Origin of the sequence: Vibrio sp. HS-50-1, assembly GCF_024747315.1 — a bacterium.
Taxonomy (GTDB): domain Bacteria; phylum Pseudomonadota; class Gammaproteobacteria; order Enterobacterales; family Vibrionaceae; genus Vibrio; species Vibrio diabolicus.
Window position 1 is genome coordinate 113,305 of the sequence record NZ_JAMPZF010000019.1, and the last position, 57,671, is coordinate 170,975.

A 57,671-nucleotide genomic window follows, 5' to 3' on the forward strand; every position below is an offset into this window, starting at 1 on the left:
ACCTAACTCAATCGCCATATTACATACGGTCATGCGACCTTCCATTGAAAGGTCAGTGATCGCTTCACCACAGAATTCAACTACGTAGCCTGTTCCGCCAGCAGCTGTGGTTTCACCGATGATCGCTAGCACAATGTCTTTCGCCGTGATGCCCGGAGCCACTTTGCCTTTCACTTCGATCTTCATCGTTTTAGCACGCGCTTGTTTTAGCGTTTGAGTTGCTAATACGTGCTCAACTTCAGAGGTACCAATACCAAATGCTAGCGAGCCAAATGCACCGTGTGTAGCAGTGTGCGAGTCACCACAAACAATCGTCATGCCCGGTAGGGTAATACCAAGCTCTGGGCCCATGACGTGCACAATACCTTGGTATTTGTGGTTAATGTCATAAAGCGTAACGCCAAACTCTTCACAGTTTTTCGATAGCGTTTCCATCTGGATACGAGCCATCTCACCGGATGCGTTGATGTCTTTGGTGGTGGTCGAAACGTTGTGGTCCATAGTGGCAAAAGTTTTGCTGACCTGACGCACTTTACGACCTTTTTCACGCAAGCCGTCAAATGCTTGTGGAGACGTCACTTCATGTACCAAGTGACGGTCGATGTACAAGATAGGGTTTTCCCCTTCTGCTGCGACGGCAACGTGTGCGTCGTAGACTTTTTCGTATAGTGTTTTGCCCATTGTTTGCTTCCTTTCCTCGTCATCCTTGTTGCTTTATTTTAGCACCAATGACTTAGAGGTAAGTCATTGGTGGATAGAGGATTTAGTATTTATTATGAATCTGTTCTGTATTACGAGTTTAAGATGTACTCAGCGATCTTATCGCCCATCTCTGATGTTGTAAGTGCCGGGTTGTTGCCTGCAAGGTCGCCTGTTAGCTCGCCAGCTGAAAGTGCTTTCGACACCGCTGCTTCGATGTCTTGTGCTGCGGCTTCTTCGCCAAGGCTATAACGTAACATCAGTGCCGCAGATAGGATTTGCGCCACTGGGTTAGCGATGTTCTTACCTGCGATATCTGGTGCACTGCCGCCTGCTGGCTCGTACAGACCGAACTTACTTTCGTTAAGGCTTGCTGAAGGCAGCATACCCATAGAGCCAGTGATCATCGCGCACTCATCAGAAATGATGTCGCCGAAGATGTTTGAACATAGCATTACGTCGAACTGTGCTGGGTCTTTGATAAGCTGCATGGTTGCGTTATCAATGTACATGTGTGACAGCTCGACATCTGGGTAATCTTTCGCGATTTCTTCGACCACTTCACGCCATAGGATTGAACTTTGTAGAACGTTCGCTTTGTCGATTGAGCAAACTTTCTTGCGACGTAGACGAGCAGACTCAAAGGCGATTTTTGCAATACGTTCGATCTCAAAGCGGTGGTACACCTCAGTATCAAACGCTTTTTCTGTCGCGCCTTCGCCTTCACGGCCTTTTGGTTGACCGAAATAGATCCCGCCTGTCAGTTCACGGACCACGACGATATCAAAGCCACGGCCTGAAATGTCTGCACGTAGTGGTGAGAAGGCTTCCAGACCTGCGTGGATTTGCGCTGGGCGTAGGTTACAAAACAGTTGGAAGTGTTTACGTAGTGGTAGTAGGGCGCCACGTTCTGGTTGGTCGTTGGGTGGCAAGTGCTCCCACTTCGGGCCGCCAACCGAGCCAAATAGTACTGCATCAGACTCTTCACACGCTTTTACGGTGCTTTCTGGAAGTGGGCTGCCATGATTGTCGATCGCGATGCCGCCTACATCATGCTCGTCACGCTCAAACGCAATACCATGCTTCTTTTCGATAGCATCCAATACTTTGTGTGCTTGCGCCATTACTTCCGGGCCGATGCCGTCACCGGGTAGGACGGCAATTTTGTATGATTTGTCTGTCATGTTAATCCTTTAAGTTTTCTAATTTTGAGCTTAATTATTTCAACGAGCGTGTTCTTTCCTGAGCCATGCAGCCCAGTTGTTATTACACAGTCGCAATCTTTTTCTGCTTCATTTCTTCGATTTTGTCTGCACGGTGGATGCTATTAATAACGTGCAATAGTGCTTGACCGGAAGCTTCAACGATATCGGTAGAAACGCCCGTGCCGTGGTATTTACGACCTTTGTAGTTGGCAATGATGTCAGCTTGACCCAAACCATCTTCACCTTCGCCTTTCGCGGTTAGGTCGAATTTATCCAGTACGATGTCGTAGCCTGTCACGCGGTAGATACATTGGTATAGCGCATCAACTGGGCCATTACCGACTGCCGCTTCACACATTTCTTCATCGCCACATTGCATTTTGATGCTGGTGGTGGCCATTACGCTGCCCGATTGCACGCTTAGGTAGTTCAGCTTGTAGAAGTCATCTTCTTCACGCAGGTTCGAGAAGTGCATTAGGGCTTCTAGATCGTAATCGAACACTTGGCCTTTGCGGTCGGCAAGTTTCAAGAAGTCCGCGTATAGAGCGTCTAGGTTGTACTCGTCCTCGTTGTATCCCATGGTGTCCATGTGGCTCTTCACGGCTGCGCGACCACTACGGCTGGTTAAGTTTAGTGCTTGGTTTTTAAGGCCAATCGACTCAGGGGTCATGATTTCGTAGGTATTCTTATTCTTTAACATGCCATCCTGGTGGATACCTGAAGAGTGGCTAAAGGCATTCGCGCCCACAATCGCTTTGTTGCTCTGAATTGGCATGTTGCATAACTGGCTCACCAATTTACTGGTGCGGTGAATTTCATCATGTTTAATGCCAGTGTGGACGCCCAAGAACTCTTGACGCGTCTTGATGATCATTGCGATCTCTTCAAGTGAACAGTTTCCCGCTCGCTCACCAATGCCATTGATGGTGCCTTCTATCTGACGCGCGCCGGCTTGAACGGCGGCAATAGAGTTGGCAACTGACATCCCCAAGTCGTCGTGACAGTGAACGGAGATGATCGCTTTATCAATGTTTGGAACGCGGTTGAAAAGGGTTTGAATAATGCCACCAAACTCGCTTGGTACTGTGTAGCCAACGGTATCTGGAATGTTGATTGTGCTCGCACCTGCATTGATGGCAGCTTCTACCATGCGACATAGGTTGTCGATAGGAGTACGACCTGCATCTTCACAAGAAAACTCGACATCATCGGTGTAGTTACGCGCATGTTTAACGGCGTTGACTGCCATTTCTAGTACATCGTCGTAGCTGCGGCGTAGTTTGTCTTCTACGTGAATGGTGGAAGTGGCTAAAAACGTGTGAATACGGAATTGGTCGGCCACTTTTAATGCTTCAGCTGCGGCATCAATATCTTTCGCAACGGCACGCGAAAGGGCACAAACTCGACTGTTTTTGATGTTTTTTGCAATGGTTTGTACCGACTCGAAATCACCAGGTGAAGAGATTGGGAAGCCAGCTTCGATAACATCAACGCCGAGTCTTTCCAGCGCATAGGCAATTTGCAGTTTTTCTTTAACCGTCAAGCTTGCTGACAACGCTTGCTCGCCATCACGCAATGTGGTGTCGAATATAATGACCTGATTGTTCATGTTTGCTTCCTTCCTGATTTCTGCACTTTACGTGCAAGTTAATCGTTTACTTCCAGTATTTAGATATAAAAAAACCCGCATTCTCATGCGGGTTCTTAGAAATTGGTGTGGTTATTTTTCTTCCACAGCCTACCCGCGCGAACTGGTCACGATCAGGAGGAGGCTAAGCAGAATAGAAAAATGAGCTGACATAGTTGTTAAACTTTCCACATAATTAAGTTAACAAATTAGTACCGCACTCCATGAAGCGCGTCAACCCTAAAGTCGATTTTTTATTCATATCGGATGAGTCTTTTCGTTTGCTTGAGAAAAATGATGCACTAAGTGAAACGGCATGATGCGATAGAAACGTGCTAGAAGAGGCAAGTTCTCATCAAGTTTGCAACGTTTCATTACCAAAACAAACATTGGGATTGCGACTTGTCACACAAAGGCCCGAATTGTTTGGTAAAAGTTTTGAATGACCATTTATAGTAGTGCAGTTGCACTAGGTAAAAAGAAGGGTTAAGGAATAATGAGGTTAGCAAAACAATTTGGACGTTCAGCCGCAGTATTTACTCTGGTCAGCTTATCGGGTTGTCAGCTGTTTCAATCTCAAACCTATATGGCAGAGATTTCCCCTGTTGTTATTAATGATCACTCTCAGAGTGTCATGGTGATTAATGATCAAATGGATCGATTCTTGAGCTACGAGGGACGTGAATCGTTTTTGAATCAAATGCTCGTTGCTCTTGAGTCGGACAGTCGAGATAAATTTAAAGGCAAAGATCCGGAAACTTATTCGTGGTGGAAGATCCGAGTGCAACCTAGTGAGAAACAACAAGCGGAAGTCTTCCGACCAACAGCTGACGGTGTGGATACCTCAAACCCAGTTGAGTTTATGGATGTCTCATATCGCTCTAAGACCACATTAAACCTGCGATCCAAGCCGAGCCTAGAAGGAGAAAAGCTTGGCGTGTTATCGAAAGGGGAAGTTTTTAATGTGTTGGCAAAAGTGGTGGACCAACCTTGGTTTCTCGTTGAACAGAAAGGCGTGATAAAAGGTTACGTCCATAAGGATTATGCGCGCAGCAATGTGGTAAATCGTGACATTCTTTCTACACAGCCTAATCCTCTTTTAGAGTCTGCTTCGAGCACAACTGAGCAAACGGGCATCGAGCATGAACTGTCAGGAAATTACACTTGCCGCTTCCTTAGCTACGAGCTGACAAAAGATGGCGACATGACGATGGGCTCTTTGCGCGCCTGTCGTAAGAAGAGAAAGGTCTGGTACATCGATACGCCTCAACCGCAGCAAGCAAACCCTTCTTAAGCGTTCTCTCCTATGATTGTGCTCAATAGATAGATCATTGGGCACTCCCTAATTTGGCATTTGTCATTAATTGTCCAAACTCCCGTCATGCAGTTGTCACCTAAACCTCCTACTTTTCACACAACGGCGTTGTCAAAGTAAGGAAAGGCCACATGCGAACCATAGAGACAATTACACAGCCAATTGCAACCATTGCTAAGTTTGATTTAGCGCTCTCTAGTGTTTGTCTTAAGCACCGTTTTAATCAGCAAGTTGCCAACATCAGTAAAGGAGTCTCCCACAGTGGTGACGGACATCTGTACTTGGTGTTAGGTTTATTAGCTTGGTATTTAGATAAAGAGCAGGGAGTCTGGTTTTTACTGGCGGGTTTACTTGCTTTTGCAATCGAGTTGCCAATTTATTGGACGCTGAAAAACAGTTTTAAGCGTCGTCGCCCTGAAGAACTCAGTGCACTCCTTCCTGCTTTTATTACCCCATCAGATCGCTATAGCCTTCCTTCAGGGCATACCGCCGCAGCGTTCGTGATGGCGACGTTGATTGAGCACTTTTATCCGAGTTTAGGTATTGCTGCATTCTTTTGGGCAAGTTTAATCGGAACTGCGCGAATCTTATTGGGGGTGCACTTTTTTACCGATGTCATCATTGGTGCACTGCTAGGTAGCCTTTGTGGTGGGTTAGCGATTGCGATGCTGGGAGGCTAATTGATGAAAATCTTATACGGTGTTCAAGGGACAGGAAACGGACATATTGCGCGTGCGAGGGCGATGAGTCATGCGTTTAAAGAGCACGATATTGAGGTCGATTTTTTGTTTTCTGGACGAGCGCCTGAAAAGTACTTTTCAATGGAAGCGTTTGGCGATTATCAGACTCGCCGAGGCTTCACCTTTATCACTGAAAAAGGTTCAGTGAACTATGCGAAAACAGCATTGAGTAACAATTTAGTGCAATTTTGCAAAGAAGTTAAACAGCTTGATTTGTCGTCCTATGATCTCGTGCTCAATGATTTCGAGCCTGTTACGGCATGGGCGGCAAAACAACAAAATAAGCCGTCGATTGGTATCAGTCATCAAAATGCTTTCCGTTATCCAGTGCCGTTAAAGGGAGCGAGTTGGTTAGACAAATCCGTCATTGAATACTTTGCGCCTTCTCAACACCACCTTGGTTTGCATTGGCATCATTTTGATCAACCTTTGTTGCCGCCAATTGTACATACCGTCGATAGCCAAGCAGAAAATGATGATTTTGTTTTGGTGTATCTACCGTTCGAATCCATTGAAGACATCTCGGATTTACTGTTCCATTTTAACCAGCAAGCGTTCATCTGTTATCACCCCGATGTGATCGAATGTGAGCAAGTGGAAAACATAGAATTACGCCCTTTATGCCACAGCAACTTTCAGCATCATTTGCATCGGTGTAGTGGTGTCATTGCCAATGGTGGATTCGAGCTCCCTTCGGAAGCTCTGTCTTTAGGGAAAAAATTATTGCTTAAGCCACTCGCAGGTCAGTTTGAGCAACAAAGCAATGTCGCGACCTTAGAAGACTTAGGACTTGCGATGTCGATGGAGAGCTTAGACATTTCCGCAGTACGCCAGTGGCTAAAGGAGCAGCAAGCCGAAAGTGTGAAATATCCAGACGTTGCTCAGGCCATTGTTCATTGGGTATTACAAGGCGCGTGGGATTCACAAGCGGAGTTATCCAAACAGTTGTGGGAGCAAGTTGATTTCCCAAGTTACGTGTCGAACATTTAAGTACGTTGTTCTAAGTACATTGTTCCTTCCTATTTTTGACACGATTTTGTTGCAGCCTTTCAATCTAGAAGGCTGCATTTTTATTCTTTCTCTTTCATTTCTATTCAATGTGTATTTGCTGATAATTTGACTGATAAGTGCAAATTTTACTCAGAGATATAGTCGTCATCTGTTGGTTTGTTCTCGACTAATAACTAGGATAAATGCATTCGTGTGGTGACCATCCGTCTCATCAATTTGCTAAATACTTCCTCAAAGAATGCGCTTTTACGTGTTTTATAGTTTTTTATGTTTTTATCAAGCTGTTGTTATTTAAGGGTTAAATACCTAATCGGCTAAAATTTACTGATTAAATATCAATCTAGTTGCGAAACCGCAATCGATTAGTTGATAGTACAGTTCGAGCCGGAAGTATCCGGACGGCAAATATAATAAAAAGTTAGGTTATCTATTCGTAAAATGATTCGAATCCAGCCGCCGTCTTTTGTGCGAGATGGGATTCTATTCGTTATGAATTTAATGAACAAAGTTGACGATTACAAAAGAGGCGCACTCAATGTTAGAGAAGAAAGATGCGATGAGCGCAATTGCTAGCTACCGTATGGAAAGCACTTTGCGTGGTGTAGATTTAAACCTACTGACTGTATTTGATGCTGTGATGCAAGAGCAAAATATTACTCGTGCAGCACATAACTTAGGCATGTCTCAGCCGGCAGTAAGTAATGCCGTGGCACGCCTAAAAGTGATGTTTAACGACGAGCTGTTTATGCGTCAGGGCCGTGGTATTCAGCCAACGCAACGCGCTCGTCAGTTGTTTGGCCCAATTCGCCAAGCATTACAGCTGATTCGTAATGAACTTCCTAGCTCCGTATTTCAACCAGAATCTTCGACTCGCTTATTTAAGTTGGCGATTTGCAGCCCTTGCGACATGCGTTTTGCTCCGAAGATAATGGCAAAAGTGAATCAACAAGCACCAAACGTTCAGCTTCACCTAGATGCAGAATTTGACCGTCTGTTGTCTGAGCGTATGCGCTATCAAGAAATTGATTTCGTGATCGATTATGCTCGCTTTGATGAGCAAGGTTTCTCAAGTACTGAAATCTTCAAAGATGAATTAGTGGTTATCGCGTCAAAAACACACCCACGCATTCAAGGTGGTGTAACGGCCGAGCAACTGCTTAACGAAAAACATGCGAAGTTATCGAAAGTGCACGGTCAACGCAGCTTCTCAGAACAAGCATATCGTGAACTGGATTGCCAAGCCGCGTACGAAGGCTCTAGTCTAAGCAACCTACTATATGTGGTGGGTCAATCTGAACTTGTGACTATCGCGCCACGTTGGATGGCAGAAAATGCGGTAAACAGCGATCAGCTGCAAATTCTAGACTTCCCATTTGCAAACAAGGAAATCAGCGGCTTCTTAAGCTGGCATGAATCAAGTGAAAAAGATAAAGGCCACATTTGGCTGCGCGATCAACTGATGATCACTTGTGGTGAAGTGGTTGCCGCAAAATAAGATGACGTTTGGTCTTATAGGTTAAGACCATATTGGTAATCATCAATTTTTACAATTCATTGGTCCCCGAGAGATTTTTGTCTCTCGGGGCTTTTTGTTTTAGCAATCAACAATCGAAACAGTAAGTTAAATAGAGTAATCATTCAGCAGTTTTGGGTATGTTCGCGACGTATAAGTGATAGTTGTCTCTTATTAGTGATAAGTTTGATACTGGTCAGTTGCGTTTTAGCAAGCCGTGAGTACACTTGTTCGCTCAATTAGCTTACGCCTGTAAGCCAAAAGGTAAGTAAAAGAATGGCCAAGTTAGATTTTCATATCGTTAAACGTATTCGTGAACAAATTGCGAACGGTGGTACACGCGTTGCACTCAAGCATAAAGTGGGTGAGGAATGGCAAGGTATTACGTGGACGCAATTTGGTCAGCAAGTTGATGCTTTATCACTTGCACTTTTGGCTCAGGGATTAGGAGTCCAAGATAAAATCGGCATTTTCTCGAACAACATGCCGCAATGGACGATTGCTGATATTGCAGCGCTACAACTACGCGGCGTAACAGTACCTATTTACCCAACCAATACCGCCGCTCAGTCGGCGTACATCATTGACAACGCAGACGTCAAAGTGCTGTTTGTTGGTGAGCAGCCACAATTTGACGCAGCAGTGAGCATTTTCGACCAGTGCGAGCAGTTAGAGCTCATTGTTGCCATGTCTGATGATATCGAACTTGGCGAGCATGATTTCGTTATCTCTTGGCAAGCATTTGTCGCCAAAGGCGATACCACATACCAAGTTGAATTGGACGCACGTTTAGAGCAAGCAAAGGAAGATGATCTACTAACGCTGATTTACACCTCTGGTACCACAGGTCAACCGAAAGGTGTAATGCTAGATTACGCAAACATTGCGTCGCAATTGGAAGGGCACGATCAACGCTTGAGCCTTTCTCAAAGTGATGTGTCACTGTGTTTCCTTCCGCTGTCACACGTATTTGAACGCGCTTGGACCTTTTATGTGTTGTACAAAGGGGCGACCAACTGCTATTTGCAAGACACCATGCAGGTACGTGATGCACTGAGCCAAGTGCAACCTACCGTGATGTGTGCCGTGCCGCGTTTCTATGAGAAGATCTTCTCTGCGATTCACGAGAAAGTTTCTCGCGCGCCAATTCATCGCAAGATAATGTTTACTTGGGCTGTGAATATGGGCGCAAAAATGGCCGCTTGTCATCAAGAAAAACGTCAGCCATCGCTCATGCTGCGCAAGTCATATGCCTTGGCGGATAAATTGGTTCTGAGCAAGCTGCGTGCGTTACTTGGCGGACAAATCAACTTTATGCCGTGTGGCGGTGCAAAGTTAGATGAAACCATAGGTCGATTCTTCCACGCGATTGGTATCAATGTGAAGTTAGGTTACGGCATGACTGAAACCACGGCGACAGTATCGTGTTGGGATGATAAGTGCTTTAACCCAGACTCTATTGGTATGTCTATGCCTGGCGCGCAAGTGAAGATCGGTGAGAACAACGAGATTCTGGTGCGTGGTCCAATGGTGATGCGTGGCTATTACAAAATGCCAGAAGAGACCGAAAAGACCTTTGATGAGCACGGTTTCCTAAAAACTGGCGATGCGGGTTACATTGATGAAAATGGCAACCTGTTCATCACTGATCGTATCAAAGAACTGATGAAAACCTCTGGCGGTAAATACATCGCTCCGCAAATGATTGAAGGTGCGATTGGTAAAGACCACTTCATCGAGCAAATCGCGGTTATCGCGGATACGCGTAAGTTTGTCTCGGCGCTGATTGTGCCGTGTTTTGATTCTCTTGAAGAGTATGCGAAAGAGCTGAATATCAAGTATCACGATCGCGTTGAATTGATTAAGCATCACCAAGTGGTCGAAATGCTTGAGAAGCGTGTTAACGATCTCCAAAAAGAGTTGGCAAAGTTTGAACAGGTGAAGAAGTTTAAACTGTTACCAAGAGCTTTCTCTATGGATGATGGTGAGTTAACGCCAACTCAAAAACTGCGTCGTAAAGTCATCAATGACAAATACCAAGATGAAATTGAAGAAATGTATAAGGAAAAGTCAGAGAAAAAGTAACTTAAGCTGACTTAGATTTTATATTGATGAAAAAATCCCCAGTGATGATATTGCGCATTACTGGGGATTTTTGTTTGTGTTGATTCTTTCTATTTTGCTCACCAAATACAGCTATTTAGCACCCTATACTTAAAAGGTTCTGAAATAATGTTCTTTTTTTAAACGTTAAGTTTTTAGGTTGTACTGTGAAATAAGGTATGTGTGGCTGCTATTCCTACTAACATTCTAATTACTAGCATCTTGTTTAAAAAGTAGACCAACCTCTCATTAGACCCGTTGATAATAAAACGTTACATTTGTTGGGTAACCTTGCGGGATGTTATGACGAACGCAAGACATAGCCGAAAACGTGGAAGTATTTCGATTAGGCTACGAATAAGACCTAGACTATGTAAAACCAGACCAATCCGTTGACCTTACGGTGAGGAAACTGGCTAAGGAGAGCAATTATGACAGCAATGTTGTCAGGCGCAGAGATGGTGGTTCAATCTCTGATAGAAGAGCACGTAGAGCAGATCTTTGGCTACCCAGGTGGCTCTGTTTTGGATATCTACGATGCTCTGCATGCCAAAACCGATCAAATCAAACACGTACTTGTAAGGCATGAGCAAGCCGCCACTCATATGGCAGATGGTTACGCTCGCGCTACCGGTAAACCGGGTGTCGTACTGGTATGTTCAGGTCCGGGCGCGACCAATACCATTACTGGTATTGCCACGGCTTATATGGACTCCATCCCAATGATCGTTATCTCGGGTAACGTACCTAATAGCCTAATTGGTAATGATGCTTTCCAAGAATGTGACATCGTTGGTGTCTCTCGCCCAGTGGTCAAACACAGCTTTTTAGTGAAAAAAGCGGAAGATATTCCTGAAACGATCAAGAAAGCGTTTTATATCGCGACCACAGGTCGACCTGGTCCAGTAGTGATTGACTTGCCGAAAGATGTAATGAATCCGCAAATCAAACTGCCTTACCAATACCCAGAAACGCTTTCAATGCGTTCTTACAAGCCGACGACGTCGGGTCATAAAGGCCAGATTAAAAAAGCGCTTAAATCGCTATTAGAAGCGAAAAAACCAGTGCTTTATATCGGTGGTGGTGCTGTGATTTCTGGCGCTCATGAACATATTTTAGAGCTCTCCGACAAGCTGAACCTTCCAGTAGTCAGTACGTTGATGGGACTAGGCGCATTCCCTGGAACACATAAAAACTCACTGGGCATGCTGGGTATGCACGGTACTTACGAAGCCAATATGGCGATGCATGAAGCGGATCTCATTTTTGGTATCGGTGTGCGTTTTGATGATCGCACGACGAACAACCTTGAAAAATACTGCCCAAACGCAAAAGTCATGCATATTGATATCGATCCATCATCGATCTCGAAAAACGTGAAGGTGGATTTACCTATCGTAGGCTCTGCGGAAAAAGTGCTTACAACCATGCTTGGCCTGCTGGCAGAGCAAGAAGGTGGGAACGATGAAGATGCCATCACCGCATGGTGGGATGACATTCAGGTGTGGCGTGACCGCAACTGTTTGGCTTATGAGAAGTCACCAGAGCGAATTAAGCCACAGCAAGTGATTGAAACCTTGCACAAGCTGACCAATGGTGATGCGTATGTTGCTTCTGATGTGGGTCAGCACCAGATGTTTGCAGCACTTTACTACCCATTTAACAAACCACGCCGTTGGATCAACTCGGGTGGATTGGGCACTATGGGATTTGGCCTTCCGGCTGGTATGGGTGTTAAGTTTGCCATGCCACAAGAAGAAGTCGTGGTTGTTACGGGCGATGGCAGTATTCAAATGAATATCCAAGAGCTTTCGACAGCCATGCAATACGATATTCCAGTGAAGATCATCAACCTGAACAACCGATTCCTAGGCATGGTAAAACAATGGCAAGACATTATTTATCAAGGTCGTCACTCTAATTCTTACATGAGTTCTGTTCCTGATTTTGCAGCGATTGCAGAAGCTTATGGTCACGTCGGTATTCGTATCGAAACGCCTGATCAGCTCGAAGAAGGGCTACAAAAAGCGTTGGATATGAAAGATCGTCTGGTGTTTTTGGACATCAACGTAGACGAAACCGAACACGTATACCCGATGCAAATTAAAGGTGAGGGTATGGATAAAATGTGGCTAAGCAAAACGGAGAGAACTTAATATGAGACACATTATTTCATTGCTATTGGAAAACCAACCGGGTGCGTTGTCTCGTGTTGTTGGCTTGTTCTCTCAACGTGGTTACAACATTGAATCTTTGACGGTATCACCGACAGATGATGAAACGCTGTCGCGAATGAACATTACCACGACGTCTGATGAGATGCAGTTGGAGCAAATTCAGAAGCAGCTACACAAATTGATCGATGTGCTGAAAGTACAAGAAGTCACCGAGTATGAGCACATCGAACGTGAACTGATGATGGTGAAAGTGAAAGCCAGCGGTTTTGCGCGAGCAGAAGTGAAACGGACGGCAGACATCTTCCGTGGCCAGATCGTGGATGTCACTGCTGCTCAATACACGGTACAACTTGCGGGCACGAGTGAAAAGTTGGATGCCTTCATTCAAGCGATATCTGAAGTAACTGAAGTCGTCGAAGTTGCTCGTAGTGGGGTAGTGGGCATTGCCCGAGGTGAGCGCGCACTCAAACCTTAGCCATCTAACTGCATATAGAAAAGCCACTTAATCTAAGTGGCTTTTTGTTTAGAAAATAACAATTAATGATATAATTGTCGTTTTAGTAAGCATTATAGGCAGTAGACGCGTGAAAATACCTAAGCGAGTCGGCACATTGTTGGCGACAGCACTATTTTTTAGTGCGCTCACTGCAGTTTACTATTATCAGAAATATCTGACGTTATTAGAGAGTAACGTTGAGAATACCGCTCAAGAAGCATTACACCAACTGGCTTATACTGGTCGCGAATACAACAATATTCAGGATCAAATTGAGACGATCAGCGATCTTCTCGGTCACAGCCAAAGTCTTTACGACTATCTACGTCAGCCGAACCGAGTCAACCTTTCTATCTTAGAAGATATGTGGATCTCGGTTGCGATCAACCAAAAGCTATATAAACAAATTCGTTTTCTTGATGTTACCGGTCAGGAAAAAGCACGGATTAATTACGATTTCAAAACGGGTATCGCTGCACCTGCCCTCAAATTACATGACAAGTCAGAGCGGGATTATTTTCATTACGCGCAAGGTTTAGGTAATGATGAAATTGCGTCGTGGGGGATTGAACTGGAGCGGGAAAATGGTGAGCTTGTTTACCCTTATAGCCCTTCATTGCGTATTCTGATGCCGATTTCCCTCAATGGGAAACGCGAAGGGTATCTTGTTCTTAATGTTGATATTGAGTATTTATCTTCTCGACTCAACTACTCACCGGTGCGGGATTTTCATATTGAGTTAATTAAAAGTGATGGCTTTTATATCGCGAGTCCTAAGTCATCACGCTTGTACGGCAACATTATTCCAGCTCGTTCTCAATTTAATTTTGGCCGGATGTACCCCAACATTTGGCGCACGATGATCTCAGAAGTTTCGGGCTATGAGTACAACGGCTCGAATTTGATAGCGTATAGCACGATCCAATTTGTTTCTAGTGAACCACTTCATCTAGTGATTGATCTCACGAATGAGCAATTACTATCTCGATCTCAGCGAGATATTGATGACTTAATCCAAGAAGCGTTTTTTGTATTAAGTTTGGTGTTTGGTTTTACTTTACCAACGACCGCGTTGGCCCTGCACTATCGACGTCATAGTATGGAATCGAAGTTAGCTCGGGCTGCACTTGATGGCATGACTGCGGTGATGATCTCAGATGCGTCGCATCGAATCATTATGGTGAACCAAGAGTTTGAAAACATGATGGGCTATTCAACCAAGCATACTCAAGGCTGGAATGCGCATAATCTAATTTTCTTACCGGAAGATCTCGAGTCGACCCTCAATATTTGGAATAAGCTTGCGAACGAGCACGTTTGGGAAGGTGAGGTTCGTTGTCGAACCAAGTTTAATCACGTATTTACCGCCATTATGCGCATTCAGGCAAACTTAACCAAGTCAGGTAAAGTAAGCTATTACATCACGTCGCTGGTGGATATTTCCGAGCAAAAAGAGCTGGAAGAAAAGCTACGCAACCTCAGTGAAAAAGACGGTTTGACGGGCTTGTGGAACCGTCGAAAATTTGAAGAGCAATTAGCGCAATATGCCGGGATTATTGAGCGTTATCCTGACAGTCCCCCTGCATGTTTGGCGTTGTTTGATATTGACCACTTTAAGCGCATTAACGATGAACTTGGGCACGATGAAGGGGATAAAGTGATTTGCAGTGTCGCTGAGACTCTTCTTAAAGAGGTGCGCAGTACTGACTTTGTGTCTCGCGTCGGTGGTGAGGAGTTTGCGGTGATCATGCCGCATACCACACTCGAAGAAGCAGAAGTTGTATTGAACCGGTTACGTGTGGCGGTTCAACTGCGCAGTGATAGAGCGATTACCGTTAGCGCCGGGTATAGTGATTTAACTTCTGATCGCACGCGCACTTATAAATGTGCTGATATTGCCTTGTATGAATCCAAAAGTGCAGGGCGTAACTGCGTATCGCTATGCCATAGTTTCGATGATATTGCTTAGCTCTTTTTCAAAAACAAAAAATCGGGGATAGACCCCGATTTTTATGCTTATTTTAGCCTCAGCGTTATTCGCTAGCCAGTATGCGATATTGGTTGTCGATGGCCGCTTCGATACACTGCATTGACTGTCTCAAATAACGCTCTAGATAACCTAAAGCATCCTGGCTCTTTTTATCTAACGACGTCTTCATCAGCATTTCTTGTTCATCGATATTACAGTGCCCTGGGTTTCCAGTACCTAACATTTGCATAGCAAAATATTGGTAACGCTTAATTTGCGTGAGTAGATCGCGGAAAAAACCAAACATATTGGCAGAGCCAGCGCCTTCAAACAGCGCAGTAAGAAACTGATTATGGCGTTCTTCCCATTCCTTCCAGCAAAAGCTTTCGCCAGATTTAGAGCGGGATAACTTGTGATAAGCGGTTAGGACGTCCAGTTCCCAATTTTCATCGCCACTCACAATTGCTTTATTTAGTAGGCATGCAGAGACCATTTGTAGGCTCTCGTACAAGTCATTCAACTCATCTTTACATACAGGTGCAACCCAGCAGCCTTTTTGCGGCTCGAGTTTGACGTATTTGCTCCACGATAACTGCACCAAAGCTTCGCGAATGGGTGACGCTCCTACGTTGTACTTCTCTTTGAGTTCCGCAACCACGAGTTTTTGACCCGGTTTAAGCACGCCATCGAGAATATCCTGACGGATCATTTTTGATACTTTGTCGGTAAGAGTGGGACTGGACACATACACCTCATAGAAATTTTAATCGTGACGACAAAATTAAACAGTACGCAATTCTGCGCATGGTGAATGATACAGTTAGGCTATTATTAGAGCAAGAAAGCCATATAAAAAAAGAGGGCATAAGCCCTCTTTATCAATCAACTGAAGTATGAAAAGTTCAGTCTTATAGTACGTGTACAGAAGCTGTGTTCGTAGTACCTGAAGCGACTAGAGCACCAGAAACCATCACTACGATGTCGCCTTTGTTACCTAGACCAGATTCTAGAGCAAGCTCTTTACCTGCTACGTAGAATGCGTCAGTGCTTTCGATAGAATCAACAACAACTGGCGTCACACCTTTAGTTAGAACAAGTTGTGCTGCTGTTTTCTTGTTTGTTGTTAGTGCTAGGATGTTTGCAGTTGGGAAGTATTTACGTACTGAACGTGCAGATTTACCACCTTCAGTTGCAACAACGATAAGTGGAGCAGCCAGTTTCTCAGCTGTGTCTACTGCGCCTTTACATACTGCTTCAGTGATACGTAGACGTGGGCTGTCTAGACGAGAACCTAGCTCAGCTTTTAGCGCTGAATCAGTACGGTTCGCGATTTGAGCCATGATAGTTACCGCTTCAACTGGGTACTTACCTTTCGCTGTTTCACCAGAAAGCATTACTGCGTCAGTACCGTCCATTACTGCGTTAGCAACGTCGCCTGCTTCCGCACGAGTAGGACGTGGGTTGTTGATCATAGAATCAAGCATTTGAGTTGCAGTGATAACCATCTTACGTGCACGGTTACACTTCTCGATCATCATTTTCTGAGCGAAGATTACTTCTTCAGCTGGGATTTCAACACCTAGGTCACCACGAGCAACCATGATGCCGTCAGAAAGCTCTAGGATCTCGTCGAAGTTATCAACACCTTCTTGGTTTTCGATCTTAGAGATGATGTGGATGTTCTCGCCGCCGTTTGCCGCTAGAACTTCACGGATTTCTTGAACGTCAGAAGCTTTACGGATGAAAGAAGCTGCTACGAAGTCAACGCCTTGCTCACAACCGAACTTAAGGTCGTTCTTATCTTTTTCAGATAGAGCAGGTAGGTTTACAGAAACGCCAGGAAGGTTCACACCTTTGTTCTCGCCTAGTGCACCGTTGTTAAGTACTTTACATTTAACTTCTGTTTCAGTCTTAGAGATAACTTCCATCTCGATTAGACCGTCGTCGACTAGGATAGTGTTACCTACGTTTAGGTCTGCTGCGAAACCTGCGTAAGTTACTGCAACTTTATCTTTGTTACCTACAACTGAAGTGTCAGTTGTGAAAGTGAATTCTTGACCAGCTACTAGATCAACGTCGTTACCGCCTTCTAGCTTAATAGTGCGGATTTCTGGACCTTTAGTATCTAGAAGAATTGCTAGTGGTTTGCCAGTAGCTTCCATTACTTTACGGAAGTTCGCGATACGAGTGCCGTGTTCTTCGTAGTCACCGTGAGAGAAGTTAAGACGCATTACGTTCATGCCTGCGTTCACTAGCTCAGTTAGCTTCTCTACAGATTCAGTTTTAGGGCCAATCGTACATACGATTTTGGTCTTTTTCATGGAAGATACTCTCCGGTAAGTATAGTTACAATTTGAAAGTCGGTTGTTTACTCTGAAGTTAGGGCGTTATTGATGACATTTAGTGCCTGTCACCCACCGATTTTTCGCCTCATTATCAGTACTTCAGATTCTGAAAGTCTTTCACCAAGTTTAGTCATTTTATGACTAAAAGATCGGCGATTTTGGTTACCTTTTTGTGACTAATCCCACTTTATATGCAGAAAGTTGCAAAAAAATAGCCTTCAATTCTGTAATTTTTTTTCTTTTCGGTGGCGAATTCTACCACTGAATGAATCCAATATCACTGTTTAAGAATTGTCTTAGGACAAGGTTTTATCGAGAAATATTAATTTTTTGGATCGAAATAAATGGACTTAAAAGTTTCGGTTTGACTATAATAAGTTTCACATCGAAACTTAAATTCAAAACTTAAATGTCGAAACGAAACACTCAACTAAGAAGACACGCCATTTCTAACTTGGTTTCTGAGCTAGGAGAAGTCAGCGTTGACGAACTCGCTCAGAAATTCGAAACCTCAGAGGTCACGATTAGAAAGGATTTAGCTTCTTTAGAGAAAAATGGCCAACTTCTACGCCGCTACGGCGGTGCGATTGCTATCCCAACAGAAGTCATTCACGAAGAATTGAGCGCTAATGTTTCGACTCGAAAGCTAAACTTGGCAAAAGCAGCGGCATCACTGATTCGAGACCATAATCGCATCGTGATCGACAGTGGCAGTACGACGGCTGCGTTGATTCAACAGTTGAATGACAAACGTGGCTTAGTTGTCATGACCAACTCGTTGCATGTTGCTAACGCCCTTAATGAATTAGAGAGCGAACCAACACTGCTGATGACTGGCGGGACTTGGGATACTCACTCAGAATCTTTTCAAGGCAAAGTAGCCGAATCTGTGTTACGAGCTTACGACTTTGACCAGCTATTTATCGGTGCGGATGGCATCGACCTCGAACGCGGCACCACAACATTTAATGAATTGGTTGGTTTGAGTAAGGTAATGGCGGAAGTGTCGCGCGAAGTGATCGTCATGATCGAATCGGAAAAAATCGGTCGTAAGATCCCGAATTTAGAGCTCGCTTGGCATCAAATTGATGTGCTAGTGACGGATGCTGATATTCAGCAAGAACACAAAATACAGATTGAACAACATGGCGTGAAAGTTATTTGCGCCTAATCTAATAATGTAATCAGTTTCATATTTCACTTCCCTCTGAATACAGGCCTTTGCTTGCTGCCTCTATCTGAAACATGGCTAGGGAAGAACAAAACTACAAACGGAGATAAACACATGTGTGGAATCGTAGGTGCAGTAGCACAACGAGATGTTGCAGAAATTTTGGTTGAAGGTCTACGCCGCTTAGAGTACCGCGGTTACGACTCTGCTGGCGTTGCTGTTGTTGATGGCGAGTCAAACCTAACGCGCGTTCGTCGCTTGGGTAAAGTGCAAGAACTGGCTGATGCAGTAGAAGAAGCAAAAGTGATCGGCGGAACGGGTATTGCACACACTCGCTGGGCGACGCACGGTGAACCATCTGAAGTTAATGCACACCCACATATGTCTGGCGATATTGCTGTTGTACATAACGGTATTATCGAAAACCACGAAGAGCTTCGTGAATTGCTTCAATCTCGTGGTTACGTGTTTGAATCTCAAACGGATACAGAAGTTATCGCACACATGGTTGAGTGGGAACTTCGCACTTCAGAAACGCTACTAGAAGCAGTACAAAAAACAGCAAAACAACTTGAAGGCGCATACGGCACGGTAGCGTTGGATCGCAAAGATCCTTCACGCATCGTAGTTGCACGTTCAGGCAGCCCGATCGTAATTGGTTTTGGTGTGGGTGAGAACTTCCTGGCTTCTGACCAACTTGCGCTACTGAATGTAACGCGCCGTTTCATGTACCTAGAAGAAGGTGATGTGGCAGAAATCACTCGCCGTGAAGTTACTGTCTTTGACGCAACGGGCGAGCTGGTTGAGCGTGAAATCGTAGAATCTAACGCAGAACATGATGCTGGCGATAAAGGCCAATACCGCCACTTCATGCAAAAAGAAATCTATGAGCAACCTAAAGCGTTGATCAATACAATGGAAGGCCGTATCACGGCAGACTCCGTTGTAACTGATGCGATCGGTGTGCATGCGGCAGACATTCTAAGTAAAGTAGAGCACGTACAAATCGTTGCGTGTGGTACGTCTTACAACGCGGGCATGACAGCGCGTTACTGGTTTGAAGATATTGCTGGCGTGAGCTGTGACGTAGAAATCGCCTCTGAATTCCGTTACCGCAAGTTTGTGACTCGCCCAAACAGCCTATTGATCACGTTGTCTCAGTCTGGTGAAACCGCCGATACGCTAGCAGCACTTCGTCTTGCGAAAGAAAAAGGTTACATGGCGGCTATGACCATTTGTAACGTAGCAGGTTCTTCTTTGGTTCGTGAATCAGATTTTGCTTTCATGACTCGCGCTGGTGTAGAAATCGGTGTCGCTTCAACCAAAGCGTTCACGACTCAGCTTTCTGCACTATTGATGCTGGTAACGGCACTAGGTAAAGAGCAAGGTCGCGTCAGCAAAGAGAAAGAAAAAGAGATTGTTGAAGCGCTGCACGCACTTCCTAAGCAAATCAACGCGGCACTTTCTTTCGAGAAAGACATTGAAGCACTAGCGACGGATTTCGCAGACAAGCACCACACATTGTTCCTAGGCCGTGGTGAGTTCTACCCAATCGCGATGGAAGCGTCTCTAAAATTGAAAGAGATCTCTTACATTCACGCAGAAGCGTACGCGGCGGGTGAACTGAAACATGGTCCTCTAGCGCTGATTGATGCTGACATGCCTGTTGTTGTGGTTGCACCAAGTAACGACCTACTTGAAAAGCTAAAATCAAATGTTGAAGAAGTACGTGCACGTGGAGGCCTTCTATACGTATTCGCAGATGCAGACGCAGGCTTCGAAGGCGATGAAACAATGAAGATCATCACGATGCCTCACGTTAGTGAAATCACGGCGGCGATCTACTACACCATTCCAATGCAGTTGCTGTCATACTACGTAGCGCTGATCAAAGGTACGGACGTAGACCAACCACGTAACCTAGCGAAAGCGGTAACGGTTGAGTAATTACGCTTAACAGCAAAAATCCCAAGCGGCACATGCGAGAGTATGTGCCGCTTTTTATTTAAACCCATTTTAAGGTTTGTGAGTTATTGACCCAACTGGTGAGCGGTTAGAATTGCAGAGTAGACATTTTCTGCCGTCACTGGGAATGGCATATTGTGGATTGTTTCTCCCTCGGCCGTTGAAGCTTCGGCGACCTCGCGCAACTTATCGTGATTAAGCTCTTTAACGCCCATATCAAATAAGTTGGTTGGTAGACCTACAGATCGGCAGAAGGCGAGAACCGTATTAATCTCTTCCATCGCTGCGTTTTCTAACACCAATTGAACAAGCGTGCCGAACGCGACTTTCTCACCATGATAGAGATGATGACACTCTTCAAGCTTAGTTAGGCCGTTATGAATAGCGTGAGCACCCGCTAGACCACTGCTTTCAAAACCGATACCGCTTAGGTATGTATTGGCTTCAATAATATTTTCTACCGCTTTGGTGCTCACACCATTTTCTACCGCAGCTTTTGCTTTTACACCATCTTCAAGCAAGGTTTCATAACAGAGCTTCGCAAGAGCTTGCGCTGAACGTGTCGCTAAACCACCAGCCATTGTTGCCTTACCAGAGGTCATGTTGGCTCTGGCTTCAAAGTAGGTGGAAAGCGCATCACCCATCCCCGATACCAGTAGGCGAACTGGGGCTTTTGCGATGACTGATGTATCCATGATGACCATGTCTGGGTTTTTAGGGATCATCAAGTATTCCGCAAACTCACCTTCAGGTGTGTATATCACCGCAAGAGCAGAGGTTGGCGCATCAGTCGAGGCAATCGTAGGAACCACCACGACAGGAATTTTGGTGTAAAACGCAACGGCCTTTGCTGTATCTAACGTTTTACCGCCGCCAATACCGACAATTACATCGTGTTTTTGAGTCGCACAAATGTCCGTGATGCGTTCAATCTCAACGCGCGAACATTCGCCACCAAAAATGTTCATAGTGAGTGGAAGCTTTTCGTCAGCAAAACTTTGTTTGACGTCATCACCAACCAGGTTAGTCACGAACTCATCGGCAATTACTAACGGACGTTCACCCAATGTTTTCACATAGTGAGCGATAGATGTAAGTACTTGTTCACCTTGGACGTATTTGCTTGGGCTGATAATAATTTTGTCCATAATTCAAACCTTTAACCTTTTTTATGTGTGTTTTGGACTGCAATGAATATCCATTGTAGGGATAAGGTTTATATTAGGTTTGGTGTGGTAGGTGGTGAAGGATATCTCTGGTTTTGTTCCATGCTTTTATGACCTCTGTGTCAAACCGACTGTCAGAAGTAATAAGCATCAGCATGCTTTATGGCGCCGATCACTATTCAAGCGAATCTGTCGTTTTTCGTTTCATATTGAAACGAAAATTCCGAAGTCGTTGTTTCAATATGAAACGGATTGATTTTTGTTGAGCACGTTTTTTCTCTGTTTAAGATGAATTCATACCCTACATAAAAATATAAATGGAATGAGATAGAACGATGAAAAAGTTAATTAACCAAGTCGATGATGTTGTATTGCAGCAAATGGAGGGCCTGGCATTGTCCCGCCCTGAGTTAAAAGCTAACTACGAACCTCGTTACATGTGGCATGAGGAAACGCCGGGGCAAGTGGCATTGGTTTCTGGTGGTGGCTGTGGTCATGAACCTTTGCACGCAGGTTTTATTGGTAAAGGTATGCTGACAGGCGCCTGCCCAGGAGAGGTATTTACTTCACCTACGCCAGATCAAATGTACGAATGTGGTAACCAAGTGAATACTGGTGAAGGCGTGTTGTTTATCATTAAAAACTACACCGGCGACGTGTTGAACTTTGAAACGGCCGTGGAGCTCCTTCATACCGATGGCATTAAAGTTGGGTCGGTGTTGGTGGATGACGATGTTGCAGTCAAAGACAGCCTGTATACCGCTGGTCGCCGTGGCGTCGCTGGAACGGTATTGGTTGAGAAGTTAGTTGGTGCTGCCGCGAACAAAGGTTATTCGCTGGAGCAATGTGAAGCACTGGCTCGTCGCGTTAATAATCACTGTCGCTCATTTGGCGTGGCGCTTAATGCTTGTGTTGTGCCAGCGGCGGGTAAACCATCTTTTGTTCTGGAAGATGATGAAGTGGAGTTTGGTGTTGGTATCCATGGTGAACCAGGTATCAAGCGAGTGAAGTACACCGACGTCGATACGTTAGTGGATGAAATGTTTGCTGAAGTTGCTGAAAACACACCTTATCAGCGCACTTTGCGTATTTGGAATCGTGACGAAGGTGAATGGGATGAAGTGGAATCCAGCATTGAGCCTTTCGCCTCTGAACACGACTATATTGTGATGGTGAATGGTATGGGTGGTACGCCAACTTCAGAGCTTTACGGAGTATACCGCCGTCTTGCCCATAACTGCGAGCAAGCGGGGTTCCGTATCGTGCGTAATATGGTTGGTAACTTCTGTACGTCACTCGATATGGAAGGCGTTTCAATTACGTTGCTGAAAGCAGATAAAGAGATGTTGGAGCTGTTTGATGCTCCTGTCGATACGGCTGCGATCAAGTGGTAACAGGGGGGAGCAAACATGCAAATTGAAAAACAACATATCGTTCACTGGTTAGAGTTATGTGCAAAAACGTATCAAGAGAATCAAGATTTTCTGACCGACCTTGATCGTGATATTGGTGACGCAGACCATGGTCTCAATATGAACCGAGGCTTTAAAAAAGTTGCTGAAAAACTGCCGCAATTTGCGGACCAAAATATCGGCAGCATTCTCAAGAATACGGGCATGACTTTGCTTTCTAGTGTCGGTGGGGCAAGTGGCCCGCTGTATGGCACGCTGTTTATTCGCACGGCTGCCGCTGTCGGAACTCGAGAGCAATTAACGTTTGAAGAGTTAGTGGATGCACTAAAAAGCGGTGTGGATGGCGTAGTGTCTCGTGGTAAAGCGGAGCTGGGTGATAAAACCATGTGTGATGTTTGGTTACCCGTTTTAGTTAGCGTGAAGGCGTCGTTAGAAAATGGCATGAGCGCTGACCATTTATTGAATGAAATGGTTGAGCTAGCAGAAACGAACGCGGTTGCCACGATTGAAATGTTGGCGAAAAAAGGGCGAGCAAGCTATCTGGGGGAACGTAGTATTGGCCACCAAGATCCCGGTGCAACCTCTTCACTGTTAATGATTAAAGCGTTACAGCAGGCAATAGCAGGCAATTAAGATGGTGGGAATTGTAGTTGTATCTCATAGTCGTCGCCTTGCCGAAGGGGTGGCCGAACTTGCCACCCAAATGACGCAAGGCAAAGCCAAGCTTGCGATTGCTGCGGGGATTGATGACCCAGAGAACCCGATCGGAACCGATGCCATTGCTGTGATGGAAGCGATTGAGCAGGCACATGATCAACAAGGGGTTGTTGTGTTGATGGATCTTGGCAGCGCCCTGCTTAGCACGGAAATGGCTCTGGATCTGATTGATGATCATGTGAGGGAAAATGTCACCCTTATCTCGGCCCCCATTGTTGAAGGGACCATGGCGGCGTCGGTGGCTGCTGCCGCCGGACTACCTTTATCGACGGTAGTCGAAGAGGCACAGAGTGCGTTAAGCGTAAAACGAGAGCACCTTGGCGATCAGCCACTAACATCCGCTGAGATAGCGCCAGTATTAGAGAACTTTGAACACGAGCGGACATTTGATTGGGTAGTGCAAAATCCGCATGGATTACATGCTCGTCCCGCAGCGGCCATTGTTGGTGCACTCGCGCCTTTTGACTGCCAATTATGGTTGAAAAAAGGCGAGCGCCGTGTGAACGCGAAAAGCTTAAACAGCATTGCGAAACTTGGCGTTCGTAGTCAAGAGACGATCACCTTATGCGCACACGGACCTCAATCTAGTGAAGCAATTAAGGCATTTGAAGCCTTAGCTCATGAGCACTTCGGAGAAAGAGAGGCGGTTGAGCAAGGCATTGTCGAACCTGAAGAAAGCTCGGATACTTTGCTCGATGACATGGCCCCAAGTCAGATTGAAGGTGCTGTTGTTGGTATTCGAGTCAATGACGGTATCGCTACTGCTCCTGCTGTCCTTTTTACTCATGAAATGCCAGCTGTGCCTGAACGTGATTTCCAAAGTGAACAAGATGAAATTGAACGGGTTAAGCGTGCGATAGGCGTGGTTGTTCAACATTTGCAGGAGCAAGCGAAGCAGCCGAAAGGGGAAATATTTTTCGCTCATAGCATGATGCTCAGTGACCCAGAATTATGGGCATCGGTCGAGTCGCGAATTCAAACGGGCATGATAGCCGAGCAAGCTTGGGTAGAATCACTGCAAACGTTGGCCGACGAGTTTCGCCAGGCAGAAAGTCAGTACATGCGGGAACGCGAAGCAGATGTGCATGATATCGCACGCCAAGTTATGGTCGAAATGACAGGCGTAACGCCTAATGCCATCGACATTCAGGAACCGAGTATTTTGTTGGCCCGCGACCTGATGCCTTCTGATGTGGCCGGGCTTGATAAATCGAAAGTGCTTGGTATCTGTTTGAGTGAAGGAGGGAAAACCTCTCACAGTGCGATTCTTGCTCGTGCGATGGGGATTCCTGCCATCGTTAAAGCTCAGGGCTGCCTTGATGTTGTGCGTTCTGGTCAAGTGGTGACTATTGATGGCTTCCGAGGACATTTATGGTTCTCTCCTTCAGATGCCGTACAGCAGGAATTAGAAGCTCAGCAAATTGAGTGGCAAAGCTCCCGACAAAGTGCACTAGCGAGTGCTCAGCAAGCCGCAGTCACCTGTGATGGTGTCCATATTCCAGTATTCGCCAATATTGGTGGACCGAAAGATATTGATGATGCACTAACATCAGGCGCTGAGGGCGTTGGTCTATTCCGGACTGAGTTTCTATTTCAAAACAGTGATGAGTTGCCGACTGAGGAAGCGCAATATCAAGTGTATCGTGATATTGCTGCCGCACTTGGCGATAAGCCACTTACGATTCGTAGTCTAGATGTTGGCGGTGATAAGCCTTTAGCCGCTTATCCTATGCCAGCGGAAGATAATCCATTTTTAGGTCTGAGAGGGGTGCGGTTGTGCCTTCAACATGAATCATTGTTTACCGCCCAACTTCGAGCCATTCTGAGAGCCTTTCACGAGCAACCGAATATTCAATTGATGATACCGATGGTGGCCCAGGTTGAAGAAGTGAGAAAAGTAAAAGCGCTGTTGGCGCATCAAGCAACCCAACTCGGCTTGGATGCGACTCATTTGCCTGTTGGTATTATGATTGAGGTACCAGCCGCGGTATTAAATGCAGATGCGTTAGCCCAAGAAGTCGACTTTTTCTCTATTGGCACCAATGATTTGACTCAATATGTTATGGCCGCCGATCGAGGCAACGCCGCCGTTGCCGAATTGGTGAACTACTTTGAACCATCGGTACTAAAAGCCATTGAACTCACGTGTGCAGCAGGCGATCGCGCGGGCATACCGGTCAGTATGTGTGGTGAGATGGCAGGCGATCCAAATGCCACAGAAACATTGCTTCGTGTTGGGTTACGAAAATTCAGCGCCAGTGCGAGTTTGTTGCCGGGACTAAAAGCGCAGATTCGTCAGTTGTCTGTCGATGTTTAATCGATACCTTTATCGTTAGTACACGTATACCGGCGTGCTTACGCCGGTTTTACTTTTGTAGGAACGCCACTTCTTGGCTTAATACAGCTTCATTTGCTCCTGCAGCCCAAACTTATTAATTTTTCTCCATAGGGTCGTGCGGCCAATTTGCAATGCTTTCGCCATATCATGCATTTTTCCATCACACTGATTCCAAGCCTGAACAATCGCTCTTCTCTCGGCTTCTTCTAGCGTGATTACCGGCGTATTCTCTGCGGTATGGCGAGAATTCAGTTTAATGTCTTCTGGAATATCGTTCAGCTTGATTAAGTTGGAACTGCGGTTCAGCAAAATTCGCTCAGTTCGGTTTCTTAATTCAGAGTTGTTGCCTGACCAACGAAAATTCATCAACGCTTCCAGTGCGACTGGCTCTATCGAGATAGTCACATTGTGTCGGCGTTCATAATGGCTGATAAGCTGCTGGACGAGAAATTCAATGTCTTCTTTACGCTTTCGTAGTGGTGGAATATGCAGCTCGTTCGAGGAGATTTCATAATAAAGTTGCCGACCAAATGAGCGCTGAGTGACATACTCGCTGATCTCTGAAGCGGTGCTCGTAATAAGTTGAAAGTCTACGGGGATTAATCGCAAACTGTCGCTGCGGCTGACGAGCCCAGTTTTTAACAACTTAAGTAGCACGGCTTGTAAATCGGGCGACAGATATTCCACCTTTTCCAAAAAGAGCGTACCGCCATGGGCGAGTTCAAACTTAGAGGGCATGCCTTGTCCCTCGTCGTATCCCAGGGTTTCTTTGACCAGTTGCTCTGTATTGATGGAGCGGCAGTTGAGCGTAATGAACGGCCCTTCTTTGTAGGTGCTTTCGTTATGAATCGCCATGGCGAGAGTGGCTTTTCCTACACCTTCTTCACCTGTAATTAGAATCGGTGATTTGGACTTTATGGCCCGTTTTGCCACGGTAATGACATGCTTCATTTTTCGTGAAATAACAGGCAAAGTACTGAACGTATAGCGTGCACTGCCACCTATTTGTTGTTGAGCAAGTTCGCGAATTTTATCGATAGGGTGCAAAAACAATAAGTGTGTGCCGTCGTTGAGTGGACGCAAGGTAATGATTGCCTCAACAAACTCTCCACGAACCTCTACCGTTGTGAGTTTTCGGTTGATGCTTGCACCCGACTCAATACTATTGAGGACATTTGGCGGGAAGCGTAAAACAGAAAAGACTTCTTTATCCAAGACCTGACTGGCTTCAATGTTTAACAAGCGCTCTGATTGATGATTTACCATCGTGATACGGCTTTCTTCATCCCAGGCCAGAAGGCCATCATCCATGCATTCTAACGTTGCGTTGTGCGCACAAGTGAGGCGGTTAATGTTTTCTTGTTCCGACTGAATATGGATTTGCAAACTGACTTCTTTCGCGCTCGACGCGATGATGACCAAGTTTTCTTTCTTATAGCTCTCTGCTTTTTTGAGAAGGCATGTTGTGCCGCGTAACTTGCCAAATTGGTCGAAAACAGGTGCTGCTACAGAGGCATAAGAATGTAAGTGGCGATTGAAATGTTCTGCTGCGAATACTTCACACGGGATATGAGTACTAATACAAAGATTGACCGCATTTGTGCCAATTTTTCCTTCAGATAGAAAACAGCCTTGTTTAATGCCGAGTACCTGCATCTCTTGTTGCATTGAGTCATGTCCCACAACGGAAAGAACGCAGCCGTTGCCGTCAGTCACCATCAATAGCAGGTCTTCGTCTCCTAGCATGTCGTAAGTGTCTTCAAGTACGGTCGTGGCGCATTCGATGAGGTGCTCGTTGCGTTTCATCAGAGATGAGAAGGTAAAGCCAGAGGCAATATGTGGCTTTGACCAGGTGTAAGGACTGCATTGCTTTATGCAACGCTCCCACGACTCAAGTACGGGAGTGCGGGAAAATTCTGGAGATACCCAATGGTGTTTCTGGAAAAACTCCCATTTGGTTTTAGTGTCTTCGATTGAAAGCATGCCATACCGTTTCAATACCAGCGATAGATTGGTCTGATATTACAGAGACATACGAATATGGACTGTGATGGCTTTCACGCACGTCATACAGAAAGGACACGTAAAGAAAAGAGGCTAGTTGAGAAGGCATTCCTTGCCGGAGGTTGGGTTAAAAAGGGCTGTCCTTGCCCAGTTCATTGCAAATTTCGACAATGGCGAGCGAGAGACCTGATTTTATTATTTGTTGCTGGCGTTGAAGTTGGAGTTGATAAAACTCAAGGTCGATGTCGTCATCAGGTTCGTTGACTTCTAATTGCACCATGCCCATTTTCTTTACCAGGTGCAGCTTTTTGATTGGCTCTAGAATATTTGGATCAGTGAACTCGTAGTCGGATGCATCGCTATTGAGTCGGTTTTTAAGCTTAATGATGTCTTCAATATCATGATAAATATCGTCTGGGAGGACGCCTAAGCCAAATAGGAGTTTCAAACGAACAGAGAGATCGCCCAGCGGTCCGGAGTCTTGCAGTAGGGGACCAACAACCGATTGCACGGCGAAGTTATCTTTACGAAAGATCCTTTGTATTAGCCCGTCGATGGAATCGTTGAACACATCGACTGCTGCAATAAAAAAGCCTCGTACCGATGGCGCGCTGTTTAATCGTTCAATGATCTCGGTTTCGTTGATGTTATCTGCCATATACTGAGTAACTGTTTAAAATTATATTTATGGGGAGCAGAGCTCCCCTTGATTCGATTAAAGCTGGTGGTAAATCACTTCGATTTGAGCCACTTCAACACTGTCTTCAGCCAGGCCAGTGTACGTTGCTAGCGTTTTCTTCACGCCCACGGCTTTTAATGAGGTCTGTAGCTCAACCGCTTGCGGATCGGTGTCGTTAGTGTACTTCAAGGCAGCGGCAATGCCTTTCAAAAGTTTTTTATTTTCAGTGCCATACTCGATTGTACCGAGTAATGGCTTCACTAATCTATCATTTGCACCCAATTTACGAATTGGTTGTCGTCCAACGCGATCCACTTCATCCACTAAATATGGGTTGGCGAAGCGACCTAGAATCTTTTCGATGTAGGCATTGTGCATATCACGGTCGAAGCCGTAACGACGAATCAACACTTCGCCACTTTCCTGCATTGCTTGTTTTACTTCAGCATGAATGCTTGGGTCTTCAATTGCTTCACGAATGGTACGGTGCCCTTTCAAACAACCTAAATAAGCGGTAATGCAGTGACCTGTGTTTAGGGTGAACAGCTTACGTTCGACAAAGGCCATTAGGTTGTTGGTTCTTTCCATGCCTGCTATGTCAGGGATATCGCCCTTAAACTGTTGCTCATCCACAATCCATTCACTAAAGCTTTCTACCGTGACTTCTAGTGGATCATCGTTGGCGGCTTCTGCTGGTGGCACGATGCGGTCTACCGCTGAATCAACAAAGCCAACCAACTCGTCTGCCTTTGTGTGCAGTGATTCATCCAAGTGTTTGTACACCTCACCTTTTAGGTGTGTGGTACCACGCACCATATTTTCACAGGCGATGATGTTAAGTGGCGCGTCATTGCCAGCTTCAAAACGTTTGGCGATGCCTTTCGCGATGGTTTTCGCGATGATATCTAATACGTTTGGACCCACCGCAGTGGTAACTAAATCGGTTTTGACGATGCGATCAATCACGTCATCACTGGCTGAGTTTACCGCTGTGACGTGGGTAACAGTGTCGATTTTGCACTCAGTACCGACCACTTTCACTTTGTATTCTTGTTTGTGGCTGAGCTGGTCTACCAACGGCGCATCAACGTCAGCGAAAGTGACCTCGACTTCTGCGTCTGCCAAGAGTTTACCGATGAAACCACGACCGATGTTACCTGCACCAAAATGAACTGCGTTTTTCATAATTCTTACCTACCAATATCTGAAAATGTTGACTTACGAAACTAGGGTGAGGCCAACCGCATAGGGGGTGACAGCTGACCTCATTTGCCTCAGGAGCAAATTAAAGGAGTAATTAAGCCGCTTGTTGACCGCCAAGGATGCTCAGAATCTCTTCCACATCGTTGGTGCTGGTTAGCTTCTCAATTGCTTCCGGCTCATCGAGCGCGTTCGTTATGGTGGTGATTACCTGGATGTGCTCATCGTTCTTAGCGGCAATGCCGATAACCAGTTTCGCGACATCGTCGTCATCTTCAGTAAATTGGATACCCGATGGGTATTGGCAGATTACAATTCCAGTTTTCTTCACGCGGTCTTTCGCTTCCACGGTACCGTGAGGTACTGCGATAGATTCGCCTAGGTAAGTTGGAACCAACGCTTCACGTTCAAACATCGCGTCTACGTATTCTGGTTCTGCGTAGCCAAGTTCAACCAATTTGTTGCCTGCAAAGCGAATGGCTTCTTCTTTGTTGGCTGCTTTCAAACCTAGGTGAATGTTCTCACGCTGGATTTGGAAAACCGATGGTTGCTGTGGCTCAAAGCAGTCGTCGTTCGCCGCCATGACTGACACTTTCACCATTTGGTCGTCATTGGCTGCGGATTGGTTTTGTGCTGCCAGTAACTTGGTGACTAGCTGGTTGTACATTTCGCTGTCTAGGAAGTTAGTCAATGAAATGTGGTGTGCGTTTGGAGCATGCTTACGTGCACGACCCGTTAAGTCTTTATGAGTAATCACGATATCTGCACTCTCTGGTAAGCTGTTAATGGCAAGGTTAGTTACGTGGATGTTCAGACCTGCGTCTTGAACCTTTTTGCGTAGCATGCTCGCGCCCATTGCACTCGAGCCCATGCCCGCATCACAAGCGACAATGATGCTTTGTACTGTCGCTAGGTCTACGTCACCTTTGCTTTGGCTGTTTACCACCGCATCGTTTTTAGATGCAGATTTCATGTCTTTCATTTGTGATGTTGCTTTTTCTAGTGCTACTTCATCACCGTCTTCTTCTGTTGACGTTTGTGTCTTCATTAGCAGTGCTGCTACGGCGAATGACACACCTGTTGCGGCTGCGATAGACGCTAGAACACCAACGATTGAACCTTTCTGAGTCATCAACAAGATTGCGAAGATTGAGCCTGGTGATGCTGGAGAAACGATACCTGCGTTAAACATAGTTAGAACGAATACGCCCGTCATACCACCTGCGATAGCCGCAAGGATTAGGCGAGGGTTCATTAGGATGTAAGGGAAGTAAATCTCGTGGATACCGCCGAAGAAGTGGATGATGGATGCACCACCTGCCGTTTGACGAGCCGTACCTTTACCAAACACCATGTAAGCCAGCAGAATACCTAGACCAGGACCTGGGTTCGCTTCGATCAAGAAGAAGATCGATTGACCAGTTTCAGACGCTTGCTGAATACCCAGTGGAGAGAAGATGCCGTGGTTGATCGCGTTGTTTAGGAACAGGATCTTCGCTGGCTCAACAAAAATAGAAGTCAGTGGCAGAAGGTGCGCTGAAACAAGGAAGTTTACGCCTGCTGCCAATGCGCCTGAAAGCACTTTGACAAATGGACCGATAAGGAAGAAAGCCAAAATGGCGCACAGCATACCAATGATGCCCGCAGAGAAGTTGTTCACCAACATCTCGAAGCCGCTTTTTACTTTACCGTCGATGTAGTTATCGAATTTTTTGATTGCCCAGCCGCCCATTGGGCCGACCATCATTGCACCCATAAACATTGGGATGTCGGTACCGACAATCACACCCATGGTAGTGATTGCACCAACGACCGCGCCGCGATCGCCGCCCACTAATTTACCACCGGTGTAACCGATCAGTAGTGGCAGCAAGTAAGTGATCATAGGACCAACCATGGAAGCTAACGTCTCATTTGGTAGCCATCCGGTTGGGATAAATAGAGCAGTGATAAAGCCCCACGCGATAAACGCGCCGATGTTAGGCATTACCATGTTTGACAGAAAACGACCAAAATTTTGTATCTTGATCTTGGCATCTGGTGATATCATAACAATTCCCCGTTCGATGTTCTGATGAATATGTTGTCGTAAACGGTTCGCCAAAACCGCTTGTTTGATTGCTTAGTACCCAATCAATTTACCACACATTTTCCAATTGGAACTGACGACGGGTTTTTCGTGATCAACCCCCGCATTTCTTCGGATGAAAAGCATTTTTTAAGTGATGATGATCAATTAATTGATATGTAACTTAATAACAAAAAATGACTTTCAAATCTGTCAATAAAAATATTAGTGATCAATTCGATCTTCTGACAAATATAAAATCAAAATTCATTGTGATTAAGATCACCTTTAATTTCTTTTTCAATTCAAATTAAATACTCGAAATGATCAATATCACATTTTGTTTGACGTCAGGTTTGATTAAAAATGTGATATATGACCATTTTGAAGTTTTGTGAAAGTTTATAACGTGAACGTTTGTGCGATGTTGGCGTTTTGTGGATTAAAGCTTGAGATGACTGGCCTTTTTGCGATGAGTTTAACTAAACACTTTGTTTTTAATGTCTTATGGGTAAATAACGCATCACGCTGCTCGCGTTGTGTTGTTTAGAGCGATTTTGAGCAGCGCGATACCTCCGACGACGGTTAATGGTTCAGAGCTAAATACTCGCGCGCGTTTCCACTGCCCATGTAACGTGCAAGCGTTTTCTCAGGCACATCGCGTAAATCCACCATAATCAATCCATCCAGTGCGTTGTTAAACGCCGGATCGACGTTAAAACACACCAACTTACCATTCAAACTCAAATATTGGCGCAGTAATACCGGAACGCCTTTGCCTTCGTCAATTCGAGCGATCACGCGAGATAGCAACTGTACATCTCCCAATGCGGTTAGCATGCTGGTATTCCAGTTTAAGTTGGTTTCTGGCAGTGGGTTTGACGGAGTGACGTATTCGGCGCAGTCGTTGTCGTAGTGGTGTAGGGTCATCGATTGTGCCAGCAACTGACGCGCGGTATGGCTGTATTCGTTGCTGATGCTCACTGGGCCAAACAAGTGCGTGTATTCGGGATGTTGATGGACAAAAGTCGCTATGCCTTTCCAGAGTAAGAGTAGGGCACTCATGCTTTTTTGATATTGCTCGGCAATCACAGAACGACCCATTTCAATCGACTTGCCCATTTGATCGAGAAAGCCTTGGTCATAGTTGAACAAGGTGCGCGAATACAATCCTTCTACGCCATATTTCGCCAATAATTGATCAACTAATCCAAGACGGTAAGCTCCTACCATGCATTGGTTCTCACGATCCCACACAAACAGGTGCAGGTAATCATGATCAAAATGATCGATGTCTATCGCTTGTCCGGTCCCTTCGCCAACTTGACGGAAATTATGTTCTCGCAAGCGGCCAATTTCATGCAGGAGAGATGGGATCTGCTGCGCACTGGCGCAATATACGTCGAACTCGCCATTTTGAAGCAATTGAGTTTCTGCCGGTAAGCTGTGCAGCTCTTCAAGCAATTGGCCTATGGGTAACCCTGCCGCAATAGGTAAGAGATCATTGTCTGAGACCGTTTGTTGAGTGGCACTTACATCGCGGTTAAGCAGGTAGGTGTTAAGCCTCAGATAATTGACAATCTGATCATCGTTGAGGTTATTGAGTTCTTTAAACTTGATTGCTTGCCCAAAGGACAACTCAATGGTTTTTGCGCTCTTGTTGAGCAGCTCTCTTCCCAACATAAAGGTGCGTAAAAGAGGGTGGATTTTACCTGCCATGTAAAAGCGTTTTGAGTTCTGCCCACGAATGAAGACGGGAACAGTGGCGGCTTTGTTCTTACGAATTAACGCACTGACACTGCGGCTCCATTCTTTGTCTTCTAAACGCTGTTGTTTGGCATCCACTAACTGCGACACTTCACCCGCAGGGAAAACCAATAACAAGCCGCCATTCGCAAGGTGTTTGTTGGCTGCTCTGAGGGCCTTCATATTCGATTTGACGGCGTCTTTGCCTTCGAATACGTCGACACCAATAAAAAGTTGGTCGAGCTCTGGTACGGTTTTTAGGTACTGATTCGCTAAAATTTGGATATCGTCTCGTATCATCAATAGTAGCTCGGCGAGAATCACGCCTTCAACACAACCGAGAGGGTGATTCGCCACAATGACGGTTGCGCCTTGCTTTGGCACTGCGTCGAGCGAACCATGGGTAATGCGATAGTCGATCCCCAAAATATCCAGCGTAAATCGCAAGAAAGTTTTGGTATCCGCATTCACGGGGCGTTGGGCGTAGAATTTATCGAGCTGACTTAAACCCGTAGCCCATTCTGCAACGTTTTCACCAATGCCAAACGGCGTTTTACGAGGGAGACGAAAAGGAGTCGAACTATCCATATTTACCTCAGCGTACAAGTGGCTGATCGGATAGTAGAAATTACAGATGACAGTTCAGAGGCAAATCCATGAGCCTTTGGTGACAAACTGGTGAAGCTTTGTTGACCAAAGGCGAAGAGGATAGGACAGCTTTAGCGTTATGTTTTGTCGCCAGCAAACATCAGGATACTCAGAGAGTTGAGCGTTTCACTGAGACTTTCTAGTGAGCTCAAGACCTGTTTGGTCGGCTCATTATCTAGCAGAATTCGACCATCAAAGCGTTTCCCTTCGCATTGATCTTCATCGCATATACCCGCTTGGGGGGCTTGTGTTGAGTTGTCATCCATTACTAAGTCGTCAGTACTCAAACAAGCCGTTGAGACAAATAATCCGCTCAGAACTACCAGCCATTTTATTTTCAACATAATCTTAAAAACCACAATAAAACACTGTTCAATTGTAATTTATTCTATTCACCATTTCGAACGACATGACAAAAACTTGGCTTTAGGTCGCCATTTTCTGGCCATAGTTGAGCTATGTTATCGATACGACGAATTGTTACTTTTGGCGAAATTAGGAGGATGAATGGAGAAGATTTCCAATAAAGCGTCAATATGGCTCGGGCTGTGTCTGATAATTGGTTTAGGAGTATTGGGCTTTTTTATTCAGCAAACGGCAGTCAAATACAAAGCCTATGAACGAGTGGTAACGGTGAAGGGATTGTCTGAACGAGAGTACTCTGCCGATACAGTGATCTGGCCAATTCAGTTCACCTTAGCGAGTAATGATATGGGGGCTATGTTTGATGACATCGATCAGCAAACGCGTTTGATTCTGGATTTCTTAAGTGCCAAAGGGCTCCCTGAAACGAGCGTTTCCCTTTCTTCTCCTGCTGTCATTGACCGAAAAGCACAGCAATACGGGAGTGAGCAAGATATCGAGTTTCGTTATTTAGCCTCGCGGACCGTTACGGTTTATAGTCAAAGTGTCGATGTGGTTCGAGCGGCAATTAATGAGATTGGTGAGCTAGGAAAACAAGGCGTACTGCTGAATCAGGACCCGTACGCGAACCGCATTGAGTACAGCTTTACTAAGCTGAATGATGTAAAGCCAGACATGATTGAAGAGGCGACCAAAAACGCCCGAGAAGTGGCGCAAAAGTTTGCCAAAGACTCACAGAGTTCACTGGGTAAGATCAAACGTGCCACGCAAGGGCAGTTCTCGATTTATGACCGAGATAGCAACACGCCTTACATTAAGAAAGTACGAGTGGTCTCAACCGTTCAGTATTACTTATCGGATTAAAATAATAGTCAAAAAGCCGCTCATCGTGTGAGCGGCTTTCGATAAGATGAGAGCTATAGGATAGGATTAATATCTTGCTCTGTATGCTCACCTTCGACCACATCAACAGGTGTGTAATGTTGATAAATCAGGAAGCCATCTTCTGATGTTTCATGATTATCTGGTGTATCAACATACGCGGTACAGGTGTACCCAATACTGTAGGTGCCTGGGCCAATGTAACCAAACTCGTAGCTGTAGGTTGTATTACCTTCTTCGTCTTGCGACTCATTCACGTTAGCTACTGCAACTGGCGCTTGGAGTGGTTCCATCGTGCCCATATCGCCCATGGTTGAGCGATCCATCGAACCTGCGTAAAGATAGACTGAGTGAACGGCAGGAACGTCATTTATTGCATTTGATGCTGCACTGTCTGCTTCACACGCTTGATACTGAATTTCGCTGACTTCACCACCGATATGACCTGATTCTGATGCGTTTACTAAGCTTATCGCATTAGAGTTCATGTTCATGTAATCTTTGCCCGTTGGATCTGCCAGACCTTTGCGTAAGTCAAACTCGACAACATAGCTATTATGACCAGTATGAACTTTTACATATTGACCTTTTTGCGAAAACTTCAAGCGACCTTGCTCGCTCGTATCTGGTTTAAAACCAAAACAACTGCCTCGGCTAGGCACAACTAAGCCTTTGATGTTGCCGTCTGTCTTCTCTACGTATGACAGCGTTGTATCGTTTAATTGTTTGCCGTCTTTAGCGTACACACACATAGCATAATCACCAGGAGCGATGTCCTGTTCGTGAATGATCGTTTTAGCGTTACTTCCCTGATATTCCATTAGATCAACTTGGTGTAGTGCTCCATTGTCACTAGCATCTAACAGAATGTGTTCTCCAGTTTGCTCGCCAGTTTCAGGGTCAAATGGTACAAGGACAACATCTTGAAACGCTAAGACGACTTTGTTGGCATCGTCGACAGGAGCATCGGAAACGCTGAGAGAAAAAGTGGCTGCTTCTGTATCGGATGAAGAGTCGTCGCTACCACAGCCCGTCAATAAAAGACCGCCTGAGATGGCCAGTAAAGGGTAGGTATATTTTTTCATTATGACCTCTTGTTTACACTGCTGATAAATGTAAAAGGCTAGTCTCAAAGTCGAGAAATGGTGTCATTGTATTGTGATAGAGAGGTCAATCTTCAATGGCGCTATATACAAGTCCTTTTTTATAAAACTAAGTTCTTAACTGTGATGAGGGGAGTTTGATGATAGTCAAGCTGGCTTCGTTCTTATGAGCGTAAGTTAGTATGACTTACTGCTAGAAGGAATTAGTATCATGGCATACAAGCACTTTATTAGAGAACTACTGGGTTTAGCGATTGTTGTCTCTGTCGTCTTTGGCGTTTTAGGTGTGATGTTAGAGCTCTTTGCACTGACGGCACTCTGGGAGCATCAGCAAGCGATAGCCGATGTATTCTTCCATGAATCTCTCTACTTTGTCGTATTTTTAATCCCACCATACTTCCTTTGGAAGTTGATTAACCGTCCTGAATTGGTTTCTGCGGACCAAGCTTATTTAGCAATGAGATTAGAGGCTGAAAGTCGACAATAAGCCGATTGAGTGAGGAGTGAAAAGAAGAGGCTATGAGAAACATCAGCCTCTTTTCTATCTGATTAGTGAGCAAAGTATTCGTTGCTTTATTGATTAAAAAGCCGCTTCTATTGTGCCTTTGAACGTACGATCGAGATAATCACGAATTGCTTGAGATTGGTAAATAGAAACGAATTTTTTATACGCTTCATTATTTTTGTCTGCGTCACGAGTAGCGATGACCATGACGGCCAGTGGTGCGTCTTTTGCTTCAAGATAGATACTTTGTTTCTTCGGGTCTAAACCAGAAGACATTACGTAGTTCATTGTGATCGCAGCCGCGTCTACATCATCCAATGTTCGTGGTAACTGTGCGGCATCTACCTCGACAAATTCAAACGACTTTGCATTTTTTGTAATATCAGTTAGGGCGGCTTTGTGGCCAACACCTTGTTTAAGCTCAATTAAACCTGCATTGGCGAGTAGCAATAGACCGCGACCACCATTAGTTGGATCGTTTGGAATTGCTATGCGTGCATTGTTTGGAAGCTCTTGCAATGAGCGATACTTGTTAGAATAAAGTCCCATGCGCATCAGAATGGATTGACCAATCGACACTAATTGGGCGTCATGACTATTGTTGAAGTTGTCTAAAAATGGTTGGTGCTGATAGCTGTTAATGTCGATGCTACCATCGCTAAGCGCGGCATTGGGTGTCACGTAATCAGAAAACTCGATGACTTCTACATTCAAGCCTTGCTTCGCTGCTTCCTTCGCTACTGCTTCAACTACTTGAGCATGAGGCCCTACGGTTGATCCCACTTTAATGACAGAGTCATCTTTTTCTCCACAAGCACTTAAGCCAACTACTGCCGTGAGGACCAAAGCTAGTTTCTTTAGGTGACGAATACTTTTCATTGTAACTCCATTTTTATTTTAGACGTCCATACGTTTACATGTCCATCCTATCAGAAGTCGAAAAAGGGTCAATGGTTTAAATAGCGAGCAGACATTTTGTTTCCACGACTATATAGAAAGCTTGGTAATTAAGCGAAAAGAAAGAGAGGGTAGAATCGAGGAAGATGATAAGTTTGAAGTTGTTGACGATATGAGCAACGAATTACTACACCCACAACTGTACCCAAAGTCAGCAGACACAAAAAAGGCGTAGTAGGTACTAACCTGCTACGCCTTTCGAAATTTGGTGGCCCCTCGCAGACTTGAACTGCGGACCAATCGATTATGAGTCGACTGCTCTAACCACTGAGCTAAGGGGCCTTAATAGGACAACGATTATAGGGGAAGCGTTGCAAGGTGTCTAGATACCAACTAGGGCAATTGCGCTTAGTTTTTATCCACTTAGCACAGTCGATAATAAAAAAGGTGACCTAAAGTCACCTTTTTTTGATTTCTAAAGCTTATATGCGCTGCGTTTATTCGTCTAGGAAGCTGCGCAGAGTCTCTGAGCGGCTTGGGTGACGAAGTTTACGTAGTGCTTTTGCTTCGATCTGACGGATACGTTCACGAGTAACGTCGAACTGCTTACCAACTTCTTCTAGAGTATGGTCAGTGTTCATGTCGATACCAAAGCGCATACGAAGTACTTTCGCTTCACGTGGTGTTAGACCTGCAAGCACGTCTTTTGTTGCCACTTTAAGGCTAGTTGCAGTTGCAGAATCTAGCGGAAGTTCTAGCGTTGTATCTTCGATAAAATCACCTAGATGCGAATCTTCGTCGTCACCGATTGGTGTCTCCATTGAGATAGGCTCTTTAGCGATTTTCAGAACTTTGCGAATCTTGTCTTCTGGCATCTGCATGCGCTCAGCTAACTCTTCCGGTAGTGGCTCACGACCCATCTCTTGCAGCATTTGACGAGAGATACGGTTTAGCTTGTTGATCGTTTCGATCATGTGTACCGGAATACGAATCGTACGAGCTTGGTCTGCGATTGAACGAGTGATTGCCTGACGGATCCACCACGTTGCGTAAGTCGAGAACTTGTAACCACGGCGGTATTCGAACTTATCTACCGCTTTCATCAGACCGATGTTACCTTCTTGGATGAGATCCAAGAACTGTAGGCCACGGTTGGTGTATTTCTTCGCGATAGAAATTACAAGACGCAAGTTCGCTTCAACCATCTCTTTCTTCGCACGGCGAGCTTTTGCTTCACCGATAGACATACGACGGCTGATGTCTTTAATGTTCTGTACGTTTAGAGAAGTCTCTTCTTCAATCATTTTTAGCTTAGCGATTGAACGACGGATTTCTTCTTCGTTACGTTTGATCTTTTCAGCGTATGGCTTGTCTGAAGCAAGAACTTCATCCAACCAAGCTTCACTTGATTCATTACCAGTGAACAGTGCGATGAATGATTTCTTCGGCATTTTGCCGTATTCAACCACAGACTTCATGATCAGGCGTTCTTGAGTACGAACGCGATCCATAGCAGTACGCAGTTCATTCACTAGGTGATCAAACTGTTTAGGCGTTAGACGAAACTCGCGGAATACGTCTAGCATCATTTCATTAGCAACGGTTGCTTTCGGGCTGTTATAGCCGTACTCGTTGATTGCTAATTGAAGATTTTGATAGGTGCTGCGTAGTTGGTTGAATTTCTCTAGCGCTAACTCTGGATCGATACCTACATCTTCTTCAGAATCATCTGAATCGTCATCGCTATCTTCGTCGTCATCAACGTCTTCATCGTCTTCTTCTTCTAACTGAGATTCAGTCAGTTCAGAACCGATGTGTGTTGCCGTTGGTGCAGCGGTGTCGTCAGCATCTGGGTCTACAAAACCTGAAATAAGGTCAGTAAGACGCAGTTCTTCAGCTTGAACTTTGTCAAATTGCTCAAGAATGTACGGAATCGTACCTGGGTATTCAGCAACAGACGATTGAACTTGGTTAATACCTTCTTCAATACGTTTTGCGATGTCGATTTCGCCTTCGCGAGTTAGAAGTTCGACAGTACCCATTTCACGCATGTACATACGTACAGGGTCTGTGGTACGACCAATCTCACTCTCTACGCTAGACAGTGCAGCGGCTGCAGCTTCGGCTGCATCTTCATCGGTAATATTTGTGTCATCGTTCAGTGCTAAATCATCAGCATCAGGAGCAGTTTCTACTACCTTAATGCCCATGTCGTTGATCATCTGAATGATGTCTTCTACCTGTTCTGAATCTACGATTTCAGCAGGTAGGTGGTCATTTACTTCGGCGTAGGTCAGATAGCCTTGTTCCTTGCCTTTAATAACAAGTGACTTTAGCTGTGACTGCGGATTGTGATCCATAGACGGTATCCAACTTCGTAATCTGGTGAAGGAATCAGTATGCGAAATGCAAACCACTTACTATAACAAATTAAATCGTTGCTGACTAATTAAACAGGGTTACGCTTTTAAATCTAGCATAAGTGCTAGCAGCTCCCTTTTCTCTTCGGCTGATAAACCGACACTTCTTGCTTTGGCCTGCAGGTTTTCAATTTGTTTTTCTACGCACTGGGCAATAATTTTATCCAGTGAGTCTAAAAATATTTCTTCTTGGTTGTCCTCATCGAGTGGAATGTCCCAACTCGCGAGACGAGACAGAAGGGTCTCATTTTGGCTGTTTCGCCAATGCTCTAATAATTGGCCTGTGTTGATATGGGGATGCGCTTGGCATTTATCAAGTACATCAACAAATAAACTTAGACCAGGAATGGGTAAATCTCTAACACTAGTTAGATCTGGCACCATACTTACGTATTGTGGGTTTTGAATCAGTAACGCGATCACTTCTCGCATCGGCGTTCGCTTGATTTCTTTATGAGGTTGAGGCCTTTTATCCTCTTTACCTTGTTTTGAAATTAGCTGCTGTAGTTGGCGTTCATCAACCAAACCCAAACGGCGGCCAAGCAGTTCTCTCAAGTATAGTCTTAAAGTGCCGCCAGGGACTTTGTCGATGAGAGGAACAGCAAGGGTACTCAGCTTTGCCATGCCTTCTTTCGTGCTCATATCGACTTGCTGAGTCAATGAGCTGAACATGAATTCAGACAAGGGCATCGCATTAGACACTTGTTGTTCAAATGCTTGTTTTCCGTTTTGTCGGATATAAGAGTCGGGATCTTCTCCATCCGGCAAAAACATGAATTTTAACTGGCGACCATCAGTTAGGTAAGGCAATGCATTTTCCATGGCACGCCACGCTGCTTCACGGCCTGCGCGGTCACCGTCGTAACAACATACGACAGTGCTTGTTTGCCTGAATAATACTTGCAAGTGATCGCCCGTTGTAGAGGTACCCAATGAGGCAACGGAATAATCTACGCCATATTGAGCAAGCGCGACAACATCCATATAGCCTTCAACCACTAAAATTTGTGGTGGCTCACGGTACGCTTGTAGTACTTCATAAAGGCCATACAATTCTTTACCTTTATGAAATATCGGGGTTTCGGGTGAGTTGAGATATTTCGGTGTCCCATCACCTAATACTCGACCACCAAAGCCTATTACTCGGCCGCGTCTGTCTCGAATAGGAAACATCACTCGACCACGGAATCGGTCGTAGCGGTTGCCTTTATCGTTTTCGATCAACATGCCGCCTGTGACGAGCATGTCTTGGTTTTCTTTATTCTGGCCAAAGTTCTTACGAACTAAATCCCATTCATCAGCCACATAGCCGATGCCAAACTTCTGGACGATTTCACCAGACAGGCCGCGATCTTTTAGATACTCAATCGCCACTTTACTTGCTGGCTGCTTGAGTTGGTTACGATAAAATTGAGCAATGCTGCCCATTAAGTCGTATAGATTACGTTTTTCACTGCTGCTTGCTTGTGGGCCTGACTGGAACGAACCATTACCGCCGCTACGTTGTTCGCGAGGAACATCTAAGCCCAAGTATGAAGCGAGTTCTTCAATGGCTTCGACGAATTCTAGCCGGTCGAATTCCATCAAAAAGTCGATGGCATTTCCGTGCGCACCACAACCAAAACAATGGTAGAACTGCTTTTCTTGACTGACGCTGAATGACGGCGTCTTTTCGTTGTGGAATGGGCAGCATGCGCCGTAGTTTTTGCCTTTTTTCTTAAGTTTCACACGTGCGTCGATGATATCGACAATATCAAGTCGAGCTAGAAGGTCATCGATAAAACTGCGAGGGATGTGTCCAGCCATAAAACCTAACAAAAAAAGAAGATGATGAGTGGAGTGAATGCTTTAAAAGAATAAGCGTGTTGCTCACTTATTTCATTCCATTCATCCAGATACAAACAAGCCGTGCGTTCCAAAGGATAGCACGGCTTGCTGCAATTGGGTGGGGTATCTTAAGCCAGTTTAGCGCGAACTAAACCGCTTACTTTACCCATATCTGCGCGCCCTTGAATTTGCGGTTTCAGAACGCCCATTACTTTGCCCATGTCTTGCATGCCAGCTGCGCCAGATTCAGCAATCGCGTTCTCGATGAGAGCCGCTACTTCTTCGTCTGTCAGTGGTTGAGGCATAAAGTCCTCAAGAACGGTAATTTCTGCTTGTTCCGCATCAGCAAGATCTTGACGACCCGCTGCTTCATACTGCGCTACAGAGTCGCGACGTTGTTTAACCATTTTGGTCAATACTGCAAGAATGTCGTCATCGTTCAGAGTAATCTGCTCGTCAACTTCACGTTGCTTGATTGCTGATAGGGCTAAACGAATAGTACCAAGGCGCAATTTGTCCTTGGCTTTCATCGCTAATTTTTGCTCTTCTTTGAGTTGATCAATCAGAGCCATAACTAAATTCCTTTTGGAGCTCAGTTATTAGTACAGGCGAACGCGACGAGCGTTTTCGCGAGCTAGCTTCTTAGCGTGACGCTTTTGAGCTGCTGCTTTAGCGCGTTTGCGAACTGTAGTTGGTTTTTCGTAGTGCTCACGACGACGCACTTCAGAAAGGATACCTGCTTTTTCGCAAGAGCGCTTGAAACGACGTAGAGCAACGTCGAACGGTTCGTTTTCACGTACTTTAACTACTGGCATATGCCTTTCACCTCAGGGGTTATTCGTTAACGCTGGCATTCAACAGACCAAATCACAATTGTTTGGTCTCTTACCAGCTTGATCAAAAATGGTGCGGAATTTTAATCCGATCACAACTACTTTGTAAAGCCTTTTGTCGATTATTGTCTGTACAAAATTTGTTTGCAGCACCAAGGCGAGGTAATATGACGCCCAAATTTCCTCTATACAGAAAGCATACTGAGAAAACCATGCGCATTATCGGTATTGAAACCTCTTGTGACGAGACTGGCATCGCGATTTATGACGATGAAAAAGGTCTGCTGTCACACAAGCTTTACAGCCAAGTAAAACTGCACGCAGATTACGGTGGTGTGGTGCCTGAGTTGGCTTCACGTGATCATGTAAAGAAAACCATTCCTCTTATTAAAGAAGCACTAAAAGAAGCGAACTTAACTTCGAAAGACATTGATGGTGTCGCGTACACCGCGGGGCCGGGTCTTGTTGGTGCACTATTAGTGGGCGCTACTATTGGTCGCAGTATTGCTTATGCTTGGGGAGTGCCTGCGGTACCTGTTCATCATATGGAAGGTCACCTGTTGGCTCCAATGCTGGAAGATAACCCACCGCCATTCCCGTTTGTGGCAGTGTTGGTGTCGGGTGGTCACTCGATGATGGTCGAAGTGAGAGGCATCGGTGAGTACAAAATTTTGGGTGAGTCAATTGATGATGCGGCGGGCGAAGCGTTTGATAAAACAGCGAAGCTAATGGGTTTGGATTACCCAGGCGGCCCGCTGTTGTCTAAACTGGCAGAAAAAGGCACGCCGGGTCGTTTTAAGTTCCCGCGCCCAATGACTGATCGCCCTGGCTTGGATATGAGTTTCTCTGGCCTGAAAACCTTTACAGCAAATACGATTGCTGCGAATGGCGATGACGAGCAAACTCGCGCAGACATCGCTCTGGCATTTGAAGAAGCCGTGTGTGCAACATTGGCGATTAAATGTAAACGCGCGCTTGAGCAAACAGGTATGAAGCGTATTGTTATTGCTGGTGGTGTGAGTGCTAACCGTCGTTTACGTGCAGAGTTAGAGAAGCTAGCGAAGAAAGTTGGCGGTGAGGTTTACTACCCACGAACTGAGTTCTGTACGGATAATGGTGCGATGATCGCTTACGCTGGTATGCAGCGTTTGAAGAATGGCGAAGTGGCCGATATGTCGGTAGAGGCTCGCCCACGTTGGCCGATTGACCAACTGACGCCAGTCGCTTAATCAAACTTATGCGGTAGGTTTGAAATAGATTCACTACGATAAAGGTCTCTGCTCATCAGAGGCCTTTATTTTTAGCTATTCAATGAAAAGCTTCGTTTACACTCTGACTGATGCGAGCAGTTCGGTATCGTTTCAGTGATAGGATGGTGCGGAAGAATAAGAAATGGATATAACAATGAATAAGTTTGAAATTGAAGGTCAGCAACTTGCTTACCTTGATAAAGGTGATGGTCCAGTATTACTGTTTGGTCACAGTTATTTGTGGGATAGCCAAATGTGGGCGCCACAAATTGAAGTTTTAAGCCAGTCATATCGTTGTATTGTGCCAGATTTGTGGGCACATGGTGAGTCAGAAGCAGCCCCTACATCGACACAGTCATTAGTTGATTATGCACAACATATGTTGGCGTTGATGGATCATTTGGACATTGAAGAGTTTTCTGTGGTGGGCTTATCTGTTGGCGGCATGTGGGGAGCGGAACTGACGGCTCAAGCACCGCAACGTGTGAAATCACTGGTATTGATGGATACCTTCATTGGCTGGGAGCCAGAAGTTACGTATAAAAAGTACTTTGCAATGCTTGATACCATCAGCCAAGTCCAAGCGGTGCCTGCGCCAATTATTGAAGCTGTCGTGCCATTGTTTTTTGCTAATAACGCTGAGCAGGTGAATCCTGAGTTGGTCGCTGCATTCAAACGCAGTTTAGAAAGCCTGAGTGGTGAGCGTGCGGTTGAAGTGGCTCGCATTGGTCGCATGGTGTTTGGTCGCCGTGATGTGATTGAAGATTCGGAAAAATTCGCTCTGCCGACGTTAATTGCGGTGGGCTGTGAAGATAAGCCTCGCCCGGTTTTCGAATCGTATTTAATGAAAGACTGTATCACGGGCAGTGAGTTGGTAGAAATTCCGCAAGCGGGACACATCAGTTGTTTAGAACAGCCGGAATTCGTCAACCAAATGTTGTTGAACTTCCTGAATCGAGTTCATGCATAACCAATGCATCCCTCTTTAAACGAAAAACTCGGCATTAAGCCGAGTTTTTTTGTGTCAGTTTCTTCTCGCCGATTTTTGGCTCGTCGCCAGACAAAAGCCGACGAATATTTTGATGATGCTTAAATACGATTAAGCAACACAGCATAGCAACAGGTAACGTGTATTGCGGTTTAAACATCCAAGTATAAAACGGAGTGACCAAAACCGTGACGAGAGCCGCTAAGGATGAATAGCGGAATAGCGCGGCTACTGACAGCCAAGTTAACATCACTAATCCTGTTAAGTCCAAACCAATCGGAGCGATAGCGCCAAGCGCGGTTGCGACACCTTTTCCGCCTTTAAAGTGGAAAAAGATGGGGTACATGTGCCCAAGACAGGCAGCAATGGCGATGACGCCAAGAATGATAGGGTCGATACCAAGAAAGTATCCGCCCCACACGGGGATGGTGCCTTTGAGCATATCGCACAACAAGACTGAAACAGCGGCTCCTCGTCCGCCAATACGCAATACGTTCGTTGCTCCAGGGTTGTTGGAGCCTACACTGCGTGGATCTGGCAGTTTTAAGAGTCGACAGATCAAAACCGCACTGGAAACCGAACCCAGTAAATAGGCGGCCATTGTCATTATCAGTGCCAGTGCGTCCATAGAAGTCCTTGATGGATTGGAATTTAATGCTCGGTTCCCGCGTAGTTGCTATCATACCTCGAATTCACATAATGCAGAAATCCTCACTGTGATAGAGCTTGCATTATGTGATTTCTTGTATATAAAGATGCTTTCGCAGTTTATACCTAAGTAACATTGTGATGACCCAAGTAAATGTTACTTAGGTATAGAATACTACGATCAAATTACCCCTCACGGGTATCCGACCTCTGTAATAGAAGGACATAAGATGGCTCTGGATAAAGTTTTTATTGAACAGTTAGAAGTAATCACCACAATTGGCGTGTACGACTGGGAGCAACAAATCAAACAAAAGTTGGTTCTAGATATTGAAATGGCACACGATAATAAACCTGCGGGCAAAAGTGATGATGTGCAAGATGCGTTGGATTACTCGCAAGTGAGTGAGGCGGTACTGAGCCACATTGAAAATGGTCGTTTTCTGTTGGTTGAACGTGTAGCCGAAGAAGTGGCAGAGCTTATCATGCAGCGTTTCTCTGTACCTTGGGTGAAAATCCGTTTAGCAAAGCCTGGTGCAGTGCCACAAGCACGCGCTGTTGGTGTTGTGATTGAGCGAGGTCAAGCATGATCACCACCTATATCGGTGTTGGTACGAATGTAGAAAGAGAGCAACATGCGCTCGCTGCGTATCAGGAGCTACTACAACTTGGAGAAAATCTCCTCGTATCGCCGGTATATGAATGTGAACCTATTGGTTTTAGCAGCCAGAACTTCTACAACTTTGTCGTTGCAATGCGTACCGAGTTGTCATTAGAAGAGTTGAGTCATCAGCTACGTGAGATTGAATTTAAGTGGGGACGCGAAGAAAATGCGCAAAAGTATCAGGATCGAACACTGGATCTCGATATAGTGTTGTTCGGTGAATGCGTCTCCACGAAAAAACCTGAGCTACCTCGCAGTGATATCTACAAATATCCTTTTGTCACAAAGCCTCTGTATGATCTCGAACCTCAATTAGTGATCCCAGGCGATGGACGCACAGTCGCAGATATTTGGCATGGAATGCAGCCAGTCGATTCACTCAAACCTGTTTCTTTTTCATTTTTAATTTGAGTTGTTTACATGAGTTATTTTGAAGCCTTTATTCTGGCTCTGATTCAGGGTCTGACAGAGTTTTTGCCTATTTCGAGCTCTGCCCATTTGATCCTGCCCTCCGCCATTTTGGGATGGGAAGACCAAGGTCTAGCTTTTGATGTTGCTGTTCACGTCGGTACATTAATGGCGGTAGTGATCTATTTTCGCCATGAAGTGATCACTCTGTTCCAGGCATTATTTGCTTCGATCTTTAAAGGAGATCGGAGTAAAGAAGCAAAACTTGCTTGGATGATCGTGATCGCCACGATTCCAGCTTGTGTGTTTGGCTTGTTGATGAAAGACATCATTGAAGTGTATCTACGTAGCGCTTATGTCATCGCGACCACAACGATCGTATTTGGTTTGTTGCTTTGGTGGGTAGACAAAAACGCTAAGTTGGTTGCGGATGAATACCAAACGGGTTGGAAGAAAGCCGTGTTTATCGGTATTGCCCAAGCCTTAGCGATGATTCCTGGAACGTCGCGTTCAGGGGCGACCATTACGGCTGCACTTTACCTCGGCTTTACTCGAGAAGCGGCTGCGCGCTTTTCATTTTTAATGTCGATCCCTATCATTACATTGGCTGGTAGCTACTTAGGTATGAAGCTAGTGACCAGTGGTGAACCTGTCCATATTGGCTTCTTGCTGACTGGTATCATCACATCGTTTATCAGTGCATATATTTGTATCCACTTTTTCTTAAAGATGATTTCACGAATGGGCATGACACCGTTTGTGATTTACCGTCTGATTCTAGGTTTCGGTTTGTTTGCGTTCTTGCTTAGCGCTTGATAACGCGACGGATTGGCAGCTTGCTTAACCGCAAGCTGCATACCTAAACCACAACGTCATTCTGAACAGCGACGAAGGAGCGAGGTTCAGAACCTTCTCTCCGAGTTTCTTGTAGCGTTGGCCATTTCTAAAACTTCCCTGCGTGCTGATATTAGATTCCTAATCTCGCTAAGGCTCGCTGGAATGACCTGGCATGAATACAATTCGGTTAATTAATCTGAGCTCAGATCACTTATTCAAAGCGACTCTTACCGCTTCAATCCGTCTCTTTTCTTGTTCATCACGTATTGCCGGGCCTTTAAATCCATCCTTAATGATGCTCTGAACATCTACGGCGGCTGCGGCTTGATAAGCGCGGGTAAAAATCTCAGCTTGAGGATAAGGCTTCTCTTCTAACCCTTTTCGACCTGCATGGTCAGCCTGACAGCATATTAAAATATCTTCTAAGCGTTCAGCTTTGCGCCACACATCGAATTTGTTGAGTATTTTTATGATGGTTTGCGGCTTTAACTCTGCTGCGCGATGGATATTGGAGTGCTGTTCGCACACCATCAAGGCTAAATCACGAAACTCATTCGGCACCCGGACACGCTCGCACAGCTTTTTGATCAGTTTTAACCCTGTATGACAATGCATTTTGTGGCTTGGCCATTCGCTCTCTGGTGTCACCCCTTTGCCCAAATCATGCACTTGGGCGGCAAATCTGACGGGGAGTGAGTCACTCAGTCTTGCAGCTTGCTTTGCTACCATCAAAGTATGGATGCCCGTATCGATTTCTGGATGCCATTTTTCTGGTTGAGGTACGCCAAATAGTGCATCAATTTCAGGTAAAACAACGGCCAATGCACCACAATCTCTTAGAATCGATAAGAAGATATCAGGGCGAGGGGTGGAGAGGGACTTATGCCATTCTTGCCAAACACGCTCGGGAGTCAGTGTGCTCAGCTCCCCAGACTCTGCCATGTGGCGCATTAAGCGCATGGTTTCGTCGGCAACCGTAAAGTTTAGATCAGCAAGCTTTGCTGCGAAGCGAGCGACACGTAAAACGCGTAGAGGGTCTTCGACAAAGGCGTCTGAGACATGGCGTAGGAGTTTATTATTGAGATCTTTCTGGCCGCCGTAAGGATCATGGAGCTTACCTGCATCATCCATTGCCATTGCATTAATGGTTAAATCACGACGAATTAAATCCTCTTCTAAGGTGACACTTTGATCAAAGAAACACTCAAAGCCAGTGTAACCAGAGCCTGATTTTCTTTCTGTTCGCGCAAGTGCATGTTCTTCTTTACTTTTTGGGTGCAAAAATACAGGAAATTCTTTACCAACGGCGGTGTACCCTTGGGACAGCATCATCTCGGGAGTCGCACCTACGACCACCCAGTCGTTGTCATAACTATCAATTCCGAGCAATTTATCTCGAACTGCGCCACCTACTAAATAAACTTGCACGAATTACCTCTTAATTTATTGATATGCCGTTGGACATTGTAGCAAGCAATGGTACTTTTCTTTACTCCCGAGAGTAGATGCAGCTATGTTTATATTATATCTGACTATTCCCTGGTGGTTTTTTAGCTGGAGAGCCTAATGTATAAGGACTTTTTTGGGTTTGTAGAACAACCATTTTCGATTGTTCCAAACTCGCGTTATTTGTATTTAAGCCAACGTCACAAAGAGGCAATCACACATCTCCAAGCCGGGCTAGGCGATGGCGGTGGTTTTGCTATGCTTACTGGCGAAGTGGGTACAGGCAAAACGACCGTCGCAAAAGCGATGCTGGCGAATTTAGGTGATAACACCAAAGCGGGTCTGATCCTAAATCCCACGTTTTCGAGTCGAGACTTGCTCGAAGCTATTTGCGATGAATTCAAAATTACTTACCCGCCAGATGCAAACCTCAAACAGCTAAACCAAGTGATTCACAAATACTTGCTGCGTAATTATCGTTCAGGCTGGCAGACATTGCTGGTCATTGATGAGGCTCAACACCTTGCTGCCGATGTTTTAGAGCAGCTACGTTTGTTGACCAACTTGGAAACCGATACCAGAAAACTGCTCAAAGTGTTGTTGGTCGGACAGCCTGAATTACAGCGGTTATTACAAACGACGCAACTACGCCAGCTCGCTCAGCGCATTACTGGGCGTTATCACTTGTTGCCGTTGGATGAAAAAGAGACAGAAGATTACATCGCGTTTCGATTACATACGGCAGGTGGTGACCAGCAACTGTTTAATCGTGCTTCTTGTAAACTCATTGCCAAATACAGTCACGGCATCCCGCGCTTGATTAATCTTATCTGTGATAAATCTCTCAACATCAGTTATCACCAAGGTAATGTGGTGGTGGATAAGCAAACCGTTCAGCAGGCCTGTGAAGAGGTGATGCAGTTTCAGGCAGATATTTATCAGCAAGATAAAAAAGAGCGCCGTACTTTCCGTTGGCCTGCTTGGGGCTCAGTCACGGTGGGTCTTATTGCTGCATTAGGTACGGGGTGGGCGGTCGTGAATTATATGCCAGCTCAAGCAACGTCAGTGTTAGCGAAAGTGACCGCACCAAGAGAGGAGCCAACGCCAATAGTCGTCAACCAACAATTGACAGATGATCAGCGTGACTTATTGTTAGCACAAAAACAGTCGAATCTCGCCGTGAATGATTTGTATCGTTTGTGGGGTTATCAAGCATCGATTCGCGACAACCTTTGTTTATCAGAACCCCAATCGACCATGCGTTGTGAGCGTAAAATGGCGACCTGGCCGCTGCTGATGCAACAAAATCGCCCTGTAATTTTGGAGTTGAATTATCAAGGTGATGTTGGGTATGTCATTTTGTACGCCGTCGGTAATGACAAAGTCGAAGTACTCAATGGCAAGCAGCGTCTGCGTCTGCCTATTTCGTGGCTAAAGCCGATGTGGCAAGGCAATATCATTGAACTGTGGCAAGCGCCGTTGAAAGAGACATTACGTTTAGACATGGAAGGCCCTGCGATCGAAGTATTAGACCGACTATTAGCAGAAGCGGTAAGTGAGCCACTGCTTGAAACGTCTATTTTTGATGGTGCAATGAGAGAGCGAGTTGAGTTATTCCAACGCTGGCAAGGTATTGGGGTCGACGGCATTGCAGGTAAGCGGACGCTAGATCGTCTTCAACAAAACGTGCAGCCAGATGCGCCTCAACTGGCGAGAATCGAGAAGGAGGACGCATAATGTCAGCCATGAAACATATTGGTTTGTTCTTGTTGCCGATCACCGTTGCTGCAATCGGAGTTGCTTGGTATTTAGATCTCCTTACGCCTCATGCTGAAGCTAGTACTTCCGCCCCTAAGGCTAAGATGGAAGCGGAACAACCGTTCAAAGCATTGGACTATCCTGAAACTACTCAGTTGGCGCAATTGCCAAGAGAGTGGCCAAGTGCAGAGCTGTCTCGTGATTTTGGTACGTTTGCAACATCTGATGAATACGTGAGTAATACAGCAAACAAAGATGAGATAGAAACATCTGTATCAACTCAAGGCACTTCAGTAGTTGAAGAGGACCTAGGTTTGTCTCTGGATGATCTTGACTTGTCCTCATTATCTCCTGATTTGGCGCGAAAGGTCGAAAATGCGTTATCCCGAGATGATGCGCCTTCACCACAAACGATGCGCGTGAACGATTTAGAGCGCAACGCTCACCAGTGGCAAGGTCGTCTGCCTGCGCTCAATTTGCAAACCCACATGTACGCCAGTGATGAAAATCGCCGCTGGGTGAAAATTAACAATGTTGAATATCATCAAGGAGACGTTGTTGATGGGCAGGTCACATTAAGAGAAATACAACCGCAAGCGGTGATTGTCGAGTTCCAAGGTGAGCAAATTCGTATCCCAGCGTTGTATGAGTGGAAAGGGTAGCCGTTTTTTATAGTAAATCATCAAGCCAGCGAGGTCATGTCGCTGGCTTTTTTGTTTCTCATAAGGTCTTTTTCATCTATTTGAGTGATGATTTTTAGGGACTCACACAAGCTAAATATAGCTTTTCTCAGTCGTTTAAATTACATCAATATCAGCCATGTATTAGTAGAATGACTCCAGTCAGCGTTGTGTAAAAAAGCACCATATTGACGAACTTCGTCATCACGACCTGGTCCACGTTAGACCCCGTGAAATAACAGGAGTCTACACAGAGACACATGCGTATTCTGATTTTTTCTTTAAGTGTTGTTGCGTCGTTAAGTTACGCAGCAAAGCCGACCCCTTTCCCTATAACACCAGATAATAACGGACAAGATTTTATGGTCAGTGCGACCAACCCTTACGTGAGCAGCACTGGTTATTCAATATTGAAAGAGGGCGGGAACGCCGTTGATGCCATGGTCGCGATGCAGATGGTGATGTCTGTGGTTGAACCGGATATGACGGGAATTGGAGGCGGTACTTTCGTGCTGTTTTATCAACATGACAAGCAGAAGTTTTTAGCCCTTGATGGGCGAGATGAAGCGCCGTCTAGCGCTCACCCTGAGATGTTTATTGAAAATGGGAAAGCACTCAGCCGCGATGAAATTTTGGGGCCTCGCTCCGTTGCAGTGCCGGGCACCTTACGTTTGCTTTATTCCACTCATGAGCAATACGGCAAATTACCATGGTCTGAGTTGGTTCAACCTGCGATTAAGCTCGCGCGTGATGGGTACGCGATGAATAGCTATACCTATGATATCGTCGTGCGAGAGCAAACGCGTTTGGCTCGCGACCCAGAAATTAAAGCCTTGTATTGGCAAGATGATGAAGTGAAGCCAACAGGGACGTTAATGAAGAACCCTAAAATGGCTGAGACGCTAGAGAAAATAGCTCAGCAAGGCGATCGCTATTTGTATGGTGGTGCACTTGGTCAACATATTGTTGATACGGTGAATAGTCGTATTAACGATCAGTATGAGAAATTGTCGTTAGAGGACTTTAAAAACTATCAGGTGAAATCTCGCGATATTATTGAAAGCGATTATCGAGGCAACAAAATCGTTTCGTTTGGTTACCCGGCCTCTGGCGGTGTGATGGTTGCTCAAAGTCTGAAATTGCTGGAGCCGTACGATATATCTCAGATGGCATTAACTGATGTAGAGCCTTGGCGTTTAATGACTGAGGCGATGCGCTTAGCAAAAGCTGATCGTATTGCGTATGCCGGAGATCCGGATTATGTGGAAGCACCAGTTGAACAATTGTTATCTAAAACCTATTTGGACCAGAGACGTGATTTAATCCCTGATAATGGCACCTCGAAAGAGAATCCAAAAGCCGGACAGATAACGCAAACTCAGTATGCGCAATATCAAGGCTTCGAGAGCAAAGATACAGGGCACATTTCTATCGTTGATAGGGAAGGTAATGCGATTGCTATGACCAGCACCGTTGGCACAGGAATGGGATCTGGTGTCATAGTTGATGGCGTTATCTTGAATGCACAAATGGCAAACTTTTCACCTCAACCAACGCTTAACGGTAAGCCTACTCAAAACTCAATTGAAGCGGGCAAGCGTCCACGTTCGGCTATTACGCCATTAATGGTGATGGACAGTGATGATAATTTGCGTTTGGTGGTTGGTTCACCAGGAAGTTCGCAAATACCGGGGTATGTACTCAAAACCGTGGTTGGCGTACTGGATTGGAAGTTATCAGCGCAAGAGGCTATTGACTTACCAAACATCCAGTACGGTACCAAGATAGATCGCACCAAGTCTTATGACCCGACTGGCTTGCTGGTGGAAAAGAAAACCTTCGCAGAAATGTTGGTGCCGGAGTTTATGGAGCTTGGCTACCCAGTACACGTTATTCCAGTGGTAAGTGGTTTGAATGCAATTGAGCTAAAAGATGGCAAGCTTTATGGCGCAACGGATCGTCGTCGAGCGTCTAGTTCAATGGGTGAGTAGTGCAGATTTCCGTAAAACTAAGCAAACAAAAAAGCCAGTCGAATATCGACTGGCTTTTGCATTCTTTTTTATAGATAAAAGGGCTAAGGACTTATGCCCAACCCGCAGGTGAACGTTTTCTACGAGGCATGACATGCGGAAGAATCAAACCAAATAGCAAACCTAAACCTGCAACACCGCCGCCATAAGTGAAGTACTTAAGCAGCATGTCGTCTTTTTGTGTATCCAGTTTAGCGCGCAGCTCGCGGTTTTCTGTCTCAACAGAAGTAAGCTGGTCGCTGATCTCAGAGTATTTATTCTCAAGATCGGAAATTTGTTGGTTACGCGTTTCTAGAGAGGTAACAAGGCCGGCTTTCTCTGCATCAGAAGTTTTACGAGCGTTAGCAAGCTGCTCTTTCACTTCTGCTAGCTCTTTCTCAATGCGAGGAAGGCGAATCGCCATGCTTTCTTGGTTTGTCACAAACTTGCTTTGTACCCAACCAGTACGACCGCGGTCATCACGAACTTGCGTATAGCCAGTATCTCGGTTGGTTTTAATCAGTTGTACTTTAGAACCGGCGTTAACACTACCAATAATACGGTAGGTGTTATTTGGACCTGAGTGCATAAAAGTGAAGAGGTCATCAGAAATATAACGGTCTGCTGCTAGGGCCGCTGGCGCTGCTAGCAAAGTAAACAAAACCGTGATGATTAGTTTTTTCACAGTAAATCCCTTAACGATTTTTCTTGGAGACAGCGTTGGCACCGAATGATTGGAGCCGGAAATAGACGAATAGTATGCAGTTTCAAACTTCGGTGCAACAAAGAAGGGAGGCAAAGCCTCCCTTTCTGTGCGTTTGAGTCAATAATGACAAAGCGCTTACATTCTATTGACGAGTGTCTTAAGCGAACATCGCTTGAAGTCCGTAGAAGAATACAACGGCCAATAGTGCACCTGCTGGTAGTGTAACGATCCATGATGCCACGATGTTACGAACCACGCCCAGGTTTAGTGCCGCGATACCACGAGCAAAGCCAACACCGAGAACCGCACCAACCAATGTTTGAGTGGTTGAGATTGGCAGACCAGTACCAGAAGCTAGAACAACAGTACAAGCGGTTGCTAGCTGAGCTGCAAAACCACGGCTAGGAGTTAGCTCAGTGATACCTGTACCAACGGTTGCCATTACTTTGTGACCCAGTGTCGCAAGACCGACCACGATACCAATACCACCAAGAGGTAGAATCCACCAAGCGATGGTGCTTTTCGTGCTGATTTCGCCCATGTGTTCAACAGTCGATACTACAGCAGACAGTGGACCAATGGCGTTTGCAACGTCGTTTGAACCGTGTGCAAATGCCATTGCACAAGCGGTGATAACCATCAGAACGCTGAAGATACCTTCCACGCCAGAAAAGCTGCGGTCTTCTTCGCGATTAGCGAATTTTTTCTGGATGTATACGTAGCCGCCAACCATCACAAGTGCTGAAACTGCTGCTGCCCACATCCAAGCTTCGCCATTGGTTAGGTGAAGACCAACGTGTTTTAGACCTTTTTTGATAGTTACAAGTGCAATCACCATTGTTGTGATGAACATGTAAACAGGAACAAAACGTTTGGCGTTGAATAACGGGTTCTCAGTATCAAAAATCAGACGTTGTGCGCTGACAAAGATAACGTAAGCAAAGAAACCTGAAATCACAGGTGTAATAATCCAGCTACCAACAATGCCTTGAACGCTGCCCCAGTCAACCGCTTCAGTACCTACTGATACGCATGCAAAACCAATGATTGCACCGATGATTGAGTGAGTCGTAGATACTGGCCAGCCCATGTAAGAGGCAAGAAGTAACCATGTACCCGCAGCCAAAAGAGCAGACATCATACCGTAGACAAGAACGTCAGGTTGACTAGCAAATAAAGAAGTTTCGATTACACCTTTACGGATAGTGTCGGTTACTTCACCGCCTGCAAGGTAAGCACCTGCAAATTCGAAGATCATCGCAATGATGATAGCTTGTTTTACGGTTAGCGCTTTTGAACCTACTGATGTACCCATCGCATTAGCAACGTCGTTCGCGCCAATACCAATCGCCATCATGAAACCAAAAATCGCTGCAACAATAATCAGGACAGTGCCGTAGTTCGCAAGGATATCCATCGTAATACCTAGTTGTTTTATAACAAGCGGAACAAAATTTTACGCGCGCCAAACCATAAGACGATGAAAATAGTCATCGTCCCTATGACACGTGTTTATTATGCTCTTCGTTATGTCGTTAACTTTATGTTTTAAGATCGAGATAGCATGACTTCCAAACGAGCACCTACGCGCTGCGCTTGGTCGGCAATACCACCTACCCATTCAAGAATCTTGTACAAGAACATGACATCGATAGGGTTCATGTCAGACTCAATCGCCATCAACTGTTGACGAAGTTCAATCTGCATAGCATCGGTATCATCTTCGATGACATCTAATTGATGAATCATTTCAGCGACGAGCGTCACTTCACGACCTTTGAAGCCGGTTTCTAGCAATTCATCAAGTTCATTGATTACCTTTTGCGCCTGATCGGCCGCATCAAGACAACGTTGAACGTAAGCGAGGAAGTTTGGTTGGAGAGCCTCAGGAATGACAAGTTGACGACCATATACACGGCCAGCAATGTCTTTTGCCAGGTTTGCAAGTTTGTCCTGCTGAGTCAGAAGCTCAAGCATGTCAGTACGGTCTACTGGCATGAACAAACCGCGAGGCAGTTTTAGACGGATTTCACGTTTCAGCACGTCCGCTTCTTTCTCTAGGTGAGAAATTTGTGCACGGATTTCAGATGCTTTTTCCCAGTCACCCTTTGAAGATACTTCAAAGAATTTCACCAAGTGTGAACAACATTCGTTGACACACACAACGTGGCGTTGCAAAGGCTTAATTGGGGACTTTGCAAATAACCCCATAATTGTATTTACTGGCATGGTCATTCAACCTAATAACTATAACCTTAAAAAAACATACACCATTTCTGAGTGCTTGGCGAAATGTTGAACGATGGCTATAAAGGCGCGCATGGTAACGCATTAAATCGCTCATTAAAACTGTTTTAGATCATCATTCCGGCGATATTTCTCTCTTGCCGTGCGAGAAATTACGCAATATCCTGTTTCTATCTGCTTTGAAAGGTATAGCTATGGAAACCGAAATAGAACTGAAGTTTTTTGTTTCTCCTGAATTTTCAGAAACTTTAAAAGAAAAAATTTCTGAGACAAAAGTACTTCAGCATAGTTGTCGTGACTTGGGTAACACCTACTTTGATACCGCCGATAAATGGCTGAGAAAGCACGACATTGGTTTAAGAATTCGCCGTTTTGATGATGTATTCGTCCAAACCGTAAAGACAGCAGGACGCGTCGTCGCAGGCTTACATCAAAGACCAGAATACAATGCTGAGCACACTAGCGACGAGCCTAATCTGTCGCTTCATCCTGTAGACATTTGGCCGCCAGGTAAAGACGCAGCAACGCTGCAATCTGAGCTTATGCCGTTATTCTCGACCAACTTCACACGTGAACAGTGGCTGATTGGCATGCCAGACGGTAGCCAAATAGAAGTGGCGTTTGACCAAGGTATGGTCGTCGCCAAAGGTGAAGATGGGGAAGAGAAACAAGAACCGATTTGCGAAGTTGAACTGGAACTTAAATCGGGCCAAACCGATGCCCTATTTACACTAGCACGTAGCTTTTGCGAGCAAGGTGGCATGCGTTTGGGTAACTTGAGTAAAGCGGCGAAAGGCTATCGACTTGCAAGTGGCTATGCAGGTGATGAAGTAAAATCGTTGGCGCTTGTGGACAGTAGCCCGACGGATACCGTTGAATACTGCTT

47 protein-coding genes and 1 tRNA gene (2 of these 48 only partly in view) are annotated in these 57,671 nt (G+C 45.4%); 24 read left to right on the forward strand and 24 right to left on the reverse strand.

From position 1 onward, the window contains the following. From leuC to leuA, 3 genes are all read right to left on the reverse strand, one after another. Positions 1 to 681, reverse strand: partial view of a 3-isopropylmalate dehydratase large subunit gene (gene leuC, locus NDJ01_RS09135; protein ID WP_039841408.1) — the 5' portion only. It extends 720 nt beyond the left edge of the window; the window shows 681 of its 1,401 coding nt (coding positions 1–681); the start codon lies at positions 679 to 681; its stop codon lies beyond the left edge, outside the window. 110 nt (positions 682 to 791) lie between these two features. Beyond that, positions 792 to 1,883 (reverse strand): 3-isopropylmalate dehydrogenase, encoded by a 1,092-nt coding sequence (leuB, locus tag NDJ01_RS09140; protein ID WP_006742732.1) that lies wholly within the window; start codon positions 1,881 to 1,883, stop codon positions 792 to 794. Between the two features lie 82 nt (positions 1,884 to 1,965). Continuing rightward, on the reverse strand, positions 1,966 to 3,513 hold the full coding sequence (gene leuA / locus NDJ01_RS09145; RefSeq protein ID WP_258586602.1) for a 2-isopropylmalate synthase: 1,548 nt from the start codon (positions 3,511 to 3,513) through the stop codon (positions 1,966 to 1,968). 514 nt (positions 3,514 to 4,027) lie between these two features. Here leuA and NDJ01_RS09150 point away from each other — a divergent pair. From NDJ01_RS09150 to NDJ01_RS09185, 8 genes are all read left to right on the forward strand, one after another. Then, positions 4,028 to 4,825: an SH3 domain-containing protein gene (locus tag NDJ01_RS09150; protein ID WP_258586603.1), complete on the forward strand. Its 798-nt coding sequence runs from the start codon at positions 4,028 to 4,030 to the stop codon at positions 4,823 to 4,825. Between the two features lie 152 nt (positions 4,826 to 4,977). Then, the gene (locus NDJ01_RS09155) at positions 4,978 to 5,526 is read left to right on the forward strand and encodes a phosphatase PAP2 family protein (RefSeq protein ID WP_005392260.1); all 549 of its coding nucleotides are present in this window, start codon (positions 4,978 to 4,980) and stop codon (positions 5,524 to 5,526) included. A gap of 3 nt (positions 5,527 to 5,529) precedes the next feature. After that, entirely contained in the window at positions 5,530 to 6,576 is a 1,047-nt protein-coding gene (locus tag NDJ01_RS09160; protein ID WP_258586604.1) for an MJ1255/VC2487 family glycosyltransferase, read from the forward strand. 556 nt (positions 6,577 to 7,132) lie between these two features. Further along, positions 7,133 to 8,092, forward strand: a complete 960-nt coding sequence (gene calR / locus NDJ01_RS09165) for a LysR family transcriptional regulator CalR (protein WP_005379693.1) — start codon at positions 7,133 to 7,135, stop codon at positions 8,090 to 8,092. A gap of 294 nt (positions 8,093 to 8,386) precedes the next feature. Next, a complete protein-coding gene (locus tag NDJ01_RS09170) occupies positions 8,387 to 10,195 on the forward strand; it encodes a long-chain fatty acid--CoA ligase (RefSeq protein WP_258586605.1) in 1,809 nt (602 codons plus the stop codon). A 449-nt stretch (positions 10,196 to 10,644) separates the two neighbouring features. After that, positions 10,645 to 12,369, forward strand: coding sequence for an acetolactate synthase 3 large subunit (locus NDJ01_RS09175; RefSeq protein ID WP_258586606.1), 1,725 nt, complete (start codon positions 10,645 to 10,647; stop codon positions 12,367 to 12,369). 1 nt (position 12,370) lies between these two features. Continuing rightward, positions 12,371 to 12,865, forward strand: coding sequence for an acetolactate synthase small subunit (ilvN, locus tag NDJ01_RS09180; protein WP_005392253.1), 495 nt, complete (start codon positions 12,371 to 12,373; stop codon positions 12,863 to 12,865). Between the two features lie 109 nt (positions 12,866 to 12,974). Continuing rightward, a complete protein-coding gene (locus NDJ01_RS09185) occupies positions 12,975 to 14,855 on the forward strand; it encodes a GGDEF domain-containing protein (RefSeq protein WP_203342960.1) in 1,881 nt (626 codons plus the stop codon). A 64-nt stretch (positions 14,856 to 14,919) separates the two neighbouring features. Here NDJ01_RS09185 and NDJ01_RS09190 read toward each other — a convergent pair whose 3' ends face one another. Further along, complete coding sequence (locus NDJ01_RS09190; RefSeq protein WP_258586607.1) at positions 14,920 to 15,606, reverse strand: GntR family transcriptional regulator; 687 nt, start codon at positions 15,604 to 15,606, stop codon at positions 14,920 to 14,922. 157 nt (positions 15,607 to 15,763) lie between these two features. Beyond that, a complete protein-coding gene (gene pykF, locus NDJ01_RS09195) occupies positions 15,764 to 17,176 on the reverse strand; it encodes a pyruvate kinase PykF (RefSeq protein ID WP_005392243.1) in 1,413 nt (470 codons plus the stop codon). A gap of 433 nt (positions 17,177 to 17,609) precedes the next feature. Here pykF and NDJ01_RS09200 point away from each other — a divergent pair, with 433 nt between their 5' ends. Together NDJ01_RS09200 and glmS are read left to right on the forward strand one after the other, a co-directional pair. Further along, complete coding sequence (locus NDJ01_RS09200; protein WP_005392240.1) at positions 17,610 to 18,371, forward strand: DeoR/GlpR family DNA-binding transcription regulator; 762 nt, start codon at positions 17,610 to 17,612, stop codon at positions 18,369 to 18,371. Between the two features lie 114 nt (positions 18,372 to 18,485). Further along, positions 18,486 to 20,318, forward strand: coding sequence for a glutamine--fructose-6-phosphate transaminase (isomerizing) (gene glmS, locus NDJ01_RS09205; protein ID WP_005392238.1), 1,833 nt, complete (start codon positions 18,486 to 18,488; stop codon positions 20,316 to 20,318). A gap of 83 nt (positions 20,319 to 20,401) precedes the next feature. Here the strand turns inward: glmS and NDJ01_RS09210 are convergent, their stop codons facing one another. Then, positions 20,402 to 21,484, reverse strand: a complete 1,083-nt coding sequence (locus NDJ01_RS09210; protein ID WP_006742744.1) for a glycerol dehydrogenase — start codon at positions 21,482 to 21,484, stop codon at positions 20,402 to 20,404. Positions 21,485 to 21,837: 353 nt separating this feature from the next. On the opposite strand from NDJ01_RS09210, the gene dhaK reads away from it, so the two are divergent. Genes dhaK through ptsP form a run of 3 tightly spaced genes read left to right on the forward strand, consistent with a single transcriptional unit; the run spans position 21,838 to position 25,948 of the window. After that, positions 21,838 to 22,896, forward strand: a complete 1,059-nt coding sequence (dhaK, locus tag NDJ01_RS09215; protein WP_005392233.1) for a dihydroxyacetone kinase subunit DhaK — start codon at positions 21,838 to 21,840, stop codon at positions 22,894 to 22,896. 15 nt (positions 22,897 to 22,911) lie between these two features. Beyond that, complete coding sequence (gene dhaL / locus NDJ01_RS09220) at positions 22,912 to 23,547, forward strand: dihydroxyacetone kinase subunit DhaL (RefSeq protein WP_005379705.1); 636 nt, start codon at positions 22,912 to 22,914, stop codon at positions 23,545 to 23,547. 1 nt (position 23,548) lies between these two features. Further along, entirely contained in the window at positions 23,549 to 25,948 is a 2,400-nt protein-coding gene (ptsP, locus tag NDJ01_RS09225) for a phosphoenolpyruvate--protein phosphotransferase (protein WP_258586608.1), read from the forward strand. A 78-nt stretch (positions 25,949 to 26,026) separates the two neighbouring features. Here ptsP and dhaR read toward each other — a convergent pair whose 3' ends face one another. The 6 genes from dhaR to NDJ01_RS09255 all read right to left on the reverse strand — a co-directional run bounded on the left by dhaR (position 26,027) and on the right by NDJ01_RS09255 (position 34,658). Then, positions 26,027 to 27,952: a dihydroxyacetone kinase operon transcriptional regulator DhaR gene (dhaR, locus tag NDJ01_RS09230; RefSeq protein WP_114323117.1), complete on the reverse strand. Its 1,926-nt coding sequence runs from the start codon at positions 27,950 to 27,952 to the stop codon at positions 26,027 to 26,029. 148 nt (positions 27,953 to 28,100) lie between these two features. Further along, on the reverse strand, positions 28,101 to 28,631 hold the full coding sequence (locus tag NDJ01_RS09235; RefSeq protein WP_012841150.1) for an MltR family transcriptional regulator: 531 nt from the start codon (positions 28,629 to 28,631) through the stop codon (positions 28,101 to 28,103). A gap of 57 nt (positions 28,632 to 28,688) precedes the next feature. Further along, positions 28,689 to 29,837: a mannitol-1-phosphate 5-dehydrogenase gene (locus NDJ01_RS09240; RefSeq protein ID WP_258586609.1), complete on the reverse strand. Its 1,149-nt coding sequence runs from the start codon at positions 29,835 to 29,837 to the stop codon at positions 28,689 to 28,691. A 112-nt stretch (positions 29,838 to 29,949) separates the two neighbouring features. Then, entirely contained in the window at positions 29,950 to 31,902 is a 1,953-nt protein-coding gene (locus NDJ01_RS09245) for a PTS mannitol transporter subunit IICBA (protein ID WP_258586610.1), read from the reverse strand. A gap of 603 nt (positions 31,903 to 32,505) precedes the next feature. After that, positions 32,506 to 34,254 (reverse strand): lysophospholipid acyltransferase family protein, encoded by a 1,749-nt coding sequence (locus NDJ01_RS09250; protein WP_258586611.1) that lies wholly within the window; start codon positions 34,252 to 34,254, stop codon positions 32,506 to 32,508. 137 nt (positions 34,255 to 34,391) lie between these two features. Then, positions 34,392 to 34,658 (reverse strand): hypothetical protein, encoded by a 267-nt coding sequence (locus NDJ01_RS09255; RefSeq protein WP_256956001.1) that lies wholly within the window; start codon positions 34,656 to 34,658, stop codon positions 34,392 to 34,394. Between the two features lie 163 nt (positions 34,659 to 34,821). Between NDJ01_RS09255 and NDJ01_RS09260 the strand changes: the two genes are divergently transcribed. Continuing rightward, the gene (locus NDJ01_RS09260) at positions 34,822 to 35,541 is read left to right on the forward strand and encodes an SIMPL domain-containing protein (protein WP_005392213.1); all 720 of its coding nucleotides are present in this window, start codon (positions 34,822 to 34,824) and stop codon (positions 35,539 to 35,541) included. A gap of 53 nt (positions 35,542 to 35,594) precedes the next feature. Here NDJ01_RS09260 and NDJ01_RS09265 read toward each other — a convergent pair whose 3' ends face one another. Next, complete coding sequence (locus NDJ01_RS09265; protein WP_258586612.1) at positions 35,595 to 36,644, reverse strand: DUF4382 domain-containing protein; 1,050 nt, start codon at positions 36,642 to 36,644, stop codon at positions 35,595 to 35,597. Positions 36,645 to 36,873: 229 nt separating this feature from the next. Between NDJ01_RS09265 and NDJ01_RS09270 the strand changes: the two genes are divergently transcribed. Then, positions 36,874 to 37,149 carry a hypothetical protein gene (locus tag NDJ01_RS09270; protein ID WP_048626615.1) on the forward strand — a complete coding sequence of 92 codons (276 nt, stop codon included), beginning with the start codon at positions 36,874 to 36,876 and terminating at the stop codon, positions 37,147 to 37,149. Positions 37,150 to 37,242: 93 nt separating this feature from the next. Here the strand turns inward: NDJ01_RS09270 and NDJ01_RS09275 are convergent, their stop codons facing one another. The 6 genes from NDJ01_RS09275 to rpsU form a co-directional block, all read right to left on the reverse strand. After that, on the reverse strand, positions 37,243 to 38,046 hold the full coding sequence (locus NDJ01_RS09275) for a MetQ/NlpA family ABC transporter substrate-binding protein (protein ID WP_258586613.1): 804 nt from the start codon (positions 38,044 to 38,046) through the stop codon (positions 37,243 to 37,245). A gap of 284 nt (positions 38,047 to 38,330) precedes the next feature. After that, positions 38,331 to 38,406, reverse strand: a tRNA-Ile gene (locus NDJ01_RS09280). Positions 38,407 to 38,561: 155 nt separating this feature from the next. Further along, a complete protein-coding gene (gene rpoD, locus NDJ01_RS09285; protein WP_005395986.1) occupies positions 38,562 to 40,424 on the reverse strand; it encodes an RNA polymerase sigma factor RpoD in 1,863 nt (620 codons plus the stop codon). A 99-nt stretch (positions 40,425 to 40,523) separates the two neighbouring features. Continuing rightward, positions 40,524 to 42,290 carry a DNA primase gene (gene dnaG / locus NDJ01_RS09290; protein WP_005379719.1) on the reverse strand — a complete coding sequence of 589 codons (1,767 nt, stop codon included), beginning with the start codon at positions 42,288 to 42,290 and terminating at the stop codon, positions 40,524 to 40,526. 149 nt (positions 42,291 to 42,439) lie between these two features. Beyond that, on the reverse strand, positions 42,440 to 42,883 hold the full coding sequence (locus NDJ01_RS09295) for a GatB/YqeY domain-containing protein (RefSeq protein WP_005395984.1): 444 nt from the start codon (positions 42,881 to 42,883) through the stop codon (positions 42,440 to 42,442). Positions 42,884 to 42,910: 27 nt separating this feature from the next. After that, on the reverse strand, positions 42,911 to 43,126 hold the full coding sequence (gene rpsU, locus NDJ01_RS09300) for a 30S ribosomal protein S21 (RefSeq protein ID WP_001145625.1): 216 nt from the start codon (positions 43,124 to 43,126) through the stop codon (positions 42,911 to 42,913). A 230-nt stretch (positions 43,127 to 43,356) separates the two neighbouring features. On the opposite strand from rpsU, the gene tsaD reads away from it, so the two are divergent. Together tsaD and NDJ01_RS09310 are read left to right on the forward strand one after the other, a co-directional pair. After that, positions 43,357 to 44,373 (forward strand): tRNA (adenosine(37)-N6)-threonylcarbamoyltransferase complex transferase subunit TsaD, encoded by a 1,017-nt coding sequence (tsaD, locus tag NDJ01_RS09305; protein ID WP_046874179.1) that lies wholly within the window; start codon positions 43,357 to 43,359, stop codon positions 44,371 to 44,373. Between the two features lie 175 nt (positions 44,374 to 44,548). Continuing rightward, complete coding sequence (locus NDJ01_RS09310; RefSeq protein WP_047009057.1) at positions 44,549 to 45,364, forward strand: alpha/beta fold hydrolase; 816 nt, start codon at positions 44,549 to 44,551, stop codon at positions 45,362 to 45,364. A 34-nt stretch (positions 45,365 to 45,398) separates the two neighbouring features. On the opposite strand, the gene plsY is transcribed toward NDJ01_RS09310, so the two are convergent. Beyond that, positions 45,399 to 46,010 carry a glycerol-3-phosphate 1-O-acyltransferase PlsY gene (gene plsY, locus NDJ01_RS09315; RefSeq protein WP_005379857.1) on the reverse strand — a complete coding sequence of 204 codons (612 nt, stop codon included), beginning with the start codon at positions 46,008 to 46,010 and terminating at the stop codon, positions 45,399 to 45,401. Between the two features lie 250 nt (positions 46,011 to 46,260). On the opposite strand from plsY, the gene folB reads away from it, so the two are divergent. The 3 genes from folB to NDJ01_RS09330 are packed head-to-tail and all read left to right on the forward strand — an operon-like array spanning position 46,261 to position 47,918. Then, positions 46,261 to 46,620, forward strand: a complete 360-nt coding sequence (gene folB / locus NDJ01_RS09320) for a bifunctional dihydroneopterin aldolase/7,8-dihydroneopterin epimerase (protein WP_005395977.1) — start codon at positions 46,261 to 46,263, stop codon at positions 46,618 to 46,620. Further along, complete coding sequence (gene folK / locus NDJ01_RS09325) at positions 46,617 to 47,105, forward strand: 2-amino-4-hydroxy-6-hydroxymethyldihydropteridine diphosphokinase (protein ID WP_145473220.1); 489 nt, start codon at positions 46,617 to 46,619, stop codon at positions 47,103 to 47,105. Before folB ends, folK begins: the two co-directional genes overlap by 4 nt. Before the next feature lie 9 nt (positions 47,106 to 47,114). Then, positions 47,115 to 47,918, forward strand: a complete 804-nt coding sequence (locus tag NDJ01_RS09330) for an undecaprenyl-diphosphate phosphatase (RefSeq protein WP_006743204.1) — start codon at positions 47,115 to 47,117, stop codon at positions 47,916 to 47,918. 228 nt (positions 47,919 to 48,146) lie between these two features. Here the strand turns inward: NDJ01_RS09330 and NDJ01_RS09335 are convergent, their stop codons facing one another. Then, positions 48,147 to 49,367, reverse strand: coding sequence for a multifunctional CCA addition/repair protein (locus NDJ01_RS09335; protein WP_047009059.1), 1,221 nt, complete (start codon positions 49,365 to 49,367; stop codon positions 48,147 to 48,149). Between the two features lie 138 nt (positions 49,368 to 49,505). Between NDJ01_RS09335 and NDJ01_RS09340 the strand changes: the two genes are divergently transcribed. The 3 genes from NDJ01_RS09340 to ggt all read left to right on the forward strand — a co-directional run bounded on the left by NDJ01_RS09340 (position 49,506) and on the right by ggt (position 53,814). Further along, complete coding sequence (locus tag NDJ01_RS09340; RefSeq protein ID WP_047009060.1) at positions 49,506 to 51,122, forward strand: ExeA family protein; 1,617 nt, start codon at positions 49,506 to 49,508, stop codon at positions 51,120 to 51,122. Further along, positions 51,122 to 51,805 (forward strand): general secretion pathway protein GspB, encoded by a 684-nt coding sequence (locus tag NDJ01_RS09345; RefSeq protein WP_047009061.1) that lies wholly within the window; start codon positions 51,122 to 51,124, stop codon positions 51,803 to 51,805. The genes NDJ01_RS09340 and NDJ01_RS09345 overlap by 1 nt, the downstream gene beginning before the upstream one ends. Positions 51,806 to 52,083: 278 nt before the next feature. Next, entirely contained in the window at positions 52,084 to 53,814 is a 1,731-nt protein-coding gene (gene ggt, locus NDJ01_RS09350) for a gamma-glutamyltransferase (RefSeq protein ID WP_047009062.1), read from the forward strand. A gap of 91 nt (positions 53,815 to 53,905) precedes the next feature. Here ggt and NDJ01_RS09355 read toward each other — a convergent pair whose 3' ends face one another. The 3 genes from NDJ01_RS09355 to NDJ01_RS09365 form a co-directional block, all read right to left on the reverse strand. Further along, the gene (locus tag NDJ01_RS09355; protein WP_031780509.1) at positions 53,906 to 54,517 is read right to left on the reverse strand and encodes a TIGR04211 family SH3 domain-containing protein; all 612 of its coding nucleotides are present in this window, start codon (positions 54,515 to 54,517) and stop codon (positions 53,906 to 53,908) included. 178 nt (positions 54,518 to 54,695) lie between these two features. Continuing rightward, positions 54,696 to 55,955: an inorganic phosphate transporter gene (locus NDJ01_RS09360; protein WP_005395948.1), complete on the reverse strand. Its 1,260-nt coding sequence runs from the start codon at positions 55,953 to 55,955 to the stop codon at positions 54,696 to 54,698. A gap of 131 nt (positions 55,956 to 56,086) precedes the next feature. Continuing rightward, positions 56,087 to 56,767: a TIGR00153 family protein gene (locus NDJ01_RS09365; protein ID WP_031780508.1), complete on the reverse strand. Its 681-nt coding sequence runs from the start codon at positions 56,765 to 56,767 to the stop codon at positions 56,087 to 56,089. Positions 56,768 to 56,979: 212 nt separating this feature from the next. Here NDJ01_RS09365 and NDJ01_RS09370 point away from each other — a divergent pair, with 212 nt between their 5' ends. Continuing rightward, on the forward strand, positions 56,980 to 57,671 hold the beginning of the coding sequence (locus NDJ01_RS09370; protein WP_005395946.1) for an inorganic triphosphatase. 841 nt of this gene lie beyond the right edge of the window; only the first 692 of its 1,533 coding nucleotides appear in the window; it begins with the start codon at positions 56,980 to 56,982; the stop codon falls past the right edge of the window.

Excerpts from the sequence above, each read along its gene's own strand:
- NDJ01_RS09210 (WP_006742744.1), bottom strand. The coding sequence starts at position 21,484 with ATGGACAAAATTATTATCAGCCCAAGCAAATACGTCCAAGGTGAACAA.
- NDJ01_RS09170 (WP_258586605.1), top strand. The coding sequence starts at position 8,387 with ATGGCCAAGTTAGATTTTCATATCGTTAAACGTATTCGTGAACAAATT.
- dhaK (WP_005392233.1), top strand. The coding sequence starts at position 21,838 with ATGAAAAAGTTAATTAACCAAGTCGATGATGTTGTATTGCAGCAAATG.
- NDJ01_RS09175 (WP_258586606.1), top strand. The coding sequence starts at position 10,645 with ATGACAGCAATGTTGTCAGGCGCAGAGATGGTGGTTCAATCTCTGATA.
- NDJ01_RS09260 (WP_005392213.1), top strand. The coding sequence starts at position 34,822 with ATGGAGAAGATTTCCAATAAAGCGTCAATATGGCTCGGGCTGTGTCTG.
- folK (WP_145473220.1), top strand. The coding sequence starts at position 46,617 with ATGATCACCACCTATATCGGTGTTGGTACGAATGTAGAAAGAGAGCAA.
- NDJ01_RS09265 (WP_258586612.1), bottom strand. The coding sequence starts at position 36,644 with ATGAAAAAATATACCTACCCTTTACTGGCCATCTCAGGCGGTCTTTTA.
- rpsU (WP_001145625.1), bottom strand. The coding sequence starts at position 43,126 with ATGCCAGTAGTTAAAGTACGTGAAAACGAACCGTTCGACGTTGCTCTA.
- dhaR (WP_114323117.1), bottom strand. The coding sequence starts at position 27,952 with ATGCTTTCAATCGAAGACACTAAAACCAAATGGGAGTTTTTCCAGAAA.
- NDJ01_RS09275 (WP_258586613.1), bottom strand. The coding sequence starts at position 38,046 with ATGAAAAGTATTCGTCACCTAAAGAAACTAGCTTTGGTCCTCACGGCA.
- rpoD (WP_005395986.1), bottom strand. The coding sequence starts at position 40,424 with ATGGATCACAATCCGCAGTCACAGCTAAAGTCACTTGTTATTAAAGGC.
- NDJ01_RS09245 (WP_258586610.1), bottom strand. The coding sequence starts at position 31,902 with ATGATATCACCAGATGCCAAGATCAAGATACAAAATTTTGGTCGTTTT.
- NDJ01_RS09270 (WP_048626615.1), top strand. The coding sequence starts at position 36,874 with ATGGCATACAAGCACTTTATTAGAGAACTACTGGGTTTAGCGATTGTT.
- pykF (WP_005392243.1), bottom strand. The coding sequence starts at position 17,176 with ATGAAAAAGACCAAAATCGTATGTACGATTGGCCCTAAAACTGAATCT.
- ilvN (WP_005392253.1), top strand. The coding sequence starts at position 12,371 with ATGAGACACATTATTTCATTGCTATTGGAAAACCAACCGGGTGCGTTG.
- NDJ01_RS09200 (WP_005392240.1), top strand. The coding sequence starts at position 17,610 with ATGTCGAAACGAAACACTCAACTAAGAAGACACGCCATTTCTAACTTG.
- NDJ01_RS09310 (WP_047009057.1), top strand. The coding sequence starts at position 44,549 with ATGAATAAGTTTGAAATTGAAGGTCAGCAACTTGCTTACCTTGATAAA.
- leuB (WP_006742732.1), bottom strand. The coding sequence starts at position 1,883 with ATGACAGACAAATCATACAAAATTGCCGTCCTACCCGGTGACGGCATC.
- leuA (WP_258586602.1), bottom strand. The coding sequence starts at position 3,513 with ATGAACAATCAGGTCATTATATTCGACACCACATTGCGTGATGGCGAG.
- folB (WP_005395977.1), top strand. The coding sequence starts at position 46,261 with ATGGCTCTGGATAAAGTTTTTATTGAACAGTTAGAAGTAATCACCACA.
- dnaG (WP_005379719.1), bottom strand. The coding sequence starts at position 42,290 with ATGGCTGGACACATCCCTCGCAGTTTTATCGATGACCTTCTAGCTCGA.
- ptsP (WP_258586608.1), top strand. The coding sequence starts at position 23,549 with ATGGTGGGAATTGTAGTTGTATCTCATAGTCGTCGCCTTGCCGAAGGG.
- NDJ01_RS09330 (WP_006743204.1), top strand. The coding sequence starts at position 47,115 with ATGAGTTATTTTGAAGCCTTTATTCTGGCTCTGATTCAGGGTCTGACA.
- glmS (WP_005392238.1), top strand. The coding sequence starts at position 18,486 with ATGTGTGGAATCGTAGGTGCAGTAGCACAACGAGATGTTGCAGAAATT.
- NDJ01_RS09235 (WP_012841150.1), bottom strand. The coding sequence starts at position 28,631 with ATGGCAGATAACATCAACGAAACCGAGATCATTGAACGATTAAACAGC.
- NDJ01_RS09340 (WP_047009060.1), top strand. The coding sequence starts at position 49,506 with ATGTATAAGGACTTTTTTGGGTTTGTAGAACAACCATTTTCGATTGTT.
- NDJ01_RS09255 (WP_256956001.1), bottom strand. The coding sequence starts at position 34,658 with ATGTTGAAAATAAAATGGCTGGTAGTTCTGAGCGGATTATTTGTCTCA.
- NDJ01_RS09240 (WP_258586609.1), bottom strand. The coding sequence starts at position 29,837 with ATGAAAAACGCAGTTCATTTTGGTGCAGGTAACATCGGTCGTGGTTTC.
- NDJ01_RS09360 (WP_005395948.1), bottom strand. The coding sequence starts at position 55,955 with ATGGATATCCTTGCGAACTACGGCACTGTCCTGATTATTGTTGCAGCG.
- plsY (WP_005379857.1), bottom strand. The coding sequence starts at position 46,010 with ATGGACGCACTGGCACTGATAATGACAATGGCCGCCTATTTACTGGGT.
- NDJ01_RS09365 (WP_031780508.1), bottom strand. The coding sequence starts at position 56,767 with ATGCCAGTAAATACAATTATGGGGTTATTTGCAAAGTCCCCAATTAAG.
- NDJ01_RS09160 (WP_258586604.1), top strand. The coding sequence starts at position 5,530 with ATGAAAATCTTATACGGTGTTCAAGGGACAGGAAACGGACATATTGCG.
- NDJ01_RS09155 (WP_005392260.1), top strand. The coding sequence starts at position 4,978 with ATGCGAACCATAGAGACAATTACACAGCCAATTGCAACCATTGCTAAG.
- NDJ01_RS09345 (WP_047009061.1), top strand. The coding sequence starts at position 51,122 with ATGTCAGCCATGAAACATATTGGTTTGTTCTTGTTGCCGATCACCGTT.
- NDJ01_RS09250 (WP_258586611.1), bottom strand. The coding sequence starts at position 34,254 with ATGGATAGTTCGACTCCTTTTCGTCTCCCTCGTAAAACGCCGTTTGGC.
- dhaL (WP_005379705.1), top strand. The coding sequence starts at position 22,912 with ATGCAAATTGAAAAACAACATATCGTTCACTGGTTAGAGTTATGTGCA.
- calR (WP_005379693.1), top strand. The coding sequence starts at position 7,133 with ATGTTAGAGAAGAAAGATGCGATGAGCGCAATTGCTAGCTACCGTATG.
- tsaD (WP_046874179.1), top strand. The coding sequence starts at position 43,357 with ATGCGCATTATCGGTATTGAAACCTCTTGTGACGAGACTGGCATCGCG.
- ggt (WP_047009062.1), top strand. The coding sequence starts at position 52,084 with ATGCGTATTCTGATTTTTTCTTTAAGTGTTGTTGCGTCGTTAAGTTAC.
- NDJ01_RS09150 (WP_258586603.1), top strand. The coding sequence starts at position 4,028 with ATGAGGTTAGCAAAACAATTTGGACGTTCAGCCGCAGTATTTACTCTG.
- NDJ01_RS09295 (WP_005395984.1), bottom strand. The coding sequence starts at position 42,883 with ATGGCTCTGATTGATCAACTCAAAGAAGAGCAAAAATTAGCGATGAAA.